The sequence below is a fragment of the Domibacillus iocasae genome, from assembly GCF_001750285.1.
Classification (GTDB): Bacteria; Bacillota; Bacilli; order Bacillales; family Domibacillaceae; genus Domibacillus; species Domibacillus iocasae.
The window spans coordinates 1-57,671 of sequence record NZ_MAMP01000006.1 but is presented as its reverse complement, the minus strand read 5'-3'; the positions used below and the strand labels follow the sequence as shown (position 1 = coordinate 57,671).

General features: G+C 42.2%; 55 protein-coding genes and 1 riboswitch (1 of these 56 running past the window's edge). Of the genes, 7 read left to right on the top strand and 48 right to left on the bottom strand.

The window, feature by feature from the left end:
* Positions 1-4,477, bottom strand: the 5' portion of a protein-coding gene (locus BA724_RS03115) for an OmpL47-type beta-barrel domain-containing protein (protein ID WP_069937231.1). It extends 356 nt beyond the left edge of the window; only the first 4,477 of its 4,833 coding nucleotides appear in the window; the start codon lies at positions 4,475-4,477; its stop codon lies beyond the left edge, outside the window.
* Between the two features lie 82 nt (positions 4,478-4,559).
* A riboswitch (cyclic di-GMP riboswitch) is annotated at positions 4,560-4,654 on the bottom strand.
* An 844-nt stretch (positions 4,655-5,498) separates the two neighbouring features.
* On the opposite strand from BA724_RS03115, the gene BA724_RS19190 reads away from it, so the two are divergent.
* Both BA724_RS19190 and BA724_RS19185 read left to right on the top strand, forming a co-directional pair.
* Positions 5,499-5,630 (top strand): helix-turn-helix domain-containing protein, encoded by a 132-nt coding sequence (locus BA724_RS19190; RefSeq protein WP_425388979.1) that lies wholly within the window; start codon positions 5,499-5,501, stop codon positions 5,628-5,630.
* Positions 5,631-5,708: 78 nt separating this feature from the next.
* A complete protein-coding gene (locus BA724_RS19185) occupies positions 5,709-5,858 on the top strand; it encodes a hypothetical protein (protein ID WP_169818481.1) in 150 nt (49 codons plus the stop codon).
* A gap of 527 nt (positions 5,859-6,385) precedes the next feature.
* Here BA724_RS19185 and BA724_RS03110 read toward each other — a convergent pair.
* The 36 genes from BA724_RS03110 to BA724_RS02935 form a co-directional block, all read right to left on the bottom strand.
* Positions 6,386-6,922, bottom strand: a complete 537-nt coding sequence (locus BA724_RS03110; protein WP_069937230.1) for a hypothetical protein — start codon at positions 6,920-6,922, stop codon at positions 6,386-6,388.
* 14 nt (positions 6,923-6,936) lie between these two features.
* Positions 6,937-7,797 carry a glucose-1-phosphate thymidylyltransferase RfbA gene (gene rfbA, locus BA724_RS03105; protein WP_069937229.1) on the bottom strand — a complete coding sequence of 287 codons (861 nt, stop codon included), beginning with the start codon at positions 7,795-7,797 and terminating at the stop codon, positions 6,937-6,939.
* On the bottom strand, positions 7,794-8,921 hold the full coding sequence (gene rffA / locus BA724_RS03100; RefSeq protein ID WP_069937228.1) for a dTDP-4-amino-4,6-dideoxygalactose transaminase: 1,128 nt from the start codon (positions 8,919-8,921) through the stop codon (positions 7,794-7,796). Before rffA ends, rfbA begins: the two co-directional genes overlap by 4 nt.
* 17 nt (positions 8,922-8,938) lie before the next feature.
* Positions 8,939-9,961: a dTDP-glucose 4,6-dehydratase gene (gene rfbB, locus BA724_RS03095; RefSeq protein WP_069937227.1), complete on the bottom strand. Its 1,023-nt coding sequence runs from the start codon at positions 9,959-9,961 to the stop codon at positions 8,939-8,941.
* Positions 9,962-9,981: 20 nt separating this feature from the next.
* Positions 9,982-10,659, bottom strand: coding sequence for a WbqC family protein (locus tag BA724_RS03090; RefSeq protein ID WP_083256023.1), 678 nt, complete (start codon positions 10,657-10,659; stop codon positions 9,982-9,984).
* A gap of 3 nt (positions 10,660-10,662) precedes the next feature.
* Positions 10,663-11,229 carry a PglD-related sugar-binding protein gene (locus BA724_RS03085; RefSeq protein WP_069937225.1) on the bottom strand — a complete coding sequence of 189 codons (567 nt, stop codon included), beginning with the start codon at positions 11,227-11,229 and terminating at the stop codon, positions 10,663-10,665.
* Positions 11,226-12,053 (bottom strand): class I SAM-dependent methyltransferase, encoded by an 828-nt coding sequence (locus BA724_RS03080; RefSeq protein ID WP_069937224.1) that lies wholly within the window; start codon positions 12,051-12,053, stop codon positions 11,226-11,228. Before BA724_RS03080 ends, BA724_RS03085 begins: the two co-directional genes overlap by 4 nt.
* A 6-nt stretch (positions 12,054-12,059) precedes the next feature.
* Positions 12,060-12,842 carry a phytanoyl-CoA dioxygenase family protein gene (locus BA724_RS03075; RefSeq protein ID WP_069937223.1) on the bottom strand — a complete coding sequence of 261 codons (783 nt, stop codon included), beginning with the start codon at positions 12,840-12,842 and terminating at the stop codon, positions 12,060-12,062.
* Complete coding sequence (locus BA724_RS03070; protein ID WP_069937222.1) at positions 12,835-15,042, bottom strand: glycosyltransferase; 2,208 nt, start codon at positions 15,040-15,042, stop codon at positions 12,835-12,837. The genes BA724_RS03075 and BA724_RS03070 overlap by 8 nt, the downstream gene beginning before the upstream one ends.
* A 110-nt stretch (positions 15,043-15,152) precedes the next feature.
* On the bottom strand, positions 15,153-16,208 hold the full coding sequence (gene pseI, locus BA724_RS03065) for a pseudaminic acid synthase (protein ID WP_069937221.1): 1,056 nt from the start codon (positions 16,206-16,208) through the stop codon (positions 15,153-15,155).
* Positions 16,205-16,762: a UDP-4-amino-4,6-dideoxy-N-acetyl-beta-L-altrosamine N-acetyltransferase gene (pseH, locus tag BA724_RS03060; protein WP_069937220.1), complete on the bottom strand. Its 558-nt coding sequence runs from the start codon at positions 16,760-16,762 to the stop codon at positions 16,205-16,207. Before pseH ends, pseI begins: the two co-directional genes overlap by 4 nt.
* A 2-nt stretch (positions 16,763-16,764) precedes the next feature.
* Positions 16,765-17,838 (bottom strand): UDP-2,4-diacetamido-2,4,6-trideoxy-beta-L-altropyranose hydrolase, encoded by a 1,074-nt coding sequence (gene pseG, locus BA724_RS03055; protein ID WP_069937219.1) that lies wholly within the window; start codon positions 17,836-17,838, stop codon positions 16,765-16,767.
* Positions 17,839-17,849: 11 nt separating this feature from the next.
* Positions 17,850-18,581: a cytidylyltransferase domain-containing protein gene (locus tag BA724_RS03050; protein WP_069937218.1), complete on the bottom strand. Its 732-nt coding sequence runs from the start codon at positions 18,579-18,581 to the stop codon at positions 17,850-17,852.
* Positions 18,578-19,735, bottom strand: a complete 1,158-nt coding sequence (gene pseC, locus BA724_RS03045) for a UDP-4-amino-4,6-dideoxy-N-acetyl-beta-L-altrosamine transaminase (protein WP_069937217.1) — start codon at positions 19,733-19,735, stop codon at positions 18,578-18,580. The genes BA724_RS03050 and pseC overlap by 4 nt, the downstream gene beginning before the upstream one ends.
* Before the next feature lie 36 nt (positions 19,736-19,771).
* A complete protein-coding gene (gene pseB, locus BA724_RS03040; RefSeq protein WP_069937216.1) occupies positions 19,772-20,740 on the bottom strand; it encodes a UDP-N-acetylglucosamine 4,6-dehydratase (inverting) in 969 nt (322 codons plus the stop codon).
* 19 nt (positions 20,741-20,759) lie between these two features.
* On the bottom strand, positions 20,760-22,361 hold the full coding sequence (locus BA724_RS03035; protein WP_069937215.1) for a CgeB family protein: 1,602 nt from the start codon (positions 22,359-22,361) through the stop codon (positions 20,760-20,762).
* Positions 22,362-22,387: 26 nt separating this feature from the next.
* On the bottom strand, positions 22,388-22,744 hold the full coding sequence (locus tag BA724_RS03030; protein WP_069937214.1) for a DUF8042 domain-containing protein: 357 nt from the start codon (positions 22,742-22,744) through the stop codon (positions 22,388-22,390).
* Positions 22,745-22,773: 29 nt separating this feature from the next.
* Positions 22,774-24,513 carry a motility associated factor glycosyltransferase family protein gene (locus tag BA724_RS03025; RefSeq protein WP_069937213.1) on the bottom strand — a complete coding sequence of 580 codons (1,740 nt, stop codon included), beginning with the start codon at positions 24,511-24,513 and terminating at the stop codon, positions 22,774-22,776.
* Positions 24,514-24,587: 74 nt separating this feature from the next.
* Complete coding sequence (locus BA724_RS03020; protein ID WP_069937212.1) at positions 24,588-25,400, bottom strand: flagellin N-terminal helical domain-containing protein; 813 nt, start codon at positions 25,398-25,400, stop codon at positions 24,588-24,590.
* A 163-nt stretch (positions 25,401-25,563) separates the two neighbouring features.
* A complete protein-coding gene (locus BA724_RS03015) occupies positions 25,564-26,811 on the bottom strand; it encodes a motility associated factor glycosyltransferase family protein (protein ID WP_069937211.1) in 1,248 nt (415 codons plus the stop codon).
* A gap of 403 nt (positions 26,812-27,214) precedes the next feature.
* Positions 27,215-27,442 carry a carbon storage regulator CsrA gene (gene csrA, locus BA724_RS03010; protein WP_069937210.1) on the bottom strand — a complete coding sequence of 76 codons (228 nt, stop codon included), beginning with the start codon at positions 27,440-27,442 and terminating at the stop codon, positions 27,215-27,217.
* Between the two features lie 3 nt (positions 27,443-27,445).
* Positions 27,446-27,880, bottom strand: a complete 435-nt coding sequence (fliW, locus tag BA724_RS03005) for a flagellar assembly protein FliW (protein WP_069937209.1) — start codon at positions 27,878-27,880, stop codon at positions 27,446-27,448.
* Between the two features lie 12 nt (positions 27,881-27,892).
* Positions 27,893-28,453: a DUF6470 family protein gene (locus BA724_RS03000; RefSeq protein ID WP_083256022.1), complete on the bottom strand. Its 561-nt coding sequence runs from the start codon at positions 28,451-28,453 to the stop codon at positions 27,893-27,895.
* Between the two features lie 16 nt (positions 28,454-28,469).
* Positions 28,470-29,354 carry a flagellar hook-associated protein FlgL gene (gene flgL, locus BA724_RS02995; protein WP_069937208.1) on the bottom strand — a complete coding sequence of 295 codons (885 nt, stop codon included), beginning with the start codon at positions 29,352-29,354 and terminating at the stop codon, positions 28,470-28,472.
* A gap of 17 nt (positions 29,355-29,371) precedes the next feature.
* Positions 29,372-31,009, bottom strand: a complete 1,638-nt coding sequence (gene flgK / locus BA724_RS02990) for a flagellar hook-associated protein FlgK (protein ID WP_069937207.1) — start codon at positions 31,007-31,009, stop codon at positions 29,372-29,374.
* A 12-nt stretch (positions 31,010-31,021) separates the two neighbouring features.
* Positions 31,022-31,462, bottom strand: coding sequence for a flagellar protein FlgN (locus BA724_RS02985; RefSeq protein WP_069937206.1), 441 nt, complete (start codon positions 31,460-31,462; stop codon positions 31,022-31,024).
* 14 nt (positions 31,463-31,476) lie between these two features.
* Complete coding sequence (locus tag BA724_RS02980; protein ID WP_069937205.1) at positions 31,477-31,914, bottom strand: YaaR family protein; 438 nt, start codon at positions 31,912-31,914, stop codon at positions 31,477-31,479.
* A 19-nt stretch (positions 31,915-31,933) separates the two neighbouring features.
* Complete coding sequence (locus BA724_RS02975) at positions 31,934-32,755, bottom strand: flagellin N-terminal helical domain-containing protein (protein WP_069937204.1); 822 nt, start codon at positions 32,753-32,755, stop codon at positions 31,934-31,936.
* A gap of 3 nt (positions 32,756-32,758) precedes the next feature.
* Complete coding sequence (gene fliS / locus BA724_RS02970) at positions 32,759-33,196, bottom strand: flagellar export chaperone FliS (RefSeq protein ID WP_083256021.1); 438 nt, start codon at positions 33,194-33,196, stop codon at positions 32,759-32,761.
* Between the two features lie 43 nt (positions 33,197-33,239).
* Entirely contained in the window at positions 33,240-33,524 is a 285-nt protein-coding gene (locus BA724_RS02965; protein ID WP_069937203.1) for an EscU/YscU/HrcU family type III secretion system export apparatus switch protein, read from the bottom strand.
* The gene (locus BA724_RS02960) at positions 33,521-35,698 is read right to left on the bottom strand and encodes a hypothetical protein (protein ID WP_069937202.1); all 2,178 of its coding nucleotides are present in this window, start codon (positions 35,696-35,698) and stop codon (positions 33,521-33,523) included. The genes BA724_RS02965 and BA724_RS02960 overlap by 4 nt, the downstream gene beginning before the upstream one ends.
* 75 nt (positions 35,699-35,773) lie before the next feature.
* Complete coding sequence (flgM, locus tag BA724_RS02955; protein WP_069937201.1) at positions 35,774-36,043, bottom strand: flagellar biosynthesis anti-sigma factor FlgM; 270 nt, start codon at positions 36,041-36,043, stop codon at positions 35,774-35,776.
* Between the two features lie 119 nt (positions 36,044-36,162).
* Complete coding sequence (locus tag BA724_RS02950; RefSeq protein WP_069937200.1) at positions 36,163-36,573, bottom strand: TIGR03826 family flagellar region protein; 411 nt, start codon at positions 36,571-36,573, stop codon at positions 36,163-36,165.
* A gap of 58 nt (positions 36,574-36,631) precedes the next feature.
* On the bottom strand, positions 36,632-37,294 hold the full coding sequence (locus BA724_RS02945; protein ID WP_069937199.1) for a ComFC family protein: 663 nt from the start codon (positions 37,292-37,294) through the stop codon (positions 36,632-36,634).
* Positions 37,291-38,601: an ATP-dependent helicase ComFA gene (locus tag BA724_RS02940; RefSeq protein ID WP_069937198.1), complete on the bottom strand. Its 1,311-nt coding sequence runs from the start codon at positions 38,599-38,601 to the stop codon at positions 37,291-37,293. The genes BA724_RS02945 and BA724_RS02940 overlap by 4 nt, the downstream gene beginning before the upstream one ends.
* Positions 38,602-38,720: 119 nt before the next feature.
* Complete coding sequence (locus BA724_RS02935) at positions 38,721-39,569, bottom strand: DegV family protein (RefSeq protein WP_069937197.1); 849 nt, start codon at positions 39,567-39,569, stop codon at positions 38,721-38,723.
* Positions 39,570-39,673: 104 nt separating this feature from the next.
* Here BA724_RS02935 and BA724_RS02930 point away from each other — a divergent pair, with 104 nt between their 5' ends.
* Positions 39,674-40,552, top strand: coding sequence for an EamA family transporter (locus BA724_RS02930; protein WP_245676132.1), 879 nt, complete (start codon positions 39,674-39,676; stop codon positions 40,550-40,552).
* A 402-nt stretch (positions 40,553-40,954) separates the two neighbouring features.
* On the opposite strand, the gene BA724_RS02925 is transcribed toward BA724_RS02930, so the two are convergent.
* The 9 genes from BA724_RS02925 to BA724_RS02885 form a co-directional block, all read right to left on the bottom strand.
* The gene (locus tag BA724_RS02925) at positions 40,955-42,202 is read right to left on the bottom strand and encodes a dihydrolipoamide acetyltransferase family protein (RefSeq protein ID WP_069937196.1); all 1,248 of its coding nucleotides are present in this window, start codon (positions 42,200-42,202) and stop codon (positions 40,955-40,957) included.
* Positions 42,203-42,216: 14 nt separating this feature from the next.
* On the bottom strand, positions 42,217-43,245 hold the full coding sequence (locus BA724_RS02920; protein WP_069937195.1) for an alpha-ketoacid dehydrogenase subunit beta: 1,029 nt from the start codon (positions 43,243-43,245) through the stop codon (positions 42,217-42,219).
* Positions 43,242-44,261: a thiamine pyrophosphate-dependent dehydrogenase E1 component subunit alpha gene (locus BA724_RS02915; RefSeq protein ID WP_069937194.1), complete on the bottom strand. Its 1,020-nt coding sequence runs from the start codon at positions 44,259-44,261 to the stop codon at positions 43,242-43,244. Before BA724_RS02915 ends, BA724_RS02920 begins: the two co-directional genes overlap by 4 nt.
* Positions 44,262-44,401: 140 nt before the next feature.
* Entirely contained in the window at positions 44,402-46,228 is a 1,827-nt protein-coding gene (locus BA724_RS02910) for a sigma-54-dependent Fis family transcriptional regulator (protein WP_069937193.1), read from the bottom strand.
* Between the two features lie 226 nt (positions 46,229-46,454).
* Complete coding sequence (locus tag BA724_RS02905) at positions 46,455-46,922, bottom strand: S-ribosylhomocysteine lyase (protein ID WP_069937192.1); 468 nt, start codon at positions 46,920-46,922, stop codon at positions 46,455-46,457.
* Between the two features lie 30 nt (positions 46,923-46,952).
* The gene (locus tag BA724_RS02900) at positions 46,953-47,513 is read right to left on the bottom strand and encodes a YybH family protein (RefSeq protein ID WP_069937191.1); all 561 of its coding nucleotides are present in this window, start codon (positions 47,511-47,513) and stop codon (positions 46,953-46,955) included.
* 150 nt (positions 47,514-47,663) lie between these two features.
* Positions 47,664-47,849 (bottom strand): hypothetical protein, encoded by a 186-nt coding sequence (locus BA724_RS02895; protein WP_069937190.1) that lies wholly within the window; start codon positions 47,847-47,849, stop codon positions 47,664-47,666.
* A 190-nt stretch (positions 47,850-48,039) separates the two neighbouring features.
* Complete coding sequence (locus tag BA724_RS02890) at positions 48,040-48,720, bottom strand: response regulator (RefSeq protein ID WP_069937189.1); 681 nt, start codon at positions 48,718-48,720, stop codon at positions 48,040-48,042.
* 13 nt (positions 48,721-48,733) lie between these two features.
* On the bottom strand, positions 48,734-49,900 hold the full coding sequence (locus BA724_RS02885) for a sensor histidine kinase (RefSeq protein ID WP_069937188.1): 1,167 nt from the start codon (positions 49,898-49,900) through the stop codon (positions 48,734-48,736).
* 324 nt (positions 49,901-50,224) lie between these two features.
* Between BA724_RS02885 and BA724_RS02880 the strand changes: the two genes are divergently transcribed.
* Both BA724_RS02880 and BA724_RS02875 read left to right on the top strand, forming a co-directional pair.
* Positions 50,225-50,863: a YigZ family protein gene (locus BA724_RS02880; protein ID WP_069937187.1), complete on the top strand. Its 639-nt coding sequence runs from the start codon at positions 50,225-50,227 to the stop codon at positions 50,861-50,863.
* Between the two features lie 83 nt (positions 50,864-50,946).
* On the top strand, positions 50,947-52,014 hold the full coding sequence (locus tag BA724_RS02875) for an LCP family protein (protein WP_069937186.1): 1,068 nt from the start codon (positions 50,947-50,949) through the stop codon (positions 52,012-52,014).
* Between the two features lie 45 nt (positions 52,015-52,059).
* Here the strand turns inward: BA724_RS02875 and BA724_RS02870 are convergent, their stop codons facing one another.
* On the bottom strand, positions 52,060-53,130 hold the full coding sequence (locus tag BA724_RS02870; protein ID WP_069937185.1) for a glycosyltransferase family 4 protein: 1,071 nt from the start codon (positions 53,128-53,130) through the stop codon (positions 52,060-52,062).
* A gap of 308 nt (positions 53,131-53,438) precedes the next feature.
* Here BA724_RS02870 and secA2 point away from each other — a divergent pair, with 308 nt between their 5' ends.
* Together secA2 and BA724_RS02860 are read left to right on the top strand one after the other, a co-directional pair.
* Positions 53,439-55,790, top strand: a complete 2,352-nt coding sequence (gene secA2, locus BA724_RS02865; protein ID WP_069937184.1) for an accessory Sec system translocase SecA2 — start codon at positions 53,439-53,441, stop codon at positions 55,788-55,790.
* Positions 55,791-55,794: 4 nt separating this feature from the next.
* On the top strand, positions 55,795-56,694 hold the full coding sequence (locus BA724_RS02860; protein ID WP_069937183.1) for an accessory Sec system S-layer assembly protein: 900 nt from the start codon (positions 55,795-55,797) through the stop codon (positions 56,692-56,694).
* A 270-nt stretch (positions 56,695-56,964) separates the two neighbouring features.
* Here BA724_RS02860 and BA724_RS02855 read toward each other — a convergent pair.
* The coding region (locus tag BA724_RS02855) for a C40 family peptidase (protein ID WP_141719858.1) at positions 56,965-57,671 on the bottom strand (707 nt) is incomplete at its 5' end.

Here is a 57,671-nt window from a genome sequence, read left to right as displayed (position 1 = left end):
CAACAACTTCGTATGTTCCCGGCTGGCTCAATGTCACGGCATCGCCGTTCTTGTAGGCTTGGCCATTTAACATTAATGATTCAGCAGCAATGCCCGATTTAACATCCTCTGCTTTATATGTTAAATTCAGCGACGTTCCGAGTGCATATTCCTCCGATAAATTCCAGGAAATTACTGGTGTCGTTTTATCAACTTTTACTTCGATTGTTTTTGCTTCTTCAGCATTTCCAGCTTGATCGACTGTGTAGAAAGAAACATTTGTGACGCCTTCCTTACTTATAGTAAAACTTGTTCCTTGTGCATACTCAGATCCATCGATAGAGTAGTATGTTTTCGCCGTGCCGCTCGCTTTGTCTGTTGCTGTCAACTGAACCACTGTATCTTCCTTCAGCCAGTTGTCTGAAGCATCAGACTCCGTAACCGGTGCTGTTTTATCCACTTTCACTTCCACTGTTTGCACAGCCTCTTTGTTGCCTGCTTTATCCACAGAGTAGAATGACACTTTATTAATGCCTTCTTTTTCTACTGTAAAAGTTGTACCTTCTGTGTAGTCAGAGCCATTAATCGAATAGAAGGTCTGCTCTACACCACTCGCCTCATCAGACGCTACGAGTTTCACTGTTACATCTTCTTTGCTCCACGTATCCGGAGCATCCGCTTTTGTAACTGGCGCAGTTTTGTCCACTTTCACTTCAACTGCTTGTACATTTTCTTTATTGCCTGCCTTATCGACAGAATAATAAGAAACTGTACTAATGCCTTCTTTTTCTATAGTGAGAGACGTACCTTCTGCATATTCAGAGCCGTTGACCGAATAGAATGTCTGCTCCACACCGCTTGCTTCATCGGACGCTGTCAATTTCACAGTCACATTCTCTTTGCTCCAAGTATTAGGCTCTTCTGTTTTTGTTACCGGTGCAGTTTTATCTATTTTCACTGCAATTGTCTGGACGGCTTCTTTATTGCCAACTTTATCGACGGAGTAGAAAGAAATGTTATGCACACCTTCTTCTTCAACCGCCAAAGACGTACCGGCTGTATACTCACTGCCGTTTACTGCATAGTAGGTGCCAGCCACACCTGTTTCATTATCTGTTGCTGATAATGTAATCTCAGCTTTTTGATTCGTCCAGCCAGCCGGTGCTTCCGCTTTTGTAACTGGCGCTTCCGTATCAACGATTAGCTTCGCCAATACCGCGTTGGACGGTTCAGATTCACCAAACGAGTTACTGTAAGACGTTACATAATATTCGTGATTCGCATAAGACAAATTCGAAACTGTGTAAGATAGGTTATTCACTTTTTCTGCTACAAGCACTGGCTTCCCGTTAATAAGCTCATAAATATTATAGCCATTCGCATACGTAACAAAGTCCCATACGATGCGCGCACTTGTCTCACTTGTCAACGTCAGTGTCGCAGCTGGCGACTGCATTACAGGATACACAATTCTTTCCGTAACCTTCTCGGAAGGAACCGATTCACCAAAGCGTGTGTTGTAAGCTGTTACTTCGAAAGAATGAGTATCTTCTGTCAAATTGTACACTTTTTGTGTCAATGCTGTTCCTTTGTAAATAAGCTTTCTTTCGCTATTTGTTATTTGATACACACGGTATTCATTTGCCCAAGGAACGGTTTTCCATGTGAGTGTTATGTTGTTTGCGTTGAATACCGTACCGCTTAATGACGGCGGCTGTACAACAGGCCATGTTAGCGTCAGTTTGATTGTGCTTCCTTCCGGTGATTCATCAAACCGGCTGCTATACGAATGAACCTCGTAGGTATAGTCGCCTTCAGTCATGTTAGGAAGCGACAAGACTGTCCCGGCTACTGTTTTCACGAATTCTTTCTGTCCGTTTTTCACTTGATAAACGTTATATGCTGTCGCATAGGTTGAAGCATTCCACCTTAAAACAATGTCATTTCCGTTTGCAATGGAAGACGTCGCGTTAGCTGGCGCCTGCATCACCGGGAATACAATTGTTAGTGAAATTTCACTGCCTTCAGGCGATTCACCAAAGCGATCACTATAGGAGTGAATTTCGTACGTGTAATCCCCTTCAGCCGCGTTGACAAATGAAGCAGCTGTCCCTGTAACAGTCCGGACAAGTTCACGTTCTCCATTTTTTACTTGATACACTTTATAAGCTGTGGCATAGGTTGTGGCATTCCATCTTAAAATAACATCATTCCCATTTACAGTGCTGGATGTGACATTTTCCGGCGCTGGCATAATGATCTCATTCATGTCAACACTCACCCTCGTGCCTTCAGCTGACTCGCCAAAACGTGAACTGACCGAATGAATTTCATATACATGATTGCCGAATGTTACTTTAGGAATTGATGCAGACAATGATGACACTGTTGCTTTTAACACTTTCTCCCCATCAATTACTTCGTATAATTTGTAGCTTGTTGCATACGTTGAAGCATTCCAATAAAAAGCAAGGTCGTTTCCATTTAAAAATTTGTGTGTAACATTTTCAGGACTCTTCATGATCGGATGCACAAGCGAGATGGATATTGCTGCTCCTTCTGTTGACTCCCCGTGAGTTGTAGAATAGGAATGCACCACATACTGATAATCACCAGCCGGCATATTTGAATAGGCAATAGCGGTTCCGGTAATTGTATTCTTCAATACTTTTTCTCCATTTATAATTTGATAAATTTTATAGCCTGTCGCATAATTCGTTCCCGTCCAGCTCAAACGGATATCATTCCCGTTTAAAATAGTATGAGTAACATTTGTCGGTGCTGTCATTGTCTCACCGTTTAACGTAAAGGCCACCGTTGATCCCTCAGCCGAATCACCAAATCTGGATGATGATGCGTAAACAACATACGTGTATTCACCAGCCGGCATGTTTGAATATGTTGCACTTGTGCTGGCTGTATTGCTTTTCAATACTTTTTGATCGCCCGATATTTGATACACTTTATAACTAGTGGCATAATCCACCGTATCCCATGCCAACGTGAAAGAAGTGTTTGATTTAATCGTTTCTTTCAAATTAGCGGGTGCAGCCATCTCGGGATGGACAAGTGAAAGAGAAAGACTGCTTCCCTCTACTGATTCGCCAAAACGGGTTGAATAGGAATAAACTTCGTATTTATAATCGCCCTCCGGCTGATTTGCATACGTTACCGCTGTTCCTGTTACATTACTTTTTAACGTTTTTTGACCTGTCGCACTGACTTGATATACTTTGTAGCTTGTTGCGTAAGGAACACTTTCCCATGTCAGCGCAATATCATTGCCGTTTTTCACACTTGAAGAAAATTGACCCGGCGCAGTCATCGCAATGGCCTCCAACGTAAATGAAACCGTACCGCCTTCTAATGATTCACCAAAACGGTCACTGTATGAGTGAATTTCATACACATAATCACCCGCTGGCATATTTGTATATGTTGCAGATGTGCCGGCTACGGTGCTTTTCAACACTTTTTGACCGTCCACAATTTGATACACTTTATAGCTTGTCGCATTGACCGCGCTACTCCAGCTTAAAACAATATCGTTTCCATTTTTAATGACGTGCGCTGCATTTCCTGGCGCCTCAAGTGCGACGCCTTCCACCGTTAGAGAAGCTCGGCTTCCTTCTGCCGACTCACCAAAGCGGTCGCTGTTAGAACGGATTTCATATACAAAGTCACCGGCAGGGACGTTTGTTAATTTCACCGTTGCAGCGGCCGATGTACTTTTTAACACTGCCTGTCCATCGACAATTTGGTAAAGCTTGTAGTTTGTCGCATAAGGAACAGCATCCCATTTAAATGTGACATCATTCCCGTTTGCAACCGTATACGTAAAATTAGCCGGTGCAGTCATGACTGGATGAATGATTTCTGCTTGAACGGAATCAGACAGCACTGATTCACCGTACAAAGAATTGCTCGCTGAAACGGCATACGTATATTTTCCTTCCGGCGCATTCGTTACAGTGTACGTTCTTGCTGTTGTAGACGTAACGAGGGTTTTCCTGCCATCCTCTGAAATCTGATAAACATTATACTTTTCTGTATACGCAGACGCACCCCAGCTTAAGACAATGTCGTTTCCGTTTTTAACCGTTTGCGTTACTGCAGTCGGCGCCGCCATCTCTGGATATACTACTTCTACTGTCAACGGCGCTGACGGACCAGACTCCCCGTCTGCACTTAACGTCGACACAACGTAGCGGTACGACCCTTCTGCCATATTGTTTAAACTGTAACTGGCCGCTGTCGTCTTTCCGAGAAGAACAAGCTGCCCCTCTTTAATTTCATACACATTATATCCCGTGGCTCCATGAACCGTACTCCATGTCAATTTAACGTCATCCGGTGTCACCATCTGTGCAGCCAGATTACTCGGCGGCAGCATGCTGCTGTTTGTTTCCGCCAAAGCATTAACAGCAGGAGACACCAACTGAAGTAAAAGCAGAAGAACAGCCAGAATCGACAACTTCCTACCTACCTGTTTACTCATATAAAAGTCTCACCTTTCTTTTTTAAACCAAATAAAAAATGAACCTTAACAAGGTTCATCAGTCTATAAGACTATGATTCCTTGTGGTAACCGGCTACCATTCACGTTAACTAGTTAACATGATACAGGCCCATGGCTTTGCGTCCTATAGTTTCCCATAGTTTGCCTTTTTCACTTGGTTTTTTATGATATAAGTATAATATAAATTCAGATAATAGACAAATAAATGAGTAAAAGGTAATACTAACAAAAAATAAGTGTTCTAGCAGGATATTAGATAAAAAAAGCATTACTGACCGTATTCCACAGACAATATTTTGACGAAAAATTGTTCAGCTGGCGGAATTAAGGTAATGGACATCTGTCTACCAAAGAAGGCGTTCAGAAAAATCTTTTTCAACGTTCACGCTTTGCTGGAAAATTAGCCGATTCGATTTCTCTGAACACTCGTAGTTCTGATTCCTTTATGTTTTTCCATACGCAACTTCTCTTCATCAAAAACACCATGTTAATATCGCCTGAAGGGAATGAACTTAAAATAAAACACCATCCAGGTCTTTTAATTTTATTGCTCTGTGCCGGCAAATAAGATGGTTCTTTCACTCAACACGTGGTTAAAACTCTTTGTTGTCTCTATCTCTTTTATTAAAGGAATGAAATTTACTACTTTTAACTGTTTGGTTGTGAAAACTTTCCCAGAAAAATATACGTTCTAGATAGGCACCCGTATTCCAAAGACTAGTTTTTTCATCTTATGACACATAAAAATAAGAAATCCTTTTTGGGCTCAGCTGGTTGCTTTTTGTCAAATAGTATAGAGAAACAACCAATTCTTTTTGATTTACTCTCCTCAAATACATCTATAACAAAAGTAATCTCCTTGTAACTGCTAGAATTTAATTAACGGATACCGTTTGACCTTTTGAACAACTTTCTGCAAAAAAAGCTCGCCCTATCCGCTACTATTGAATTAAAAGAAAACAGTGGATATGGAGGAGTCAGAAGGGTGGAAAAGTTAAGAATGTATGTAAAAGTGCATGATTTACATAAGGAAGGATTTAGTGTTTCGGCAATTACTAGAAAAGTAGGCCTGTCCCGCAACACAGTTTACAAGTACCTAGGATGTCTTTTGAAGAGGCAAATGAATGGGTAAATACTATCCAGAAGAAAAAAAGGAAGCTAGACCCCCTACAGGAGCTGGATTTTAAGCTGGCTGCGTGAACATCCGGATATGTCTTCTGCTCAAGTGCATGATTGGCTGAAAGAGCGTGTTCCGGAGATCAAAGTCGGAGAAAGCACGGTGCGTTCCTATGTAGCAGAACTGCGGCGTGAATATGAAGCTGTCCTTCATTACGTTTGTGATGGCGCATTCGCGGTATAAATTCGCTGTCTGGCAAGACCGTCCGTGGATGAACCCATGAAATCGTTTATGACCAGGATCATTTGATTTCTATCAGTGAAAATGCAGGGGATCTTCTCCCACTTTTCGGCATATGCTTGCGCGGATGATTCTGTTTCCACTCTTGAACTTTTTTCGTAAGCGCCGGCATCAAGAACCGGTCGCCGCCACAGTAGTACATTACGCCTTTAGCCGCAAATGACAAAACCACCGCAGCGAGAAGCAATGTCGAATTTGTGCTGACTATACCATACAGTCAAGCGCATAGACTTACCACTCAATATCCCGATTTAAGATGTTCGTCATTTTATTCGCGCCCTTTTGTTCATGTGCGAGGATCGTAAAAGTCGGAGTCGTCGAATTCAGCGGAGTGATAATAATCAAGAAATTGAAACTTATACTGCGTTTGCATTTCATCAATAACCTCGTTTAGCTCCTGCTGAAAAGAGAGAGGTGTAAATGCTTGATACAGTTTCGTAACTGGACAGACAAGTGTAATTGGCTTAATATCATGCTCCTTCAAGAAAGCAAGGTGCAGAGATCATAAAATCAAATGGATTCTGGACAGCAGCACCTAATTCATTAATTTGAATATCATTTAACACTTTACCAAGATGCTCACCTGTGTCATCTGCAAGACAAACAATATCCGCCTTACTTGAATCGACTATATTTTGAATTTGCATTATCGTATGATTGACACCAAATACAATCACTTTAAATTTACAATGTTCCTTTGTAAAATCAGACCATTGGACGAACTCATTTTTAATTGCGCCAAGTAAAGAGGCAAACTCTGAATGCTTCTTTTTATTATAAGCTTCGATAGAGTCTACAAGAAGATTACTTAAATTCGTCCTTGCTGATTCCGATTTTGCTTTCAAATCATCATCATAAGATTCAATTGTATTATTGATCAAAACAAAAGCATCAACAAGTTTATTAAAAATAGGAACTCTTTTCTTTTTATGATTCAACAATTCAGATAAAATATATTCCATTTTACCCAGATTATATAGAATAGTTTTCTTATACGTATTCTGCATTCATAACTCCGCCTTTAAAATAAACTCATCAAATACTCCCCATAATGACTCTTTTCATACTCCTTTGCAAGTGCAAGAAGCTGTTCATCAGAAATATATCCTTTCCGCCAGGCAATCTCTTCAATACAACCAACCATTAGACTCTGCCTGCTCTCAATTGCTTCAATAAACGTTGAAGCCTGTAATAGTGATTCATGCGTTCCTGCATCAAGCCACGCGTAACCGCGCCCAAGTTGCTTCACATGCAGATGACCGCGTTCCATAAAGACCTTATTCACATCCGTAATCTCAAGTTCTCCCCGTTGAGATGGCTGGAGGCTTTTGGCAATATCAACAACCGAAGAATCATAAAAGTAAAGACCGGTCACCGCGAGATTCGATTTCGGTTCAACAGGCTTTTCTTCCAAAGTTATAGCACGGCGGTCATTGTCTACTTCGACAACACCAAACCGGTGCGGATCTTTTACGGCATAGGCAAATATAGATGCCCCCTCCGTTAATTGTGCAGCTTCTTCCAACATCGTTGTCATGCCGTGACCATGAAAAATATTGTCGCCAAGAATCAACGCAACCGGCTCATTGCCTATAAACTCTTCTCCAATAACAAATGACTCTGCCAATCCTTTAGGTTCTGCCTGCAATGCGTATTCCATCCTCAGACCAAGATGAGATCCATCTTTAAACAGCTGCCGAAAGAGCTCAATGTCCGTTGGCGTTGAAATAATCAAAATATCCCGAATCCCCGCCAACATCAACACTGAGAGCGGATAGTAAATCATCGGCTTATTGTAGACCGGTAGCAGCTGTTTCGATATAACTTGGGTCAACGGATAAAGCCGGGTACCGCTTCCCCCAGCAAGAATGATCCCCTTCACGACCGCACCCCCTCGTAAAAGCGATGGATCAGTTCACAAATCATTTCTACTTCTTTAATAGAAAGTGAATAATACATTGGCAGACGCAAAAGACGTTCACTTTCCATTGTCGTATATTGATCCTCACCGGAAAAAACACTGAATTTCTTTCCTGCCTCTGATGTATGAAGCGGAACATAATGAAAAGCTGCATATACTTCATGTCGGCTCAAATAATCAATCAATGTTGTCCGCTCCTGTAAATCAGCTGTCTTCATATAAAACAAATGACCGTTTGCTTCACAGTGTTCAGGTACATCTTGTAATTCCAAGTCGAGCAGTTTTAACAAACGATAATAGGTTTCCCATAGAAGCTTTCTTTGCTCATTTACTTTTTCAGCCTGCTCAAGCTGCGCTAAAAGCATAGCTGCGTTTAACTCAGAAGGCAAATAAGAAGATCCTACATCTACCCATGAATATTTATCAACTTGTCCACGCAAAAACCGCGAGCGGTTCGTTCCTTTTTCCCTGATAATTTCAGATCGTTCTATGAATCTATCATCGTTAATAAGGAGAGCACCGCCTTCACCACAAGAATAGTTTTTCGTTTCGTGAAAACTATACGCACCTAAATGTCCAATAGTGCCGAGAGCTTTTCCTTTATATTTGCTCATCACACCCTGAGCCGCATCTTCTACGACAAATAAATTGTACCGTTCTGCTAATTCCATAATCATATCCATTTCACAGGAAACACCGGCATAGTGTACCGGCAAAATTACTTTCGTCCTTTCTGTAATGGCCGCTTCAATTTTGGTTTCATCGATGTTCATTGTATCCGGTCGCACATCGACAAAAACAATTTTCGCCCCACGTAATACAAACGCATTTGCCGTTGAAACGAATGTATAAGACGGCATAATTACTTCATCCCCTTCTTGAATATCAAGAAGCAACGCAGCCATTTCAAGCGCATGTGTGCAGGATGTCGTCAAAAGCGCTTTTTTCGCTTGAAAATTTCTTTCAAGCCATTCATGGCATCGTTTCGTAAATTCACCGTCACCAGAGATTTTTTTATTGTTTAAGACTTGTTGAATGTAATTAATCTCTTTTTCAACACGAAGAGGAATATTAAAAGGAATCATTACTTGCTCCTTACCGGCTATCTTACAGCTGTAAAGCCATATTTATTTATGTACCAGCAAACTGTGTAGATTAAATTCGCTTCAAAATTAGCAGACGGTTCCCATCCAAGATTCCGCTTCAATTTGGCTGTATCAATTGCATAACGCTGATCATGACCAGGACGATCGTTCACAAACGTGATCAGCTCTTTATACGACGACAATCGGGAAGAAGGAATCAGCTGGTCCAGCACACGACAAATCTCTGTAACTAACTCCAGATTATTCTTCTCATTATTGCCGCCAATATTATAATGCGCACCTGGTTCTGCCTTCTCAAAAATCACTCCCAACGCACGGCAATGATCTTCAACAAACAGCCAGTCGCGTACATTTTGACCATCCCCATAAATCGGAATCAGCTGATGATGCAAAGCAGAACGAATCACCGTCGGAATCAACTTCTCATCATGCTGATATGGGCCAAAATTATTGGAACAATTCGTAATCACCGTATTCATCCCATACGTATGATGATAGCTGCGCACAAGCATATCTGACGATGCTTTGCTGGCACTGTATGGACTATTTGGCGCATACGGTGTTTCTTCCGTAAAAAAGCCTTCTGCACCAAGCGAGCCATAGACTTCATCCGTAGAAACATGTAAGAATCTACAGTTTTCATACCCGTTTTTATATTGAAAAGGCGCATCCATCCAATGACGACGCGCCGCCTCAAGCAACTGAAAGGTTCCCTTAATATTTGTCTCAATGAATGTAGCAGGTCCAGCAATCGAATTATCCACATGAGACTCCGCCGCAAAGTGAATAACATCGTGAATCTCATGCTTTCTAAAAATCTCATTCAGCAATTCTGAATCACGAATATCGCCTTGAATAAATGTATAGTTTTCGAAATGATCAAGTTCTTTTAACTGAAGCCTATTGGCTGCATACGTGAGAAGATCCAAGTTAATAACTTGGATATCTTTCTTAAGCATTTTCTCAAGAAAATTTAATCCAATGAATCCCGCTCCGCCTGTGATTAAAATTGCAGTCATGTTTTTCACCTTTTCGTAAATCAGGTTATATAATCCAATGTATTTGGTCCACAAGTAAAAATCGTATCTAGTATTGAAACATGATCTATAAAGTCAGGATGTTTTTGTAAATATTTCTTGTAAGGACCATATTCATAATAGTGAATATCGATATTGTTTTGTTCAAATATTTTTTCATTGAGATAATTTTTTGCTGCTGGTCCTGTGAGATATGTTGTTGCATTCACAGATAATAAAATATCCATTAGTCTATCATTAGGATCGTCATACTTTTTATCACTTTCAAAAACAAAAAAATCCGTTTTCAACCCGAGAATTTTTTGAGATATAAATTTGATTGAATCAATATTGTATAGACTCAAATTATTATGATTGTTGTTTATATATAAATAGTCCAGCAAGAACTTATATTCCTCAGAAAAAGGGGCATGGCGGTAGTGCTGCAGTATTGTTTTATAGTGTTTAACTTTCCACTTGTCATTGATAAAATATTTATCATTTATATTTTCTGTAATGGAATTATTAATAGGAATTGTTAACCACTCTAAACCTTTATCAGTAATTATTTTATTCCTATTGCGCCAATCATTTTTCGTATACTGTACATTGTCTAAAAAAACAAACAGATCGGCATTTGCAATTAAATCGAAATAGCCTTTCCATGGTATATAATTAGACTGATTAATTACAACCTTCATTATTCACCTCTTTACCAATGCACCTGCTTTAATATAATTATCTGACGAAAGTGTTACTCGATCAACAAGTATTACCCCTGCACCTATAAAATTACTATTACTAATTTTACAAAAACCACAAATTGTGGCAGATGGAGATATAAAATTATTGTCACCCATCTTACAATCATGACTAATAATAGAACCCGGCCAGAATACATTTCCATCGCCTATTTTAGAAAAATGGTCAATGCTTGCATTATTCATAATAATGTTCCCGCTGCCAAGTAGAACACTGCTAGCAATATATGCATTTGGATGAATTAAATTAGGCATTTCAAAGCCCAAGTCTAAAACCTTCCCAATGACACTTTTTCTAGCCGGTAAATTATTGTAGCCGATGCCGATTGCAACTTGAACATTTTGTTTATCAAAGTTTACATTCAATTCACTCGTAGTCCCTACAATATTGTTCCCTTTATTATAATCATCAATAAACCCTATAAACTCGTACCCTGCATCTACCGCTAAATTCTTCACCAATTGTGCAAAGTCTTTAGAACCTATAATTAATAACTTAGGAACACTCATTTTACCGAGACAAATTTAACGTATTTATAAAGATGTGCGGATAAAGGGGCTACTTTTTGCAAGTAGTAATTTACAGCTTCATATACCTCTTCTTTTTCATTGTGGACATATTGACCTTCCCCTAAAAACCATGCAAATTCATAGTTGCTTTCTGAAAATCCTGCTTCTTTCAAGTCAAGAAGAAATCTTTCCGGATCTATTCCCCCAACAATGTTTTTGTGATATTCTGCTTTATCAAAATCTTCTGGATCAATTCCATACTTTTCATTCAATTGTTTACCAGTAGCTATGACGGAGTCAATCTCTTTTCCAACAATATCAGAATACTTGTTGTCCAACTTCAGGTCTTTAATAGCATCCCAAAATAACTTGTTCGGTTCTAAATCGATGTAAAATGTTCCACCTGGCTTTAATACACGATTCACTTCTTTTAAAACATCTGTATAATTATATAGATGGTGAATGAATGAATATGCAGTAACAACATCAAATTCATTATCTTTAAAAGGTAATTCCTCTGCAATTCCATGATGCAGTGTAATATTATCAGTATCTACTTTAACTTTATCAATCATCTCTTCTGTTGCATCAATTCCATGCACTTCTGTGAAAAGATTTTTCGCAATATCAATGATGAAACCTGTACCACATCCAATATCCAAAAGTTTTGGACTTATATATTTATCAGAAATGGTTTTTAAGTTTTTAGTAACTTTTAACACGTTTTCTTCTCTGAAATGTGGTTCATTTGTATTGTATACTGCTGCTAACTGTGAATGAACAGCTTGGTTCGCTTTTATAACTTCATCTCTTGTAATCTTCAATTTGTTTCACTCCTGCCCTGATTTATATAAACGATACTTTTCATCTACAAAAAATTCTTCAAAGCTAACTGGCAGCCTTGTATCGTATCCAATTACTCTTCTTGCCTGCTCGTTTAGTTGATTTGCAATATCTTGAGGTATGAGACGTACCCAATCCAATCTTTGTTTCATAAATGGTCTGCAACAATTCATAGTTAATGAATGTCTCCATTCACTGGAATTATTGAACCCTGCACGATGCCAAACTCTAGCATTAAAAATAATAAGGTCACCTTGATTACAAATAACATCTTGTGCATTTTTTTCAAATAATTCTTCGGACGGTACAGTCTTGCTATGATGAGAAGCTGGCAGGACTTTAGTACAGCCGTTTTCTTTTGTGAAAGGGTCTAATGCCCATATCACACCTACATTTGTGGGATAATCTTTAATCAATCTTGGGCTATCTACATGCAAGCGTCCGCCATAATTGCTCTCATTAGGAGGCAATGAGGAAGAAGTAAAAGCATACATAATCCAGAACTCTTCAAGTAAAAGTGCTATTAGACTTTGCAATCGTTTATCTTCCAACAATTTTCCGAAAGAGACATCTTGCGCTAAAAGATCATGAAGGAGATATCGATCTAGTTTACTCCGTTCAGACTCTTTCATACTATAATTATTAATCTGCTTGACTAATTTACTTTTTAATTCCTCGCATGTATCAACATCAAGAAAATTAGGAACTACTGCATACCCTACTGTTTCAAGTAAATACTTATAGTCATTTAATTGCTGCTTTTTAATCATTCGATAACCTCCTTTTCACTCTATCTTTTGCTCTTATTTCAGACTGTTTTAGTAAATTCAATATTTGACTGACAGTTTGTTCAAAACTGAAATTCATTTTCAATCTTTCCTGCATCAACTTAGATTTGGCCTTATAATATTCTTTATCTAAATATAACTTATCTATTTCACTAGCAAAAAAATCTTTGTCTACACCGTTTTCTATTCCTATATAAGCAATAACATCACTCTCATGATTTAAACTTACAACAGGCAACCCTACGCTCATTGCCATAGCAGCACTGTTTCCACCTGCTTTTCTAAATGGATTAACGAACACATCACAAGCTGTATAAAAGTCTAGTAGTTCCGAGACATAATTAAAATATTTAATTTGTCCCTTTTCAATCATATCCTTATAAAAAGAATCGACTAAAGAAAGCGATGAAGATCCAACAATACACCATGTTATATTACTATTCTTTTTCAATATATCAGCAATCAAATGAACAAATTCTTCGGTCACCTCTGCTGCCAAGCGATTCCCTACTGTAACCAAAACAAAATGACTATCAGGAATATCAAGTAAAGATTTAGTCATTTTTTTCGGTTTTTTATGTTCTATTCCTACATTATGCTGAATAAATTCCCTACCTTTTATATTTTTTTCTAAATACTCCCTTTGTATCGTTTCTATAGTATGTCCACCAGTATATAGATCAACAAATTCAGAATACTCCGCTCTAGCCATCGAAAAACTAGAAACCGGATAATAATCATACAATTGATCAACAGCCAAGCTATCAGGCGCCCCTATTTTTAAAATCCATTGCGGTCTAAAATCAGTTATAGCCTTTATATCATTTTCTAGTCGCTGAATGCGGGGTAGGCTACTATTTGAATAATATACTTTAATCGAAGGATTTAATAACTTTTTATGCTCCTCACGAAGTGCAATTGATTCGGCCGATGAAAATTGGTGTACGAAAAACAGTTCGTTTGGAGAATAATTAAACATATCATCAACTACTATCTTAATTTTAAGTTCTGGATGATATTTAATTAAATTATTCGCATAATCAATTGCAATTTTTGTCGGCGCATGATTATAGCTAAGTAGTTGACCGGTTACAATGACTAAATGATTATCTGAGCGACGAGTTTTTATTTTGAATTCTGGTTTATAATATTCTTTCAACTTTCTCATAATTTCTACGCGGTCCACAAAATAATCGTCGTAATCTTCCTGATTTGCTTTTGCCAGATAGAATAGGGCATTTGTCAAAATAGCATAATGATCATCCAAATGATCTTCATCTTTAGTTAGATATTTAAGCATTTGCTTCATTATTGTTTTATCTGTTCCGATTAATACAAGAAACGAATATATATTTATTATTTTCTTAAAAGGAAGTTCAGACTTTGTGATTGATAAATAGTTCAATGCGTATTCTGTTACCTTGGATTTATCGCTTTCACTCATTCTCTGACTTATCATTCCCGCAATTTTTGCTTTTAGAAGTGCATGTATCGGCAAGTCCAATATATATTGAAAAGTGAAGTAAAACCCTGATGATCTTTTGATTTCATCAATTTGAATATTATTTTCAAATGCCCTCCGCTTGCTTAAATCGATGATTACATCAGGTGCTTCATCTGAAGTCACTCTTTTATAGCTCCAATTATTAAATACATAACCTTTTTCAAACTTCTTTTTCGGGTGAACCGCCTGTAAATTCAATTCTTCAAAAGGCTTTAGCAGATCATATTGATAACTCTCCATAAACGGTTGAAGCATATTATGAGGAATTGGCTTGGAAACGCGATAATAAAAGCGATTATGACATGAATCCTGTTCAAATGCTGCAAGAGAAGATAATTGATCAATTATTGAACGTTCCACTAAATCCGTGGAGTGGAAATGGGTCATGTGTCGATCAATCAGAATGAAATCATCAATAACGTCATTGTATAGACGATACCAAGAAACAAGTAAATTGGATATATTTGATTGAAGGGCAATTTTAGTTTCATATGGTGATACGTTGTGTTCAGCCGAAAGATAATTCAATAACGTATCAACCATATCTAAATAATATTCTGAGATCGGAAACTTAAAATTATAAACTGAGTATCCTTCTTCATCATAAGGTTTAGCTAGATCATAGAAATCTTCTTCCTGAATATCCGACGTAAATATATTGAGTAAGATTTTCACCATTTTTTCAGCTCCTATCCATTAAAACCCTCTTAAAATCCCAAGCAGGTTTTAAACTCTATAGATAAGTATTTTTAAATGCATTATCTCTATTACACTATGATATTAAAATTTTATTCAAAAAGCTCTTTAAAAGAAAGAGGTGTTCCTGCAATAAGATTTTTATTCGCTTCCCTCTTTAACACTTGCTCGTAATACTTCGGCTTAAGCCCATACCCCGGCCGCACAATTTTTATGTTTTCTTTCGTAAATTTTTCACCGGCTTTTATATCCTTCGCCACGTAGATCGACCGTCTAAATTTTAATGAAGCTTTTTCTTTTTCCGTCGGTCCGTAGGTAATGCTGCCGACTGCCTGCCATGCCCGTTCTGTTTCTACTACAAGGGCTTTCATTTCTTCTGGTTCCATTGAAAAAGCAGAATCTACACCGCCATCTGCGCGTGAAAGAGTAAAGTGTTTTTCAATCACCGTTGCGCCGAGAGCTACACTTGCCACTGCTACTCCCGTTCCCATTGTATGATCTGACAGACCGACCTGCACATCAAATAACTCTCTCATATGTGGGATAGTCGAGATATTGGTATTCTCTGGTGTTGCCGGATAGGTGCTTGTACATTTTAACAGGATTAAGTCTTTGCAGCCTGCTTCTCTTGCGGCGGCCACCAATTCATCCAGTTCAGCTACAGTCGCCATACCCGTTGATACAATCATCGGTTTTCCAGTCGAAGCTACTTTTTTAATAAGCGGTATATCTGTATTTTCAAATGAAGCAATTTTATAAAGCGGTACATTTAGCTCTTCTAGAAAATCTACCGCTGTTTCATCAAATGGTGTGCTGAATGGAATCATGCCAAGTTTACGCGCATGCTCAAAAATCGGCTTATGCCATTCCCATGGTGTGTACGCCTGCTGGTAAAGTTGATATAATTTTTGTCCGTTCCACAAACTTTTTTCATCATTAATTTGAAAATCAGGATTTTCAATATTTAATGTCATCGTATCAGCTGTATATGTTTGAATTTTTAATGCATGAGCACCTGACTTTGCGGCTGCTTCTACAATCTCTAATGCGCGGTCAAGTGATTGATTATGGTTTCCAGACATTTCGGCAATAATAAATGGTTCATTCTTCCGTCCAATTTGAATGCCGTCTATCGTTATTGTATTCATACGTACCTTCCTTCGATTTTCATCTGAATGCGAGCAGATTTTTTAGACCACTCTTCTTTAAACATCCCGTATAACACTATATCAACATCTAAACCATCTCTAACAATCTGTTTCCGAAGCAATCCCTCTTGCACAAAACCCATTTTTCGATGAAAAGAGATGCTTTTTTTATTTGAACCAATAACTTCTGCACATATTTTCCGAACCGGTATGTGATTAAATATATAGTTTAAGGATGTAAACCCGAGTATTGTACCCATCCCTCTCAGGGCATCCTCTGAACCAATATAAAAACCCCATTCACAACGCTTGTTTACTTTATCAATATCGTTTACGTTTAAAATCCCATATGGTATACCGCCATAATAAAATATCCTCGAAATCGATGTTTCGCTTTTTTGAAGTTTTTCAAACCATTTTAGATGCTGTTCCATTGAAATGACCTCTCTGTTATACATGCAATCCCGGATCCATTCTTGATTACGCCAGTCTAGTATTAACTTTAAATCTTTTTCTTGGACTTCTTTTAGTTCTGCTTTGTTTTTAAAACTCATGCTTACAGCTCCATCACTTTTTTTACGACTAATCGTTTTCTGACCATTTCCGGATCGATAATTTCACGGCACATGTGGATCATTCCGATCATTTTCGCAGGGCTGTGGCAAAGCTCATTGATTTTCTTTCCGATATGCCAAGAGGTTATTTTCGCACTTTCACCGAGACAATACAAAGCTCCCTTGCTCGCAACAGCTTTCGATAACTCTTTCTGATTATCAGCCACAATGATTGTAAGAGCAGGCAGTTCAAGAAAGCATCTTTCCCAAGAGGTTGATCCCCCTGCTCCAATCGCCAGATCCGATTTCATCATTAACTCGGCCATGTTATTGACCTGACAATGAAAAACAAACTCTGGCCTTTGATTACAGAACGCTTCGATCTCTTCTTTTTGTGGATTCGCTGCCCCGACAACAACATTTACTTCTATATCAGAAAGGTTCAATTCGCAAATAGCTTTCAATGTTTTCATCGTCTCACCTGTTGGATCGGTTCCACCAAAGAAAACAAGAATATTTTGAATGGTTCCATCGTGCTTGATTCTGTTTATGTCAATCGACAAAAATTCGTCACGGAGCAAAACATAATTTGGACCAAGCAACATCTGGCATGAAGCTGGCACTAAACCTTCATATCGTTTTTCTAGATTAAGGTAGAAGTTTTGATCAAGTAGGATATCGCAGTCATGGATACGATCAGCCAAGTCATCAATTACCATGATATGGCGGACAAGTGTACGGATTTCTTTTTCCCAATTTTCATCCAGACTATAGTGATCCACAATAAAGAGATCAATCTCCTTATCCAAATGCTGAAGAATTTGCGCTGTGTCTCCTGCATCCTCCCTCCAGCTCTCTCGCATCCATAGTAAGTGATTTTTGTCAGATGATGCAGAAAGCGTAAAAACCTTAAATCCTTCAGTTTCAATATAGGAAATACTGTTCCCTTTAAAAGCACGGCATATAAAGATAATTTCCATACCTTCCTGAACCAGCTGCTTTGCCAGTGTCAAGCAGCGCATCACATGACCGGTTCCAATCTCAACAGAGGCATCTGTTCGGATTGCTATCTTCATTGTATCCACACCTACAATTTCTTTTGTTCAATATGCGCATTAATCTTACTCCACTCAGGATGCTTATCAAGCAGGGCAATAACATTTTCGAGATAAAAAAACTGATCCGGTGAGTAGAGCTTGTCTATAATTAAGGAAATGAGTTCAAAATCTTCCTCTGTGTCAACGGTCCAGCGATAATGGCTGTAGTCATTCTTATTCTCTATCCCTTGAATGCGAAATAGGTCTGGGTTCGTATATATATAGGCTGTGACATGCTCTCTATCCCGTTCAAGTATTGCTTCCTGATGTGCTCTTTGAAGTGCCTGAAAAGCAAACACTTCCGTATCCATACCGCGTGGAAAAGTGCGTTTAATGGTATTAGACACATAATCAATCGATTCACGTTGTACTAAAAAATGCCCGACGGTCTGATCGATTACTTGAGGGTCAATAATTGGACAGTCCGATGTCAGACGAACAATGACCTCTGCACTATATTTTCTGGCTGTTTCGACATAGCGGGCCAACACATCCTGTTCAGAACCCCTATAATATGAAATACCTTTTTCTTGACAAAAATCAACAATTGGCTGATCGCCGTCTTTTACTGTGGTCGCAATAATAACCTGATCAATTGTTTTAGCCTGGCGTACCCGCTCAATCTGATACTCAAGAAGCGTTTTCCCATTCACTTTTTTGAGTATTTTCCCCGGAAGGCGTGTAGATCCCATTCGAGCTTGAATAATGGCCGCTACTTTCATTTAGCCACCTTCTTAACCACTGACCGTACAGCTGTGATGACATCGATAATGTCCTGTTCTGTCATCGACGGGAACAGAGGCAATGAGATAATCTCTTCATATAGCTTCTCTGCGTGAGGCATGGAGCCTTTTTGGTAGCCCAGCTCCTGATAATAGGGAAGTGTATGAACGGGTATGTAGTGAACATTTACGCCGATATTTTGTTTTTGAAGTTCATCAAAGATTTCTTTTCTTCCCGCTGTTAATTCTAATGTATTGAGTTTGATGATATACAAGTGCCAGCTTGAATCACTATCCGATTGCTGATACGGTGTAATAATTTGCGCCATCGGTTCAAATGCTTGATTGTACGCCGCCACAATCTCTTTTCTTCTGGCTACAAATGCTTCCAGCTTGTCCATCTGGCTGCATCCAAGCGCTGCCTGAATGTCTGTCATTCGGTAGTTGTAGCCAAGAAACTGCATCTCATAAAACCACGGACCATGGTTTTCTTGAAGCAAATCAGGGTCCCGTGTAATCCCATGTGAACGGAATTGAATCAGTTTTTCATAGTATTCTTTCTTGTTCGTGACAATCATACCGCCTTCACCTGATGTCACGTGTTTCACTGGATGAAAACTGAACATCGTCATATCACTTAACGAGCCAATTTTTTTTCCTTTATAACTTGCGCCAATGGCATGGGCAGCATCCTCGATCACGACCAAGTCATGCTTTCTTGCAAGTTCATGAATACGTTCCAGATCGGCTGGCTGACCGGTAAAAGCAACCGGGATGATCGCCTTTGTTTTGCTGGAAATGTTCTTTTCAATTTCAACAGAGTCAATATTGTATGTTTTAGGGTTTATATCCGCAAATACAACCGTGCCGCCCTGGTAAAGCACACAGTTTGCGCTTGCGGCAAATGTCATAGGTGTTGTAATCACTTCGTCCCCATGACCAATCCCTGCAGCAAAGCACGCTCCATGCAAAGCTGCTGTCCCATTTGAAAATGCAACAGCGTATGCTGCGCCAACATAATCAGCCACTTTCTTTTCAAATGCGGCTACAGCTGGACCGGTTGTTAAATAATCGCTTCTAAGGACCTTAACAACCGCTTCAATATCCCCCTCATCAATCATTTGCCGCCCATATGGCAAATAGCTATCACGCATTTAGTCGCCCTCCCAAAAAAAGAAATGCAGTATCCTCTACATTTCTTCTACTAAAGCACGCAGCTCTTCAACAGAAAGCCACTCAGTGTTTGAATCACTCGTATATTTAAATCCATCTTCAAGCGATTTCCCCGCAGCTGTATATTCTTCAGACCACCATGGAAACTCGGGCTGAATTACGTAATACGTATCAAACTCTTTCGTATGCCGCGCATCATCTTCCATAATCATCGCTTCATGAAGCTTCTCTCCCGGACGAATACCAATAACGTCAATCTCACATTCCGGTGCAATTGCCTTTGCCAAATCTGTTACAGTCATACTCGGGATTTTCGGTACAAATATCTCGCCGCCATGCATCCGCTCCAAATTATCTAAAACAAATTGGACACCCTGGTCCAGCGTAATCCAAAAACGTGTCATACGTTCATCTGTAATCGGCAGTCGTCCTGTTTCTTTAACTTTTTTAAAGAAAGGCACAACACTGCCCCGGCTTCCAACAACGTTTCCGTACCGGACGACCGAAAATTTCGTATTACCATCTCCGACATATGAATTCGCAGCGACAAATAATTTATCAGAAGCCAGTTTTGTCGCTCCATAAAGATTTACAGGACTGGCTGCTTTGTCTGTGCTGAGTGCGATAACTTTTTCTACATTGCGGTCAATCGCTGCTTCAACAATATTCTGTGCACCATGAATGTTCGTTTTTACCGCTTCAAATGGATTGTATTCACAAGCACCGACATGTTTTAACGCCGCTGCATGGATGACAATGTCTACACCATCAAAAGCACGATACAGCCGCTCCTTGTCACGTACATCTCCAATAAAAAAGCGCATACGTGGATCTGTGAATTCTTGCGCCATTTCATATTGTTTCAATTCATCACGGCTGAACACAATAACTTTCTTAACATCTTGTTCAAGCACTTTTTTGATGAATTTTCGGCCGAAAGAACCAGTTCCCCCTGTGACTAAAATTACTTTATCTTTAAGAATCATTTGCTTCACTCCTAACTTCCTAATTAAGTCTATTTATTGAACTTCTTACTATTTCCATTATTTTACTAATGCGGATTTCATACGTATGTTTTTTCTTTACAGTTTCAAGACCCTGATGTTTGATTTGATTTCTTAAATCTTCGTGCTCTAAATAATATCGTATAATTTCTTTTAAATCTTTAAGGTCCCTATAAACGACCAGATCTTTTCCGTCTATGAACATTCGGTTTATATCCAATTTTCCATTCGTGACTAAAAACCCTTCTGACCCTAATACATCAAATACTCTCATCGGCAGTCCTGATTCCACAAATGAACGTGTAATATTCAAATTAATTTTTGCACATTTAAATACTTTGGACATTTCTATAAAGTGTTCCGCATTTCCGCTATAAGCACTTGATAGATTTACATCCTTTTGATTCATCCAATGTTCATCACCGTAGATTTTTAAATCAAAGTTCCCAGCTAAAAAACTCATCAACGTTATTCGTTCCAAATAAGAATGGTATCTTCCTAATAAAAAGGCCAACTTCTCATTGCGTGGAAGCAACGGATGTTCACCGCGATCGATTGTTAAATTTGATTCTACCTCGAGTTTATTCATAAATTCGTCATTTACTAACTGTTTTAATACAAATGATTGATCATTACATTGTGTATTAATTAACTCATTAATACATTTCTTTAATTCTTTTGAAATGCGAGGTTCAATAATCGCAGCATATTCATTAGATGCACCACTATGTCCTAAAAAAGCTACATCTGATGTATAGTTTTCACGGTCAATTTCACTTATCGCTATCTTTTGAAATCGTTCCACATTTGCAGCTACCGGCATATAATGGATGTTTCTCATTCCTTTTTTCTTTAAATCTTCAACCACTGATTCATCGTATACAAACCAAGAAGAATATTGATAATTTAGATTCCGCTGGTAATAAAGTGAATAAGCCGGTGTATCCACCGTCCATGAAATATAAGGGATTTTTAAAGTCTCACTTATTTCTGCTACAATTTCACTATAATTCACAGAAAATAAATAAGCTGGGCTAATTTTCGCTATATTTTTCAATATATTATCTTTATGTGTCCAAGGTAGCTTTACTGTTTGGTATCCCAATTTCTGAAATGCCTGTAAACAATCATCGACTATTGTGGGGTGCTGAAAAGAGCATACTACTGGTACTCTCATTTTCTTTTTTCCCTGAAAATATTTTATTACATTATTATAAAAGGAGACATCGCATTGGATTAAATGATCGTGAATAACTAATTGAACGTTTAATTTATTTAAACTAATTTGTTTATACTCGTCCTCACAATATACTTTTACACCATTTAATAAGTCCGTATCGTTTTTTAATTCATGAAAGAAAAAAATATCTTTTTCAATGATAATAATAGGCTTTGATGTTACTTTCTTTATTTCCGCAAGTTCATAGCCAAGCCCTAGTCCAAGAACGACCACAATGTCTGTATCTTGATTGATTTCATATAAATGGTTAATCCGTTCTGGAGAGTATTTTGAGTATAAGTATTTCCACTGTCCATCAATGTTATAACGGCATGTCTTATTCCCATTTCGCGCTTTTTCTATTAATAGTTTTTCATGAATCATGGCACAACCTCTTCAAAATTAGACATTTAATGAGTTATTGCTTGTACCTCTTGAAGCCAATTTTCAATTTGAGGAAGAATTTCATATTCGAACATATCCGCAACGATCACGAGGTCATTCGCCTCTAGACCTTCTTGAGCCTCAATTAAAAACTCATTGATTCCGGTTGTATTAATATCAAGAGGATAGTTTAACGATTTAATTCCATTAATCGCCTGGATCGACCAATCAACTGCATCTGTAAATTGATTAATTTGCTTCATCGCTTCACTCTCATTGTTATCTCTTAATTCTTCAGCTATAGATAAGCAGGCACTTGCTATTTTAGGAAGAAATTCTTTTAAGCTTCCTACTGTATCTAAAATTAATTCTTCATGCTCCATGTCTTATTAACTCCTTCAACTTAATTACATTATTCTTTTTCTAATAAATCGATTTTCTTCTTTGTCTTTTCTATAATCATTTTAACATCGGGGAAGATGCTGTCTACTGCTTTATTAATGGTATTATATAACTTTAACGATTTTTCAATCATCGCTTTTTCTTTTTCATTTTCTTTTCCTTCTAACGTTTCATCTTCTTTCTCATAATGAAGCATATAAAGATAGGGATTCAAAACAAGATGCAAAAAATTATCTTCCATTGCATTTTTCAACTTTTTATCCTGCTTTTCTAAAGTTCTGAGGATATTATTTGTTAATGAAGTTCTATTTTCTAGTTTTCTTTTTGCTTGCTTAACAGCATATTGAGCTTTTTCCATATTATTCAGTGTTTCTTGCAAATGAGAATAAAATGATCGCCACTGCTCTAGTGTTTTTTCATTTACAAATTGTTTATCCGCAAATTCATTTTCGTCCCCGGTGCTAGGGGCATTTTCATTTAAAAATTGAGCAAACGACATTTGATTCATGCCGAGGATTTTCACTCCGCCTTCTGTACAGTTGTAAATTCGATCAGAATCTTCACTGATTTTTAAAAAGTCTTCAAACCAATTTTTCATTGACATAAAAGCGGCGTCTGTTAATACCTGACCTCCATGATACCCTTCTCTTTCCATCATTTTTCTTTTCGACTTATATTCTTCATTAATTGTTTTGCTGTGTAGGTTTCCTGCAGCGTGAGTTAGATTATTTGTATATGACAAATCCTGGCCAATCAAACAAATTGGGAAATCGGTTAAATAGGTTGCAATATTTAAGGATATATTCGCTACTGAAGGCCCGGTATAAAAAGAAGCGATTTCGCTATCCATAAATTTATGAACTAATTGCTCATATACTCCATCCTGTGTCACATGAAAAACAATCTTATCACCTTTGTATTCTTTTGCTATACCTTCATGCAACGTAAATGCACATGCTAAGGGAATGGTCACATCCAGGGACTCAAAATGCTCGTAATTCGGCAGGCCGCCATCGATACTCACAATTAAATCAGGCTGAATATTATATTTGATTAAACTATTTATTGTCGAACCCGCTGCAATTAAAAAAAACTGGCTTCTTTTTAATTCTAATAATTTGAGATGTTTTAAAAGTGAGGGACCTCCTGAGGCAATTATAATCGGCTTTTTAATAGATTTGTGCAAATTATTGATTGGGTAAGCTTCAAAAAGTGAGTATAAATTGTGTATAAAATTTCTTTGCCATGATTCAGCAAATAAGTGTACCGTGTTTAAATTCAGAATTTCTGTAAGTAAGTATTCTTTGATCCATTCACCAATTTGGTCTAACTCGTTTGGAAATAGTTTACTGTAGTTATTAGAGGTGATAAATTTATGCTTATTTTTAAATTTAGCCAGAAAAATTTTTAAGTTATTTCTAACAGTATCCCCTTCTGAGAAGGTACATATTGTTACATTTTGTTTTTCTTTCAATATTTCTAAAAAACCATTTTGTTCAGCAGTTTGGTAAATTTCTTCATTCGGTTCCACTATTAAAAGATGGTCTTTTTCCGAAAATAATTCACTTATCTCTAATGCATAGTAACCTAGACCAATCCCGTATAAAATATGTAAATTTCCTTTCTGATAATTTTTTTCTGCAAATTTTTTTGCTTCGTCTTCCGGGTTATAGACACTATGCAGAAAGTAATTTTGGTATTTTAATGTTTGACTATCGGATCTTTTGCATGGAATTAATTGAATGTCCATCTTCCTTACCACCTTTCCTGCTAAAATTTTATTGATAGTGAAAAAGCAACCACAAAGGTTGCTTTTCGGAAATATTAACCAAGTAATTGAAGAACACTTTGTGGAGCTTGGTTAGCTTGCGCAAGCATTGCTTGTGCTGCTTGAGACAAGATGTTGTTTTTCGTTTGGTTCATCATTTCTTTCGCCATGTCAACGTCGCGAACACGTGATTCAGCGGCGCTTAAGTTTTCAGAAGATGTTCCAAGGTTGTTAATAGTGTGTTCTAAACGGTTTTGGTTCGCACCAAGTTTAGCACGTTCTTTTGATACTTCTTCAATCGCGTTATTGATAGTAGTGATTGCATCGTTCGCTGCAGCTTGAGAACTGATAGACAATCCGCTAACAGCTAAGCCATTTGCTGTCATAGTAGCAATATCTAATGTAATATTTTGGCTAGAGTTTGCACCAATATGAAATACTTTTGATGTGAAACCGCCACCTAAAAGATTTTGAGTATTGAATTCTGTATCAGAAGCAATACGATCAATTTCGCTGATTAATTCTTTTACCTCATCTTGTAGAGCTGCACGGTCAGCAGTTACGTTTGTGTCATTTGCTGATTGTACTGCAAGTTCACGCATACGTTGAAGGATTGAATGAGTTTCATTCAATGCACCTTCAGCTGTTTGGATTAATGAGATTGAATCTTGAGCATTTTTAGATGCCATGTCAAGACCGCGGATTTGTCCACGCATTTTTTCAGAGATTGCCAAACCTGCAGCATCGTCGCCTGCACGGTTAATACGAAGACCTGAAGAAAGTTTCTCCATTGATTTACCCTGTGCAACGTTTGCAGCACCAAATTGGCGATACGTATTCATCGCTTGAATATTGTGATTGATAATCATTATAAATTTCCTCCTTGAGTCTGGCTGTTCACGTCCTTGTGAACAGGTTTCCATATGTTCAGCAATCAATCCATCCTAGGTCGGCCGCCCTGTTCTGGTTTGCTTACATTACTATTATCGTCTGAGTTTTTAAATGTTTAATAACTTTTTCATCTTTTTTCACTTATTTTTTGGTTAAATGTTGAAAAGTAGAGAGTTTGACATGTTCCCATCCATCTATGTAAGCTCCGCCTTCTGTACAGTTATAAAGTTTTAGATTCAATGGTTTCTTTTTAGCATACCTCTCAAACCACTTTCGATAAATTGTTAAATTTTTTGATGTTGGAACTTTGTCAATTTGATTGTAGCTTTTTGTTACCATAACGGTTCCTTCTACTTTTCTTCCTGCAGCTGTGTTACTGGCGTGACTCATGCTATTGGTGAATGCAAGATCCTGGCCGACAAGTGCAATTTGTTCTCCACCAAGAAAGACCATGGTATCCAACAAAGCGGTAGCGACAGACCCACCTGTTTCCATTAAAGGGTCATTTCTTTCATCCGCGGGTAAATGTGCCTTTTGAAATCCGTTTTGCCAGACAATCCTTCGAGGTCCTTTATGAAGCAGAATGGTATTATGATAAGCTGTACTAAGATAAAAAAGCGGCGTATTTGGTAAATTTATGCCTTCAAGCTGGTGCATGGTCGGCTCATTTGGATCGATGACCATAAAAAAGTCCGGTGTGATCCCGCTTTTTAATAGTGGTTTTACAGCGGTGCCGACCGATGCGATGATAATCTCCTTTTCATCATGAATTTGTTTTAAAAGCGGGAGTTGTTTATCGAGTGACGGTCCGGCAGATACAAGAATCATTTTTTTGCCTCTATATTTATCTTTCAGTTCACCAATTCCCGGGTCTTGAAGCCGGACGTTTTTTTTGAAGTTCGTTGTCATGTTATCAATTTGGTTTTTTATCGAGTCTTTTTGTATTTGGAAGTCTTTCAGCATTTCTTTTATGCTTTCAAATTCTTCCGGAACAATGTCCATCGCCGTTTTTTGAATCAGAACATTATTTTGATGAATGCGCGTTAAAAAGGAGGCTGCTTCTTTGATTGGCTGAAAACGCACATTTTCAAACGAGCGAATTGTTTCATAAAATGATGTTGTTCTAAACCATTGTTCATATTTCGAATTGAGTTCAACGACGTGAATTGTCTGCTTCGGAAGTGCTTCAGCTAATTTCATGATGTGGTGCCCCGCGCCGATTCCGAAAACCAGGATGGGGTCATTAACTTCCACTTCTTCTAATGCCTTATTCGCCCATGTCTCAGCTTCTTTTAACGGATCATATTTACTATGAAAGACCCGGTTCTGCTCATTTATTTCTACTTGTATAGTCGGAGCTGTTCTGGTTTCAATAATAGTAAACTTCAATATAATCACCTTTTTTAATTTCTAATATGAAACATTTACTTCAGCAGTTGCAAAATGCTTTGCTGCGGCTGGTTCGCCTAAATCATTATGGCGATAATAGCTTTTATCCGGGTCATGATTTTTTTGTCGTGCCGGCGTTGCGAGAGACCTAATTCAACCCATAAATCCGCACACATTTTCCCAGAAACGGTGAGTTCCCCATATCATCATCAAGTTCCTTTCTGGTTTTCTTCTTATATCGGAAATCATGTAGTATTTTTCACTGGCGAGTCTAAAAAATAATCTGGATCCAGATTTTAGACAGCTAGGACCGATAAAAATTTTTCCGGCTATAGGACTAATTTTTCCGGCTTAAATTTTTTTGCCCAACAGCCATTCCTTTCACTAAAAAACTCCCATCCACTTATTTCGTTGGAGGGAGTTTAAAAAGGCCGGACAAATCCGTCACACCGGCAGAGGCCGATTTATTTTCGCTGCCGATCGCAACGTAAATTTCTTTCCGGTGAATATCAATATGCTTTGGAGCATTAATGCCAAGCTTCACCTGGTCACCGGAAACAGCGACAACTGTGATTTCAATCTCGTCACCGATCATAAGCGACTCACCTGGTTTTCGCGTAAGAACAAGCATCGGTTATGCCTCCTTCACCTGAAACAGGTTATGGCGTGTTTCATACGGCGTGCCGGTTAAAATCAGCTGGCGTCCGCTACGTGTTTTTTTATTAATGACGACCGGCGCCTGCAGATTCGCAGTCGTTTCTTCAAATGGATCTCGTACTGTCAGGATATTCAAAAGGGTAACATCCTCTTCTTTCTCAATGGCAAGGGCATCAATTGTCGCATCGTCAATTTTTACATTGTAATCGATAAAAAAGGAAAATGGATCTGTGACAACAAAGCTTAAATCCGGTGTAGACACTGATTGAAGTGCATAAAAAATGTTGTTATCTGGAAACGCAAGAAGGACAAATTTCTTCTCATTTTCAAAGCTAGGAACACCGCTTGAGAATGTTAAAATATCCTCTTGTTTAATCTCTTTTTCACCGTGATACTTCGTTTTGATCTTCACATTGATCACCCTTTAAATCGTTTTGTTAACTGCCTGAAAGCGGACGAACGGAGATTGGATTAGCTGAAAGCTGACATCGCCGGGCTGATAATTGATCACTGGTTTGTTGGCGCGTGTGTTGTTTTCCACTTGATGGGTTTGGACATTAATGACAACATCTCCAACCTGATAATCGATTTTCACGCTTCCATATGAAGGAATCCAGGTAAGCCCTGTTTCAAAATTGCGGGCAGATTTGCGCTTTGCCTGCTGTTGAATCGCATTATCGACTTTATGGATATCCGCCAGCTCCCGTCCTTCCATTGCGCGGCGACCGGTACCTTCCAGTGCTTTTTGCCGTGCTTTTGCTGCCGTTTCCCGCGTCAGCTGAAACACATCTTTCCGGCCAGCGTCCGCAAATGCCTGAGACTGGTCAATCCGCAGCTGTCCCGGTGTCGTCTGAATACTCATGTCCGCTTTGGGCTGCCGAAGATCTACAGAAGCATCCGGCTGCTGAATCGATAATGCTGCAGGAGAGGTACGCATCTTAAGCTTTGCATTCGTAATTGTATAATCCAGCGTGGTTATATTCACAGTCTATTCCCCCTATTTAACGGAGATAATCCATTAATGTCGGCTGAATAATGCGGGATGCTACAGAAAGTGCCGCCTTATGAACTGTTTCTTGAACGGTTAATTCGGTTACAACCTGCTCAAAGTCGACATCTTCATTTTCTGACATAATGCGGGATGCTACGACTTTTTGCTCCGCCATGCGTGCCTCCATCAACTCGATTCGGTTAAAACGTGCCCCGATTTGGGCGCGGGCTGTCGTGTTAGACGAAATTTGATCATCAATCTCTGTTAATAATGCACTTAGATCTGTACTAGTTCCGCTATCCAGCTCATTAATAACATTTTGTACGACTGTAAAAACATCGGTTGTCCCATTTGAAAATGCGGAACTTTGCGGAATGTTTACTTGAACGTATACACCCGGTGATAGTTCAATTTCCACTTCCTCATTATTCGGAGGGTTTATAGGGACACCTGTATCAGAAACTGGCGCATCTAATGTATCAGTTCCATTAAATAAATACTTTTCCCCGAATTTTGTATTAGCAATTTCAATTAAATGCTCTTTCAGCTGTTCAATTTCAGCTTTTGCGGCTTGTCTTTGCTCTGTATCATATGTGTCATTTGATGTTTGAACAACAAGTTCACGTACACGGTCTAATGCCAGCTTCGCTTTATCAAGAGCTGAGTCAGCATTTTCAACCCAGTTGTACGCTTCTCCAAAATTCCGCTGAAACTGCTCGACTTCAGCCAGGCTGCGGCGATAAACAATTCCTTTCATCGCAACGACCGGATCGTCAGAAGGCTTGGAAATTTTCTTCTGTGTTGAAACTTGTGTATTTAATTTATCCATGCGCAGCATACTGTCCTGCAAATTTTTCAAAGAATTTGCAGAAAGCATTGTTTGTGTTACCCTCATTGCTTTTCACTCCTCTTTTAACGGCCTCCGACACCCATGCCGTTAATGATTTTATCCAGCATTTCATCTACTACTGTAATCATTCGCGCCGCACCGTTATAGGCATGCTGAAATTGAATAAGGTTCGTCATTTCTTCATCCAACGAAACCGAAGAAATTGAATTGCGATTCGTTACGACAGAATCTTTCAAGACTGTTACATTTTCCTCCATTCTTTTAGCCTGTTTTGAATCGACGCCGAGAGTCCCAATAACAGATTCATAAAAAGAATTCAGCGTACCGCTCTTAATCTCAGAATTGCCATTGGCATCGTACGTGCCTCCCCCCAGCAATTCCACTGCTGTATCGCTTAGAAGCATAGAACCAATATTCGCCAGGTTCAGTGCATTTTGAGCGTTCCCTACACTACCTGTTGTAGAAGCGGCTATTTTTTCAGGCGTAATTGCTTCGTTAAACTTAATTTCTGATGCTGCGTTTTTATAATCTATTGGCAGTTCAAACACGTCTTCTGTTGCCTGAGCGCCTGTCATATCATAACCAAGTTTAAAAATATCATTAAACATTGTCCCTAATGAAAATGCCAGCTTATCCAGCTTATCCAAAACATCTGAATAAATGCCTTTTACATCTTCAGTCGCATCGGCAGGGTCATGCTTGTAGCCATATGATTCAATGAGACCGCGAATTTCTCCCCGCGCAAATACAACATCAGTTCCATTCGCAAAATCCACTGTTTCAACGGGGGCGCCAGTAAGCTGATATTCTTTATCGTACTCGTACTCATGAAAGTACAGTGCAGAAACACTGTCAGCAGGCACATCAAACTCTTCTGCGTCCGTACTGCTGAAACTGATTTGCTTGTAGTTGTTTTGATCCATCAGCATAATTCCACTGCCATCGTCATTCATTAAACTTATACGATAAACACCCTCTGCAATATCAAGCGAATTGCCTCCGACCGACATTTTTTCAATTTCAATAGAAATGTTCATATATTGAGAAAGCTCATCGACAAGCAAATCACGCCTGTCATATAAATCATTTGGCAAATAACCGTTCGGCTCTATTTCCGCAATTTGCTGGTTAACGTCAAATAGCTGCTTAAGAATCCCATTCGCTGCTTCTATCGTTACACCAGTCTGATCTCCGAAATCTTTTTTAATGGCGTTTAATGAGTCAGCCATATAATTAAACGTATCCGTCACTGACTGAAGCCGCTCAATGACAACACTGCGCGCTCCATCATTTTCAGCCGAAGTGGAAAGCACCTGTAATGATTCCCAAAGTTCACTCATCGTCGCGGCCAAACCTTCTGTAGATGGTTCATTAACGATGTCTTCCACTTTTGTGAAAGCATCGGCACGGGCACTCCAGTAACCTAGTTTATTATTTTCATTCCGGTACTGTACATCAATAAACGAATCACGAATGCGCTGAACAGAGCCTGCTTCAACTCCTGTTCCCATTTGACCAGGAATATTTGGACGGTTTAAGCCGACAGCTGGATAAGGAGTGGTTGTTTGAAAATTTACACGCTGGCGTGAATAACCCGGTGTATTTGCATTCGAAATGTTGTGACCAGTTGTATAGAGTGCACTTTGCTGAGTGAACATGCCGCGCTTGGCGGTTTCTAGTCCCATAAATGTTGATCTCATATTGTTTCTCTCCTATGCTTTCGAGTCAAAAACTGGTCCAGTTGCCGGCGGCCGATCCGCTTCACCGTCAGGCGCATAATTTCCCGCTTCCGGCGGGGCAATCAGGTCAAGCTGGAAATGAACCAATTGAAGCGACTGGTCCAAGAGCTCCTCATTTAACTGATTCGTTTGCTGAAGCTCATGAAGAACATCTACTAATTGGTCACGCAGCAATCCGGCTTTCTGCTGTTCTTCCATTGAACGTGACGGCAAAAGTTCTGCTAACGTTTGTCCTGAATGTTCAGTACGCTTATTTTCAAGTATGGCGATCGCATTCACATGCTTTTGCTCTTCTCGGACAATCCGGTTCAATTCGTCCATTCTGTTGTGCTTCACAGCTTCTGTTTTTCTACGTGCCAGTTCAAGCAGGCTTTTATGAAGCGCCAGCTGTTTTTCGAGCGTTTCGATAAGCATGACGCTCCTCCTTTTTACGTGTAAATATTAATTAATAAACCTTGAATTTCGCCGACTTTACTCAAAATATCAAGCTGCGACTTTTCTTTGTTAATGACGTCATTGGCGAGCTGGGTGAGGCGGCTGTCGACTTCTTTTACAATCTTATATACTTTCGTCCGGCCACGCCGGTTGAAGCCGCGCTGTTCCTCGAGTTGAAGACCGCTGTTGACCGCTTCTTCCATAAACTCCTTGACCATTTTTTTATATTTTCGCAAGTCATCAATCGTCCGGTGTTCGGCGAGCTTTTCACCCTGTGTTTCGATGTCTTTCATCATGCCGTTCATTTTCTCTAGTGCGGCGTTTTGGCGCTTGTTCGCGATCACATCCGTGAATGTTGTCGATGCTTTCGCCACTTCTTCTTTTCGTTCCGTGCGGGATGGTGCTGCTTTATTTATGCGCTGTATTTCCATTGTGGTTCACCCCGTTTGATTATTGAAGAAGCTGCAGAACGCCCTGCGGCAGCTGATTCGCCTGTGCCAGCATCGCTTGTCCGGCCTGGTTTAAGATGTTGTTTCGTGTGAACTGCGTCATCTCTTCCGCCATATCAAGGTCGCGAATACGGGATTCAGCTGCTGTTAAATTCTCGTTCGCTGACTGCAAATTAGAGATGGTATGTTCCAATCGGTTTTGTACTGCGCCTAGCTTGCTTCGTTGTGCAGATACTTCGGAAATCGCCTTATCAATCGTTGTTATAGCATTAGAAGCCGTAGAAGCAGCTAAAACATCAACACCGCTTATTGCAAGACCCGAAGAGGAAGCACCCATTTGTTTAATTGTTAATGAGAGTGTTTCTTGAGCATTTGCACCAATTTGGAAAATAACCCCTGATGACATACTGCCATCAAGCAGATCTTTATTGTTAAACTGCGTTGTATTGGCAATTCGATCAATCTCTTCAGTTAATGCATCGATTTCATCCTGGATGGATTGACGGTCTGCCGTGACAAGCGTCCCATTTGCTCCCTGTACAGACAATTCACGCATACGCTGTAAAATATCATGGGTCGAAGCAAGCGCACCTTCTGCCGTTTGAATAAGGGAAATGGCATCTAATGAGTTACGCTCTGCCATATCAAGACCGCGGATTTGCGAGCGCATTTTTTCGGAAATGGCAAGACCAGCCGCATCATCCGCTGCACGGTTAATACGAAGGCCGGATGATAGCTTTTCAAGGCTTTTTGATGTAGCGTTGTTTGTGTTGCTTAAATTCCGATAAGCATTTAATGCTTGAATATTATGATTGATTCTCATCGATTATTTCCCCGTTTCGAGTGTATTTTTCGGCTGTTCTTCGACGAATACATTTTGTTCATATGCATTTTGACGACGTGGCGCGGGTTTAGATGGTGCATGTTTCAATGCTTCGTTCCATGCGTCCGCAATTGTTTGAAACAGCCGTTTTGCATCGGCAAGCCGTTTTGCATCTTTATGAAGATTCGCTTCAATGACGGTGTCGGCAATAAAATTGTATACATGGTCAAGCTGGTCGGCGATAATGCCTGCTTCATAATTAAGTCCTGCGCCGAGCCGCTCAGTGATATCATTAATTTTTTGCATGGCGCGGTTGGCTTCTGCAAAGTTGCCTTTTTTAAGGAACGTTTCCGCCTGATCAAATTGATTCAGTCCTGCTTCATATAGGAGAGCCGTAATTTGCTGGGGCGTTTTTTGATAAATCATTTCTTTTGTGATCACGTTTGTCACCTCATTTGTATGTATCGGCAAAATTTGCCGGATTTTAATACGCTGATTCCATTTCTTCGATTAAAATAAGCATTTCGGCGATAACGGAATACAGCTGCGGTGGAATCGAGTCGCCCAGGTCGATGTCGATCAGCTCCGATAAAAGAGAAGAGTCCTGCTCCATCGGAATGCCATGCTGGCCGGCGAGCTCCAAAATCTTTGCGGCGAGCGCGCCTTTTCCCTGCGCAACGACAGTCGGCGCGCTTCCTTCTTCGTAGCGGATGACCGCTGCCGACGGACCGTTCAGCTTACGGCGGTTAATCTGGTTGTAATAGCTCATATCGTGAAATCAAACCCTTTCGAAGAAGATGACGTTGTGCCTGCTTTTACTTCCGCCTTCTCTTCCTTCTTTGCAAATGTGCCGAATTGCACCGCACCGACACGGTATCCAATGTCTGAAAGCCGATCTTTCAATACAACTGTGAGCGGCTCCATTTTTTGCTGAAAGTCTTCCCGGTCGTTTTGTACTTTCACAGATAAATTCCGGTCTGCGGATGAAATGGTCATGCCGACAGGACCGAGTTTTTTCGTTTCGAATAAAAAGTGGATAGAGCAGTTTTCCCAGTCTACCTGCTGGCCGCCATCTTTAGAACGGATAAAGACATTGACGTTTTCCGCCTGGCCGCCGAGTAAAAATGGCAGTGACATCATCATCGACTGAAGACCGGATTCCGGCTTGCTTAACAGCTGCTGGCCGGTTAAATTCGCCGACGCCTGCTCACCGCCCGATCCGGACTGTTGACCCATCGATGCAAGCAGTGCCTGTTTTATCGCATTCGGCACTTCCGCTTTTCCTTTTAAAAGGGTGGCTGCCTGCTCGTGCTCATAGTTAAATCCAGCCGCACGCACAAGCTCAAATGCGTTTCGAGCGCCTGGTGTCTCGTAAAGGCCGGCCATCGCGCCGGCAAGGTTTCGCTGCGGCGTATCGGCCAGTTCCTGCGTAACCATATGCATCACCCGTGAATCAGATGGTTTAAACGTAACTTTGTCGATGAGCGCTTTGACGTCCGCAACGATACGGGCCGCTGCCTGTGTATCTCCTTTTGTGAGCAGCTTACGTGCGTCCGCCAGCTGCTGAGATGCCTGCATCAATTGTTTTTCTGTTTTCATATCGGTATACATCATAAAATCGCCTTTTAAGATGGCATTGTCGAGTGTCTTAATGGCCGTTTCCACGACCGGCTTGGCCTGCTGCGGCGTTTTGACCAGCAATTCTGCCGTCTGCAAATTGCGCATAATGTCGCGCTTAAACTGTTTAAAATCAATCGCGGACTGTGACATTTTTTCCGTGATCGTCGTCATGATGACGTTTTTCGAAGCAGGCGGCACCTGGGCGAATAATTCATCCGGAATCACCGGCGCGCTGTTTGCGGCCGGCGGCGGGATGAGCGGTTCGACCGCTTTCATCAGTTCGCCGCGGGCCGCGAGCTCTTTGCCTGATGCCATAAGGGCTTCTGCTTTTTCAATGGCGCCGCCGAGTTCCGGCAATGTGTCCTTCATAAAGGAGGTTATCCGCTCAAATGAAGGTTCTTTTTGAATCATGCCGGCTGCTTTTTGCGGCAGTGATGGTTCCGTTTCTTCTGTCTCCGGCATAATGATGCCTGATGGCTGAAGAGATGCGGCCATTTTTGTCTGTGCCATGTCAGCAAGCTGCAGTGCTTCGGCGAGCGGCTTAATAACAGACGTGCGATCCCCAGCGAATAACGTCCGTAATGCCTGAACGATATCCGGTAAAGAACCGCTTTGATCCAATTTACGTGCAAGCTCATGCAAGAGTGCGTGATCCGGCTGCTGTTTCAACAAAAGCGAAATGGCATCAGCCAGCTTCTGCTTCGCTGTATTGTTGACGATTTCAGCCTGAATCGCACCAGCACGTTCCATGAGCTTTGAGACCGGAATGTTTTGTTCACGGGCTAATGTTTTCAATGCTTCCGCCAGTTGTGAAGACGAACTGCTTTTCTTAACCAGCGCTTCTACTTGTTTCGCAACATCTTCAGGAAGCGGCGAGGATTTAATCGTTTCTACAGCTTCTTGAACACGGCCAAGCTGTAAGGCTTTTTCAATGGCAGCTCTTGTATTCTCTGGAAAGTCGATGCCCGACCGCTTCAGCCACTCAGCCGCCTGTTTGCCAAACGGCGTTCCGGTCAATGCAGCGTGTACCGCTTTTAGAGACGATTCAGACGGCATAATCCCTTTTTCGGCAAGCGCCTTTACCGTAGCAAGCTTGTCCTCATCTGTTCCAGGCGCCGTTTCCATAAACGTCTTCACAGCCTGTGCTCCTTCTTTTGTGAGCGTCATCCCTTTTTCAGTAAAAGCCGCGAGTTCCGGCGGCTGTTTTTCCATTTTGGGGGTCGTTCCCGCTGTTGCTTCAAGGGACGCTACGGCGCTTTCTCCTTGTGCAGGGACAATGGCCGGTTGAATGGGCGTTAGTGTCGCTTGTGGCTGAATTTTCATCAATCGGGCTCCTTTCCTTTTTATGTACATAAAGAAAGATCGCCCGGAGAAGTCTCGTGGGCGATCCGGTTACGGTTACAGTTTTCCGTAAAAGTCGAGCATGGCTTTGGCGGTTGCGTTCGCATCTGTTTTGTATGTGCCATCTGAAATCTGTTCTTTCAGAAGCGCGATTTTTTCACGGCGTTCAGCTAGTATTCTTGATGAGTCTTGCATCTCTTTGGCGGCGCTCGAAATTTCGAGCTTGTCGCCGGCTGCCGGGCTGGCGGCTTTGGCCGCGTCCGCTTTTTTCAGCTGCTTCTGATACGGATTGATCCCGTTCAAGCCGGGTGTTTGATTAATTTTCATCTCCGTATCCTCGCTTTCTTTTTTTATTCTTGTGTTTATTATATCGTCTTTACGTTAAAAATGTTTAATAAGGAATTTTGCTTAATTTTTCTGGCACAAAAACCCGCCAAATGGCGGGTTTATGAGCGTTTGCTTAAAAATGTTCTTTGCTGGCTTTCCTTGCGTTCACGTTCAAATGCCTGCTCACGATCATGCAGTTTCAAACTCGATTCAAGTTCTTCTATGCAGTTGTTGCACACCTTGCCCGCTTGAATGATGGCGCCGCACCGGTCGCACGGATAGCCAAGGTTGGGGAACTGCCTTGCCTGCAGACGTCCTTTTTTTACCCATTTCTGAATCATTTCTTCGGATGCTCCCGTTACTTCCACGACACGTTCTAATGTTGCAGCACGGTTTTCCCGCTTTCGTAAAAATGTGTAGGCGGCTTGATAAAGTGCTTCTTCCGACCGGGAACATTTTGGACAGACATCACGAAATGCATTTTGCGCATACAGCTCGCCACACCGTGGACAATCAACGACTTCATTCATCCCATTCACCTCAAGTTTTTCATCTTTAGTTCTATTCTCCTAGCGGCATTCCAAAATGTCAAGAACCGCTTCGTGCAACTGTAATGCTTTTCACACTGGATGCGCCTGCTCCGTCCAGTGCATCCGCCACAAGCCGAATTGTAGCCCCTGTTGTATATATATCGTCAATCACAAGAATAGATTTACCCTTAGCGTCACCAATCGGGTAAAAAGTCTGCTCTGTGCCTATTCGTTCGGCACGGGACTTTTTAGATTGCTTGTCCGATTCATGGCGGGCAAGCAGCGGCGCAGGTGTGAGTCCGGCCATTTCAATGAGTGCTTCTGACTGGTTAAACCGCCGTTCAATGAGGCGCGACGGCGAGAGTGGCACTGCACAAATGAGATCATAGGACATCTTTTTTGCCACTTTCCGGATGTCCTCGGCAAATATATCAGCCAGTGCATAGTCACCCCGGTATTTAAACCGGGCGATCAAATCCTGCATCGCGTCATTGTAACGGTACAGCGATTGATTGGAAAGAAAAATATTTTTCTCCCACGCCGCACAGTCCGGGCATATTCCTGTTTGATCCATCGTTCTGGAACATACATTACATGACGGTCCGCTTAGTTTTTCAAATTGGCTTGTGCAGCTTTCGCAAAGAGTGGGAGGCTTGGCTCCGAAAAAAGCACGCCACGATTGGATTGCCGTATCGTTTTCGCATAACAGGCACCGTTTCATGAATCCAAAAGGCCCCTTTCTTTTCCAAGCGCATTCATTTCATTAATTTGTTTGACCGCCCGCACCATCGCTTCTGTTTTTCCATAATGAAAAAACGAAATGTCTCCTGTCGGATAATTAATGCTGCGCCCGGCACGGCCGGCAATTTGAATGAGCGCACTTTCAGTAAACACCCGGTCTTCCGAGCCGACAACGGCAACATCAACACCGGGAAAGGTAACGCCCCGCTCTAAAATGGTTGTGGTGAGCAAAATGGGTATATCTCCCCGGCGCATCGCTTCGACTTTTTCTTTTCGGAGCGGGTCAGCCGCATGGACACTTTCAATGCGCAGGTTTATCTCTTTAAAAATCGGCAGTGCTTTATCCATCGTATCGATGTGCGGATAAAAAACGAGCGCTTTTTCTTTTTCTTTCACCCACTTTAAAACGGGTACCGGCACAATTGATTTTTTCCAGTTTCCACACCAGGCCATTTTCGGCACCGGAAGCGGCTGGCGATGATAGCGGGCCGGAATAAGCGTCGCATCGCGGCTGCCAGCTTGAATTTCTGCTTGCCACGCCGGCTCTGGTGTGGCGGTTAAATAAATAAGCGCGGATTCTTTCTTGCGTGCTTTTTGAACGGCATACTGAAGGGATTGGTCAAACGTATAAGGAAACGCATCGACTTCATCAACGATCATGACGTCAAACGCTTCATAAAAGCGGAACAGCTGATGCGTGGTGGAGACGACAAGCGGGCTGTACGTGTTGCGGTCCGGGCTGCCCCCGTACAAGGCGGCAGGCGGTGTGTCCGGAAATACCTTTTCAAAACGCGGCGCCAGCTCCCGGACAACATCAGCTCTCGGGGCGGCAATGCAGACGCGTTTTCCATTAGACAGCGCCGCCGCGATTCCGGCAAACAGCACTTCCGTTTTTCCGGCTCCGGCGACTGCCCAGACAGTATGCTCGCTCCTGTTTTGTATCGCAAGCAGCACATTGTCAGAAGCCATTTTTTGTCCGGCTGATAGTGTACCGGACCAATGCAGCATTCCAGCCCTTTTGGAGTGCGCCGGCTCAGGCCCAATCCAGCGATAAAGAGTCGTACAAGATGAAATTTTGCCCATTTCGATGCAGTTTCGGCAGTACGTGCAGCGTTTGCCGCATCGGACACATGGATGAGAGGAGAGATTGGATGTATTGCCGCAGCGATGGCAGTGTTGTGGCGGGTCAGATAAACCGGGGCGGACGGTGAAGTGATGAAGATCAGGAAATGACGGTATTTCTTCATCAGTTAGTTCACGGCCGGAGAAAAAGAAAGCATTCGTCATAAGTCACGTCCTTTCGTTTTTATTATACGAGGTTTCACCTATAAAAAAAAGCGCTTCAGCTGTTTGTCTGAGCGCTTTTTATATTGTAAAGCAGTTGATTTTGCGGCTAATCTCTAAATCTATTCAACCTTTTTCGTCCAGCCCATCGCCAGAGCGCCTTCACCTAAATGCGTCGCAACGACCGGACCAAAGCTTGAGATGCCGAATTCTGCGTTCGGGAACCGTTTTTTCAGCTCCGTCATCCACTTGCGCGCTTCGTCTTCCCGGTTAGCGTGGATAATGACAGCCTGAAACTTGTCACCTTTCTTGTACTCTTCTTCAAACAAGTCAGCGATCCGCTTCAGCGCTTTTTTGCTCGTCCGTATTTTTTCAAACGGCACAATCACTTTATCATTAAAGTGCAAAATCGGTTTTACCTGAAGCAAGCTGCCAATCAGTGCCTGCGCACCACTTAACCGGCCGCCGCGTTTTAAATGGTTTAAATCATCCACCATAAAATACGCTTTCGTCCACTTCTTCATTTCTGTCAGTTCGGCCAGAATCTCTCCCGGCATTTTGCCCTGCTTCACCATTTCAACCGCACGAAGGACATAAAATGCCTGCGGCGTGCAGCTCAGTTCTGTATCAAATGAATAAACGTCCAGCCCCTCAACCATATCGGCTGCCGTCAGCGACGATTGATACGTGCCGCTAATGCCACTTGATAAATAAATGCCAATTACCGCATCGTATTCCTTGGCAATTTGCTCGTACATGTCAACGAAGTGGCCGATGACCGGCTGGGACGTCGTGGGCAGCTTGCCCCCCTCATTGATTTTCCCATAAAACTCTTTCATCGTAATATCGAGTTCTTCACGGTACGCATCCTCGCCAAAAATAACACTGAGCGGGATCATAAAAATATTTAGTTCATCGCGCAGCGCTTTTGGAAGATAAGCTGTGCTGTCGGTCAAAATAGCCGTCTTCATCTTATGGTACCTGCCTTTTCTTTTTTTCATCTCCTTACATTTTATCTGAATAGAGGTTGTTTTGCATCTTTTTTCAGATAAGATAAAAGACAGGAGGGATAAATGTGAAAGCACCATTGCTTGTGTTAGCCGGTGCTTCCTTATGGGGAATGATCGGTCTATTTGTACAGGGACTTTATAAAGAAGGATTCACCCCAATCGACGTCGTCGCACTTCGGGTATACGGTTCAGCGCTCGTTTTATTTCCTTTTCTAGCAATCTGCAAACCGAATTTGCTTAAAATCCAACTGCGGGACTTGTTCTTTTTTGCAGGCTGCGGGATTGTCAGCATCGTCTTTTTTAATTTATGCTTTTTCACTGTGATCGAACGCTCGTCTAATTCTCTTGCCGTTGTCCTGCTGTACACGGGACCGGTTTTTGTCGTCCTGCTGTCGCGTGTGTTCTTTAAAGAACCGCTGACCGGCGGAAAAAGCGTGGCTCTCTTTTTAACCGTGATCGGCTGTATTCTTGCCGTCGGTCTCATTCCAGCCGGCGACTCTCATATGTCTGCGCTGACTGTGCTAATTGGGCTTTTGTCCGGCTTTTTTTATGCGCTGTATTCGATTTTCGGCAAGTTTATCGCCGGACGCTATCATTCTGTCACCATTACGGCGTATTCGATGCTGACAGCTTCTCTGTTTATTGTGCCGATGTCCGGATTGTTTCAGAAAACAAGTCAGCTGGCTCATGTTGGTGTACTTTTAAACAGCGCCGGACTTGTTTTACTATCAACGATTTTTGCTTATATCCTCTACACAGCCGGTTTGTCTAAAATGGAATCCGGACGTGCGGCGATTCTAGCAACAACCGAGCCGGTGGTGGCAATTTTCATTGGGATGCTCGTGTTTGGAGATGCGTTGACTGTATGGCAAACTGCTGGGGTCGTCTGCATTTTAAGTGCCGTTTTGTTTACGATTGAACGGCGGTTGACTCGGACAGCTTAAGTAGCCTGGTGAGAAATTATGACATCCGCTCAGCTTGCGCAATTTTCTTCACATTGGCGCGAAAAATAAAGGAAATGTCCTAAAAGCTTATTATCCATTCGGCATGCCGGCTTATTATGAGCTAGCGTCGATATATTTCTGATTGCGCCGAAAAAATAGGTGCTACGCCGAAAAAACCCATTTTCCGGCGTTAAAGCCTAGTTTTCCGGCTTTATTCTTCTTATTTCGGCGTTAGCCCTTCTATTCCGGCGCTAGTTTGAAAGAGCGAATAATAAAAGGCTGTCCTCAAAATCCGGATGTACCTGATTTATAGGACAGCCCCTTTCAAAGTGTAGAGAAAGTCAGAAAGCCAGCGTTTGTCAACCGTCTGAAACCTTCTGCAACCGCAGGAGGTTATTGTCTTTATTCGGCAAGCATCCGATACGGCTGTTCAAGCAACGTTTTCACTGTCTGTAAAAATGCAGCGGCCGGTGCGCCATCGATAGCGCGGTGGTCAAACGTTAAGCTGAGCGGCTGGATCACCCGCTTCTCCAGCTCGTCTCCCACAAACACAGCTTCCGGCATCGCCCGGCCGAGCCCGAGAATGCCGATTTCCGGTGGATTCAAGACCGGTGTAAAGTACTCGACATCGTAGTTTCCAAGGTTCGTAATGGTGAATGTGGAGCCTTTTAATGTTTCCGCCTGAATGTCGCCATTCCGGACATCATCAGCGTTTGAGCGAATCCGTTCTGACAAGTCTTTCAGCGACAAGCAGCATGCATCGTTAATAACCGGCACCATTAATCCGCCGTCGAGCGCCACGGCAATGCCGAGGTGGACCCGGTCGTGCAGCGCAAGCCGTCCATTTTGGAGTGTCGCATTCATCGCCGGATGTTTTTTCAGCGACGTGATCACGGCCTTGGCAACAAAATCCGTCAATGTTAATTTCACACCGCCCGCCTCAAGCGCTTCGTTCATTTGCTTGCGGATCGTCATTAAATCCGTCACGTCCGCTTTCATCGTGATGGTCAGCTGCGCGGTTGTCCGCAAACTGTCAAACATGCGGTCTGCAATGACTTTTCGCATGCCGGCAAGCGGTTTTCCTGCAGCCGATGAGCGGGAAGACATCGGCTCGACATCCGCTTCCGGCGCCGGGGCGGCAGGCTGCTGATTATGGTTCATGTGACGTTCCACATCCAAGCGGGTAATGCGTCCATTCGGCCCTGTGCCTGGAATGCCGGTTACATCTATACTGTGTTCTTTTGCCAGCTTTCGGGCAGCAGGTGAAATACGGGTTCTGCCGCCGATTTTCTCGGCTTCTGCGGCGACGGGCTCCGGCGTTTTTTGAATTGAAGCCGGTGTTTCTTCCGGCATATCCGGCGCTTCTTGGTGAAGCTCGGCTTGCGGCGCATTTGTCGCGTCCGGCTCTTCTCCAGCCGTTCCCACAAATCCGATCGCCTCGCCCACCTTTACCACATCATCTGAAGAAGCCTGAATTTTAAGCAGCACCCCATCTGCCGGTGCTTCAACGTCTTTTTCTATTTTATCAGAGCTGATCACAGCGACCGAATCTCCCTTTTTCACTTCGTCGCCTTCCTGCTTCAGCCATTCGACGACCGTTCCTTCTTCCATCCCCATCCCGAGCTTTGGCATAATCACTTTTACAGCCATCGTAACTCCTCCTTTTACAAAACAAGTTCGCTGCCGGTCATTTCCTGAACGGCTTTGACAATTTTGTCTGGCGTCGGCAAATAAATATCTTCAAGCGAGGGTGCAAATGGGACTGGCGTATGCGGTGCGGTGACCATTTTTACCGGCGCATCCAAGTAGTCAAATCCTTTATCGGCGGCGAGCGCGGCGATATCGGTTGCCGCGCTGCATCTTGGATTTGCTTCATCCACGACAACAAGCCGCCCTGTTTTTTCTACAGATGTTAAAATCGTATCCTCATCGAGCGGCGACAAGGTGCGCGGATCAACAATCTCTGCTTCTACCCCGTTTTTCGCCAGCTCATCCGCTGCTTTCATTGCGGTATGCACCATTTTACCGATTGCGACAATCGTGACATCTTCTCCGCTTCGCTTAATGTCCGCTTTACCGAACGGAATGCGGTACGATCCTTCCGGCACCTCGCCTTTCATCGTATATAATGTTTTGTCTTCGAAAAACACAACAAGGTCGTCGTCAAAAATAGATTCTAATAAAAGTCCTTTTGCATCATACGGCGTCGATGGAATAACCACTTTAATGCCCGGTATGTGTGTGAAAAACGAATAAAGGCTTTGGGAATGCTGGGCGGCAGCGCGGAAACCGGCTCCGTGCATTGTCCGGATCGTAAGCGGCACTTTCGCTTTTCCGCCAAACATGTAGCGAAGCTTCGCGCCCTGGTTCATCACTTCATCTAAGCAGCTGCCGATAAAGTCATTAAACATGAGCTCTGCAATCGGCCGCATACCTGTTGCGGCAGCTGTGACAGCGGCGCCGACATAGCCAGCTTCCGCAATCGGTGTATCGATAATACGGTCACGTCCGAATTCCTGCACGAGCCCTTTCGTGACCCCCATAACGCCGCCCCATGCTTCTTCGTCCTGCAAATGGTCGACAGCAGCGCCGCCTGCCACATCTTCCCCGAGCAAAATCACGTCCTGGTCTTCTCTCATCGAAATCGCCATCGCTTCATTTACTGCTTGTGAAAAAGTTATTTGACGGGTCATGATACCGCACCTCCATCTGTTTTGTACGACACATATACATCTTCAAGCAGCTGCTCCGGAAGCGGATGCGGGCTTTTTTCCGCAAATTCAACAGCACGGTCAACATCTCTTCGCACGTCTTCATCCATTTTATCCAGCTCTTCTTCGGTCATAATGCCCTGCTCGGTTAAATATGTGTAAAACTTTTTGATCGCATCCAGATCATTTAAATGCTTTACTTTTTCCTCGCCTTTGTACGTTTGTGCGTCTCCTTCAAAGTGACCATAGTTTCGGTATGTCACACATTCAATCAATGTCGGTCCTTCCCCATTGCGGGCGCGTTCCACCGCTCTCTGTGCTGCTTCCCGAACGGCCACAACATCTTTTCCATCCACTGTTTCCCCGGGAATGTCATAGCCAATCGCCCGGTCTGCAATCGATTTACAGCTGGACGCGTAATGGAACGGTGTCGCTTCTGCAAACCCGTTGTTTTCCGCGACAAAAATAACCGGTAAGTTCCAAATTGCCGCCATGTTGATGCCTTCATGGAATGTGCCGTGGTTGTTGGCACCGTCTCCGAAAAAGCAAACCGCCACGCCGCCTGTTTTTTTCAGCTTGTGCGTTAGGCCAGCTCCAACGGCAAGCGGGAAGCCGCCGCCGACAATGCCGTTCGCGCCAAGCATCCCTTTTTCTACGTCAGCAATGTGCATGGAGCCGCCTTTTCCTTTACAAAGCCCGGTTGCTTTCCCATAAATCTCAGCCATCATGCCGTCTAAATCGCACCCTTTGGCAATACAGTGGCCGTGACCGCGGTGCGTGCTTGTAATATAGTCATTGTCATCTAAGTGCGAGCAAAGTCCGACCGCAATCGCTTCTTCTCCGGCATACAAATGAACAAAGCCCGGCAAAACACCCGTCCCAAAAATCTCATGAACCCGGTCTTCAAAATGGCGTATTTCAAGCATTTTTTGAAACATCCACGCTGCTTCTTCTTTTGAAATCGCCGCCTGATTTGTTTGCGTTTGTGACACCGTCATCCTCTCCCTTTTACTAATTGATTAATTAGAAAACGCTTTCAATTAAACCAATGCAATCAGCGTGCCAACATAAAATAAAGGCTGTATAAAGGATTTATGGTTCTCCGTGTCTTCTTTTCTCATCGTTATCTTGATCTGTCTCAATTCATCTCATATTGTTTCAGCTTCCGGTAAAAGGTGCTGCGCGGTATGCCCATTTGTTTAGCGGCGGTCGGAGCATGACCTTTCGCATCCTTCAGCGCCTGCATTAATTCTTCCCGCTCCATTTCCTGGCGGCTCGTCCACTGTTTTTCACATTTCCGTTCTAAGGAGGTCATGCAGTCGGACGCGGATAAACCCGATGGTACGTGATCCCCGTACAAAATACGGATACGGTCGAGAATATTAAACAGCTCGCGAAAATTTCCTGGAAATGAATGCTGTTTAAAAGTACGCATTAATGATTCCGGTACGACCCCATTCCACTTTGTTCTTTTTTTATAATCATCAATGAATCGCTCCATGTCGCATAAACGATGCCGAAGCGGCGGCAGCTGAATGGGAAAGACGTAAATCCGATAAAATAGATCCTCTCGCATTTTACGCGTATTCACAAGTTCAATTAAATTACGGTGGGTGGCTGTAATAATCCGGAGATTGACCGGAATCGGCTTAGATGCGCCAACCGGCATGACTTCTTGTTCCTGCAGCACACGCAGCAGCGAAATCTGCATCTGTTCGGGGATATCCCCAATCTCATCTAAAAACAGTGTCCCGCCATCTGCATCGCGTATTTTTCCTTGATATCCGCTCCGGCTTGCTCCGGTAAACGCACCGCCTTCGTAGCCAAAAAGCTCACTTTCCATTAATGAAGCAGGAATGGCCCCGCAGTTGACCGCAACAAATGGTCCATTTTTACGACGGCTGCTGTTTTGGTGAATGGCCCGTGCTAAAATTTCTTTGCCGGTCCCCGTTTCCCCATATATATGGACCGCCGCATCGGTTTTTGCGACACGCTCTGCCTGCCAAAGTACATGCTGGAACGATTCCGAAGTGCCGATTACTCCGCTGTAATGAAACGTATCAATCCAGCCGTTCAGGGCCGGTGTTTTTTTCACATTGGCAAACTGAATAAGCCGCCCGATTTGAAATGAACCGGATTCATTATATACATCCCGCATTATGTCCTGCTTCCAGACGTTTTTAGGCAGTTCACAAAGCAAAAAAGGAACCGTCATCTGACATTGCTCTTTCATCACGTCATTCATCCAAATAATAAATCCCGACGCAGAAACAGCCGCCATTGGAGCGGTGTGCTGACGGTAAAAAGAAGCGGCCATAATGAGGGACTGCTCATCCATTTTCGCAAGTGACGCCCATTGCTGCTCGATCGCAAAAGCAGCCGCGCATACAGCAGCAAGCATATGCTCATGGCGGGAATCCGCAAGCGCGCTTGTCATGTCAAGAACACCGAGCAGTGTTCCGTCCGGCGCGTGAATAGGTGCGGCGGAGCACGAAAAGTGCTGGGAGGCGACAGAATAGTGCTCCGTGCCTACAACGGTAATCGCTTCGCCAGTTCTGAGAGCGGTTCCAACTGCATTCGTGCCAACAACGTCTTCGGTCCATTTTGATCCTTCTATAAAATTGATTTTTGATGCCCTCTTTAACGTCGGGTCAGGACCGCGCGCAGCCAGGATATACCCTTCTTTATCCACAAGCAAAATCATCGTATTCGCCTGTTGGATGGACATCATGACTTTGTCCATAATCGGCCCTGCAATCGATGTCAGGCGGTCATTTTTTTCAAGCCGCTGCTTCAGCTGCTCTGGCGTTAAAATATCGCTTCCTTTTCCATCATATGGATTGACCCCTTTTTTCTGGCACATGTACCATGACTCTTCAATCCGTTTTTGCAGCCGCGCCGCATCTAAGACCCCTTCCCGTACGAATCGCTGCCACACATTTCGCTTTACTGTCTCATTTACCATTAATAAGCCTCCTCATCTCCAAAAATGGACATTGTTTTTGACATGACGGATAAAATGACAAAAGTGACGGATAAACTGCCTAATATGAACGGCAAGTACTTTTTATTAATCTAATGGAGTGATATAACCTTTGTATAGCGGCGGTTAAAGGAGAAGTTTATAAAATCCCAGTATAAAAAAAAGCGGATAAAAGGCAAATGCTTTTATCCGCTTGTCGGCACATGGCTTACCCGGCAAATACTTGTGTCCATTCCTGACGCTTCGCAAGCATGTCGCGCGCAATCTCTTTCGCGCCTTTTAAGCTATGGCTCGCTGCCCATCCGCATTGTACTTCGTTGCAAGCGGGCACTTCTGTTGCCTGGAGGACATCTTCTAATGTTTTTTCAATGATGTTTAAAATGTCATCATAATCTTCGTGATTGATCACTGCGATATAGTAGCCGGTCTGACAACCCATTGGGCTGATATCAACGATTTTATCGGAATGATTGCGGCTGAATTCCGCCATCATGTGCTCCAGTGAATGAAGCGCCGGCATCTCCATATGTTCTTTGTTCGGCTGGCAGAAACGGATGTCATATTTTAAGATTTTATCGCCATTTTGGCCTTCCTTCACGCCGGCAAGCCGAACGTACGGTGCTTTCACTTTCGTATGGTCCAAGTTAAAGCTTTCTACATTCATTTCTTTTGTCATGTTAAAAAACCCTCTTTTCTTTTTACTATATCATTCCATTGCAAAAAGGGAAACTTGCTTCCAGCCGCCTGCTTCTTTTTGAAACACCATAATCTGCCTTGTCGTCTGGCTTACTTCTTTGCCCGAACTTAAGTCTTTTGACGTCGATTCCATGTTCATAAATACATTGGCCGTCATTTGATCTTCGTCGTATTGAATAATGGTTGTATTTACCGGTGTCATCGTGGCATCAAATGTTTGAAAGACCTTTTCGATGTATGCTTTTTCCTCTTTATAATCAAATGATTCCGGCGTTTTAGAAATGGTTGCCATGTATGCGTCAATGTCTTTTTCGTTAAACGATTGAATTTGCCGGTTGAGGGCGGCAAGTATCGCTTCTCTTTCCTCTGCCGGTACATTTTCCGCTTCTTCAATCGGCGCTTTTACTGTTGTTCCGCCTGCTTTTTCCTCTTCGGCCGTATGCGTTTCTTGTGTAGAGCCTTGCGTTTCACCATCTAATGCAGAATTTGCGGCTTGGTTGCTTTCTTCCTCACCGCAGGCGCCCAGCATTGCACCCATTAAAAGAAGCGCAGATACCCATTTATATGTCAACGTTTTTGCACGTCCTCTCAGACCCGCTTGATGCGGGTTACAAAGGCGATGCGACGGGATGCCGCGTTTGCCGCCTTTGATCTTTTTTGTATTATGTCTTTCATTGTAAAAGAAAAACGGCCCGCGCTCAACCGGCGCGAACCGTTTTTTTCAATAATAGCGGCGTGGATAAGGCGGGCGGTCATAAAAAATCGGTGTCAGCAGGCTGCCCGTCAGACCACCAAAAAATCCTCCTAAAAAAGGATTCAAATAGCCGCCGTAAAAATAAGGAGGCTGCGGTTGATACTGATAGGGAGGATACGGATAAAAAGGTGGACGCACATATCTTGGACTCATCTAATCGCTCCTTTCGCTTGTAGTTTATGCGGCAAAAGAAAACAGGGTGATGACTGCTTCTTTTATATTCAGTTAGACTGGCTTGAGTCCAATTTAATTACACGAATTTATGTCCACTAAAATCAACAATATGCCTCCTCATGCCAACATCTTCCTCAACAAAAAAAGCCCCATAAAGGGACCTTTCTTCTTAACGTACTTCTACCCAGCCTTTTTTAATAGCAGTGACAACAGCTTGTGTACGGTCGTTTACATTCATTTTTTGCAAAATGTTACTCACGTGGTTTTTAACCGTTTTTTCACTGATGTACAATGCTTCGCCGATGCCACGGTTGCTTTTACCGTCAGCCAGCAGCTGAAGCACTTCACATTCCCGGCGCGTCAGCAAATGAAGCGGGCGCACTACTTCTGTCTGCTGGAATCCTTTTCCTTTTCCGTCATCATTGGATAAGCGGCGGTAATCGGCGATTAAGTTATGTGTGACGCGCGGATGCAAATAAGAACCGCCATCTGCCACCACTTTAACCGCTTCTACCAGCTCTTCCGCATCCATTTCTTTCAGCAGATAGCCGAGCGCACCGGACTGCAATGCATGTGTAACATAGTTTTCGTCATCGTGAATCGATAAAATAATGACTTTCGTATCCGGGTATTTATCAACAAGCTTGCGCGTTGCTTCAACGCCATTCACTTCCGGCATATTAATGTCCATAATAACAACGTCCGGTTTGTGCTCTTCGACGAGCGTAAGCGCTTCTGATCCGTCATCTCCCTCTGCAAGCACTTCAAACGTTTCTTCAAAATCAAGAATACGTTTTACCCCTTCACGAAATAGCTGATGATCATCAATAATAATAATTTTCGTTGTCATCCTGGTTCCTCCTCTAAGTCAATGGCTGCTTGATTATTGGGACACTAATTAAAACAGCGGTCCCTTCGCCTGGCTTCGAATGAATGGTAATATCTCCACTCAGCAGTTCAATGCGCTCTTTCATTCCCATTATGCCAAAAGAGCCTGATTTTTTCTCGTTTACGTCAAATCCTTTGCCGTTATCTTTCACGACAGCTAATACTTGTTCTTTTTTAATTTCCAGTTTCACTTGAATGATCGATGCATCTGCGTGCTTTAATGCATTTTGAACTGATTCCTGAATGAGCCTGAACAATGCTACTTCCATATTTGACGGAAGACGCTTCTCAAGGCCCAGATTCACAAATTTTATATCAGGTGCAGCCATTTTAGAGCGGCTGTATTCACTGACAGTAGCTAAATATTTTTTTAATGTCGGGATCAAGCCGAGATCATCAAGCGCCATTGGCCGCAGATCATAAATAATACGCCGCACTTCATAAAGCGCAGATCGGACCATTTTTTTAAGGTCACGGATTTCGTTAAATGCCGCTTCTACACCCCGCTCCCGGTACAGCTTTTCAATTAAATCAGACCGCATGAGGATATTTGCCATCATTTGTGCCGGTCCATCATGAATTTCACGGGATAAGCGTTTTCGTTCTTCTTCCTGCGCTTCCATCACCTGCAAACCAAATGCCTGCTTTAGCTGTGCATCTTCAAGCGCGCGGCCAAACTGCTTCATATCCTGTGTTAAATAATTTAAGACAACCGCGGTTTGCGAGACGAGATGTTCGGCCCGCTCAATCGTTGTATGTACGGACGACAAGCGACGATCAAGATCATTCCGGCGTTCTATTAATTGCTTTTCATTTTGCCGCAAAACAAGCAGTTTCATTTGCAAATCATGTGCACGTTCATACGCTTGGCGCACGACTTCTTCTGAATAAATGGAGAAGTCACGGCTCACTTCCGATAATCGCTGACGGGCCATTTTTACTTTTCGTTCCAAGTCATCTTGTTCGATAATTGCCAAATGAATTTGGCTTTTAATGAGTTCAAGCTCTTTAAAAAGCGTTTCATAATCCGCTCTGCTTTGTTCGGCAATTGAAAAAATCTGGTCCTTGCTCTGATCCACCGTTTCCACCATTTTATCCAAAATTGTATCAAGAAGTTTCGTATCCGAATTTCGTATCGACATAAGCGGTTTCCTTCCAAAATTGATGGCCTGGACCTGTACAAAAGATAGAGACTATATTTCACATCAGTGTATCTTTCGATGGCGGAAATAATACATAGTTCGTTTTAAATCACTCAAAAAAGACCCGGTGAAAACCTCACACGGAAAGGTCCATTTCATTATAGCATTAGATTAATTAACGAACATTAAAGTTTATTTACGATTCGTTTAAAAGTATTTCGAAGCATGTCTCTTTTCATCCGGACTTTTTTCCTTTACGATAGATTACCAATACGGATTACCCTTATTTTTTATTTTTAAACCTTTAATGAGGAGGCCAAATTATTGTTATCTCACTATAAAACAGTTAAACGATCAGGCAGCCATGAAATTATTATTCAAAAATCACGCTTTATCGCACATATTTCAAGGGTTGAATCTGCTGAAGAAGCAATTGCTTTTATTGAAAAAATAAAAAAGCAGCATTGGAATGCAACGCATAACTGCTCTGCTTATATGATTGGCGAGCACGATCACATTCAAAAAGCAAATGATGATGGTGAACCGTCCGGCACTGCTGGAGTACCTATTCTTGAAGTCATTAAAAAACGGGGACTAAAAGATACAGCTATTGTTGTCACACGTTACTTCGGCGGCATTAAGCTCGGGGCGGGCGGATTGATCCGCGCTTACGGAAAAGCAGCATCTGAAGGATTGAACGCAACCGGCATTGTTGAACGCCGGTTAATGAAAATCGTCACAGCCTCGATTGATTACACATGGCTCGGCAAAATTGAAAACGAGCTGCACGCATCGGTTTACGAAATAAAAGAAATCCATTACGGTGAACACGTTGATGTAGATATTTTTGTTGAAGAAGAGCATGTACAAACCTTTCGTGACTGGATGATTGAACTGACAAATGGGCAAGCTGATTTTACAGAAGGCGGCGTCTTGTATATGGAGAAAGATGTCGAATTTTAAAAAAATTTGAACGTATTGATCCTTTCATAGTAAAATAATAAATGGCTCGAAATTTGACCATTACACTAAAAGGAGATAAATATATGAGTTCACCCTATCAACGCACGGGTCGACGCCGGAAAAAAACGCAAAAGCGCCGCATTGTGTTTTTCACCCTCGTTCTTCCATTGCTGCTGGTTCTTTTCACAGGAGCAGGCTACGGTGCTTTTTTGTATAAAAAAGCGGAAACAGTTTTATCTGAATCGTACATGAATGACGGACGCGAAAAATCAGCATTGCGTGATGCAGACGTCCACCCTTTAGAAGACAATGTGTCTATTTTATTTATGGGAATTGATGACAACAACACTAACCGGAAATACGGCGATAATACACGGACAGATGCACTCGTTCTCGCCACGCTGAACGTCGAAGACAAATCCATTAAAATGGTCAGTATTCCGCGTGATTCCTATGCATACATTCCAGCGGAAGGCCAAAAAAATAAAATTAACCATGCTCATGCAGTCGGCGGTCCGAATGCAACAATTGAAGCGGTCGAAGAATTGCTGGACGTACCCGTTGATTATTACGTCCGTATGAACTTTTATGCATTTATCGACGTTGTGGATGCTTTAAACGGCATAAAATTTGACGTCCCGTTTGAAGTTAATGAGAAAAACTCGGAGGATAAGCACAACGCTATCCAGCTTGAGCCAGGCATGCAGACTTTAGATGGTCAAGAAGCATTAGCGCTTGCACGCAGCCGTAAATATGACAGCGACATTGAACGCGGCAAACGCCAGCAGGAAATCTTGCAGGCTATTGCGAAGAAAGCATTGTCAATTAATTCAATCACAAAATATGATGAGATCCTGGAAGCCGTTGGATCAAATATGCGTACAGACATGACATTCAGTGAAATGAAATCGCTCATTGAATACGGCAAGGGTGACGATGTGCTTAACTTCGATTCAATGACACTGGTCGGTTCAGATGATTCCTCAAGTTCTGGTGCATACGTGTACAGTCTTGATGAAATAGAACTTGAAGCAGTCAAAGGCAAACTGCAGCGTCATCTCGACATTGAAATGTCTTCCGATGAAGAAGACAGTGAGATGGATTTTGAAGAAAACGAGACAGAAGAAGAGTCTTACAGCACAGAAGAATAAAAAGAAACGCCGCTCCGATATACATACCGGAGCGGCGTTTTTAGTTTACAGATTCTTTTTCGTTCCGCTTCTCACAAAGTTTAAAAGCGGCTTATAATCATTGCTGATTAAACCAATACTTTCAACAAACAGCTCGATCGCCAGTGTAATGACCGCCATCATAATAATAGCACCCCAGATGGTAGCCATCGAGAAGATGATTGCCGCAAGTCCAAACATCATCGCGATCATGTAAATGATTAAAACGGTTTGCTTATGCGTATAGCCTGTTCGAAGTAAGCAATGATGCAGATGGGATTTATCTGGTGCGGAAATGGGCTGCTTGTTCAGCTTCCGGCGAATAATCGCAAAAATCGTATCAGAAATCGGAACACCAAGTATAATAATTGGAATAATCAATGATACGACGGTAATATTTTTAAAACCAAGCAAGGAGACGACTGAAATAATAAAACCAAGAAACAGCGCTCCTGTATCACCCATGAAAATCTTGGCAGGGTGAAAATTGTACTTTAAAAAACCAATCGTGCTCGCTGCGACAATCAGCGCAATGCTCATTACGTACACATCACCTTTTAAGAAGGCCATAAAACTAATCGTAAACAACGCAATGGTTGATACTCCTGCCGCTAATCCATCCAATCCATCAATTAAATTGATCGCATTTGTAATCGCAATAATCCAGATGATTGTCAACGGAATGCTTAAAAAGCTGTTAAATTCAATTGTCCCGCCAAATGGCAAGTTAAAGAAATCCACTCGAACATCTCCGTACACGACGACGACAAGGGCGGCCGCAATTTGCCCGGCCAGCTTAACCTTTGCTGAAAGCTCAAAGCGGTCATCAAAAACACCTGTTAAAATAATAATAAAGCTTCCGATAATGATTGCCGGATTCATCAGCGGTAAATCATATGGTGCAGACGGCCGCAAGACAACCATACCAATTAAAAAGCTGATAAAAATCGCCAGCCCTCCCATACGCGGCATAATGCGCTGATGCACTTTCCGGTAGTTCGGTTTATCCACGGCTCCAATGGCGACAGCAAATTTTTTCACAAGTGGCGTAAGAGCTAGAGAAGCCAGTACGCAAATAATAAAAGCAAAAACAACCATAAGATCCTCCCTCTGTTGGCCAGAAGCATAGTTTATATGAAATGACCAAAAGCTAAATGCGCGGCATCCTGCCGCATCGCTTTTGTGACCTGCTCAGCAGGCCCGAACGTCTTTTGTTTTTATATTTGTCCTCAACTTCAACATTATAATGGCAAACCATCATTATATCCACCATAAACACGAAAAAGACCGTATATTTTCTTTCATGCTGTATTCTGTTAAGATAAGAATGGGCGACTGCGTGGTTATCATGCCTTTGTGAACCGTGTAAAACGGGCCTATGGAACGTATTCTGGGGAGTGAAAAGAATGGTCTCATTGTTTCGAAAAAAAGACGCCGGTGACCGGCAGTTAAAAGCATATCAAAAAATTGTCGCTTCTATCAATGAACGGGAAGCGGCAATGGAATCCTTGACAGATGAACAACTGCGTGCCAAAACAGCCCAATTCAAAGAACAGCTTGCTGGCGGCGCTTCAGTTGATGATATAAAAATAGACGCATTTGCAGTTGTACGCGAAGCCGCAAAACGCGTCCTTGGTATGCGCCATTATGATGTCCAGCTTATTGGCGGCCTTATTTTATCTGGCGCGAATATTGCCGAAATGGCCACTGGGGAAGGCAAAACACTTGTCGCATCATTGCCGAGCTATTTGCGCGCATTGGAAGGAAAAGGTGTTCACGTTATTACAGTGAACGAGTATTTAGCCAAACGTGACCGTGACACAATTAGACCGCTTCATGAATTTCTTGGACTGACAGTCGGTTTAAATTTACCGTTAATGACTGCAAAAGAAAAACAAGAAGCGTATAATGCAGACATTACATACGGAGTCGGAACGGAATTTGGTTTTGACTATTTGCGTGACAACATGGTGTGGCACCCAACGCAGCGTGTTCAGCGCCCTTATCATTTCGCGATTATTGACGAAGTGGACAGCGTGTTAATTGATGAAGCAAAAACACCGCTTATTATTGCAGGCAAAATGCCGCCTGCCGCTGACCTCCATTATATTGGCGCTCGTGTTGCTAAGCGTTTTGTCCGTGATGAGGACTATCAACTTGACGATGAAACAAAAGCAGTCAGCTTGACAGATGGAGGCATTGAAAAAGTAGAAAAAGCATTTGGCGTTGGCAATTTATATGAAATTGAACACCAGACACTGTACCATTACATGATTCAGGCGGTCCGGGCACATGTCATGTTCGAGCGGGACGTGGACTACATCATAAAAGACGGTGCCATTTTGCTCGTTGACATGTTTACCGGCCGGACGATGGAAGGCCGGACACTTTCAGACGGACTGCACCAAGCCATTGAAGCAAAAGAAGGCCTTGAAGTAACCGATGAAAATAAAACACAAGCATCGATTACCATTCAAAACTACTTCCGCATGTATCCGTTTTTATCCGGTATGACCGGCACGGCGAAAACGGAAGAAAAAGAATTGCTTGATGTCTACAATATGCAGGTTGTGAGGGTACCTACGAATCGACCGGTTCAGCGGATCGATATGCCGGACCGAATTTACCGGACATCAGAAGAAAAATATGCCGCTGTCACAGCGGAAACGGCTGCTCGTCATGTAAAAGGCCAGCCGGTTTTAGTAGGAACAACCTCTATTTTGCAGTCAGAAAAGATCGCTGATTACTTTAAAGAAGCCGGCTTGTCTTTTGAACTTTTAAACGCAAAAAGTGTTGAGCAGGAGGTGGAGCTTATTTCCCGTTCCGGCCAGCGCGGTCATATTACCATTGCGACAAACATGGCCGGGCGCGGCACCGATATTTTGCTTGGTGACGGCGTACCGGAATTAGGCGGACTTCACGTGCTCGGCACCGAACGTCATGAGTCCAGGCGTATCGACAATCAGTTAAAAGGCCGGGCCGGTCGACAAGGTGATCCAGGTTCGAGTGAATTTCTTATTTCACTGGAAGATACGATGTTCCGCCGCTTTGCAAAAGATGATCTTGCAAAGCTTGAGAAAAAATTGCAGACAGCAGATGATGGACTGGTTAAAAATAAAAAAATGCATGAATTTGTCGACCGCGTCCAGCGAATCGTTGAAGGTGCCAATTATGCCATGCGTGAATACAATTTAAAGCTTGATGACGTTATCAATGAGCAGCGCGGCGTCATTTTCGGTCTGCGCAATGCGATTGTTGACGACGATTCGCAAAAAGAGCGGCTTATCGATATGATCAAGCGTTCTGCCCGCGAGGAAATTGACTATTACTGCCAAGAGGACCTATCACCTGAAGAATGGAAAATCGATCTCTTAGCTGGACACTTACAGGGAATTTTCGGTGGACGAGAAGTACCTTTGCCGGAAGAGCCTTCGAGTTTAAAAGAAATTATTCTTTCAACTGAAGAAGTGATCGTTCCTTATCTCGATTGGGTGGATGAACACTTCGAACCGGACTGGGATAATTTAGTGAAAAGAATAATGATTAGTGATATTGATCGTATTTGGACCATTCATCTCGAACAAATGACCCGTTTAAAAGAAGGCATCGGCCTGCGCCAGTATCAGCAGGAAGACCCAATGCGTATTTATGCACGTGAAGGCTTGCAGCTGTTCCAAACGTCCTACCGCGACCTGCTTCGCTCGATAAGTGTCAAAACGGCCGCTTTAATGACGGAATTAACAAAAAAGGAGAACTAAACGAATGCTATCTTTTTTCAAACGAAAAGGAAAAAACGACTCCGCTCTCAAAAATGATGGACTTGAAACCGCTGTTTCTGCAAGCGACGTAACGGGTGAAGAAGCAGAAGCCGGCCAGGAAGAAGTGACAACCGCTTTGTCGCTGCATCCGTCACAAACCGTTTCACAGGAGCAAATGTACGTCCTGCGTTTTTTGAACAATGAATTGCCTCCATTAAAGCGGAATCAGCTTTCTTTGTCCGGGATTGAATGGAACGAGCAGCCAAATGGCATTGCCGTTTCCGCTTTCGTCCGCAATACCGTTGAACGGGATATTTCACTTGGAGACGTGCCTCTTCTGCTGCTAAACGAAAAAAACGAACTAAAAGCGCGGGATACATTTAAGCTGAAAGAACTTGGCTCCCTGCCAGCTGATTCAAGCCGTCCTTGGACATTTCTTTTCCCTTCTGCATCGCTGAACAATGGAGTAAAGCTCGGCAAAGAAAACTGGTCGATTGCTTTTGACTTAACATCCCGCACACATAAGCTGGAGCTTGATGAAAAATGGGAAAAGACACTGCCGGAAGAACAAAAAGAAAATTTAAAAAAAATTGTTAAAAAACTCGGCGACCCAGCTAAAAACGAGCTGAACTTTACCGGATTAAGTGCGACAACGCTTGAAAATGGAAACTTAACGATTTCTTTATTAATTCGCAATGGATATGACCGGAACGTAAACATTGAAAAGCTGCCGCTGCAGCTGATCGATGCAACAGGTGAATTGGTGGCACAAGGCCAGTTCAATGTCGGTGATTTTGAAGTGAAAGCCAACACAACAAAACCGTGGACGTTCGTCTTCCCCGCGTCACTTATCCAAAAAGATAATCCGGATTTTTCTAAATGGAGCGTCCGTGTAACGAAATAAGATTAAAAAAATCCTTGACGGGCGGCTTGCCCATCAAGGATTTTTTATAACAGAACATGAAAAAACACCCGTCACATAAGACAGGTGCTTCACAGCTTTTTACCAACCACGTTCTAGCAAAACGAGTTATTTACATACAAAACGGAAACTATATGTCCATTTTATCATATCTTTTTACACTTACAACTATTATTTTGAAAAACATGCCTGTCTTCCACATTATTGCTAAAAAAGGATAAACTTTCGCCATAGATTTTTTTTGCTTTTATTTTAATAGAAACGCTTAAAGCTGGTAAACTTCGATTTAAAATAGGAATTATCGAGACTTGTAACAGTCACGCCTGCAGAGGAGCTGGCATGGATAAACTGGTTGCCGCCGATGTAAATTCCCATATGGGAAATCCCTTTTTTGTATGTGTTGCTGAAAAAGACAAGATCGCCCACAACAGGGCTTGACACTTCATACGAACGGCTGTAATAGCCGTCTGTATTCGTCCGTGTGATGCTTTTTCCTGCCTGCTTATAAGCGTAATAAATAAAGCCGCTGCAATCAAAACCAGCTGTCGAAGCGCCGCCCCAGACATATGGAATGCCCACCAATGAGTTTGCTGTACTGATTAGCTTAGACGTGCTATACCCTCCGGAAGAAGACGGATTACTCACCTTTACTGGTGCCGGTGTTGTGCCTGTTTTGGACCCGCCCGCTACTTTTAATTTTTGACCAACGAAAATAACGTCAGATTTCAAACTGTTCATTTGCTTTAATGCTGCCACAGTCACGCCGTTCCGGGATGCAATGAGCCCCAATGAATCACCGCTTTTGACTATGTATGTGCCACTAGCTGGAGAAACGGATGGACTTGTCGTTGAAGACGGCTTATTTGTTGTTGGTGTCGCCGTTGTTTGACCGTTCACTTTCAGCTTTTGTCCGATATAAATAACATCTGACTTTAAGCCGTTCAGCTGTTTTAACGAAG

Coding starts and splice junctions, on each gene's coding strand:
- BA724_RS19190 (WP_425388979.1), top strand. CDS start 5,499: ATGTATGTAAAAGTGCATGATTTACATAAGGAAGGATTTAGTGTTTCG.
- BA724_RS19185 (WP_169818481.1), top strand. CDS start 5,709: ATGTCTTCTGCTCAAGTGCATGATTGGCTGAAAGAGCGTGTTCCGGAG.
- BA724_RS03110 (WP_069937230.1), bottom strand. CDS start 6,922: ATGCAGAATACGTATAAGAAAACTATTCTATATAATCTGGGTAAAATG.
- rffA (WP_069937228.1), bottom strand. CDS start 8,921: ATGATTCCTTTTAATATTCCTCTTCGTGTTGAAAAAGAGATTAATTAC.
- rfbB (WP_069937227.1), bottom strand. CDS start 9,961: ATGACTGCAATTTTAATCACAGGCGGAGCGGGATTCATTGGATTAAAT.
- BA724_RS03090 (WP_083256023.1), bottom strand. CDS start 10,659: ATGAAGGTTGTAATTAATCAGTCTAATTATATACCATGGAAAGGCTAT.
- BA724_RS03085 (WP_069937225.1), bottom strand. CDS start 11,229: ATGAGTGTTCCTAAGTTATTAATTATAGGTTCTAAAGACTTTGCACAA.
- BA724_RS03075 (WP_069937223.1), bottom strand. CDS start 12,842: ATGATTAAAAAGCAGCAATTAAATGACTATAAGTATTTACTTGAAACA.
- BA724_RS03070 (WP_069937222.1), bottom strand. CDS start 15,042: ATGGTGAAAATCTTACTCAATATATTTACGTCGGATATTCAGGAAGAA.
- pseI (WP_069937221.1), bottom strand. CDS start 16,208: ATGAATACAATAACGATAGACGGCATTCAAATTGGACGGAAGAATGAA.
- pseH (WP_069937220.1), bottom strand. CDS start 16,762: ATGAGTTTTAAAAACAAAGCAGAACTAAAAGAAGTCCAAGAAAAAGAT.
- pseG (WP_069937219.1), bottom strand. CDS start 17,838: ATGAAGATAGCAATCCGAACAGATGCCTCTGTTGAGATTGGAACCGGT.
- BA724_RS03050 (WP_069937218.1), bottom strand. CDS start 18,581: ATGAAAGTAGCGGCCATTATTCAAGCTCGAATGGGATCTACACGCCTT.
- pseC (WP_069937217.1), bottom strand. CDS start 19,735: ATGCGTGATAGCTATTTGCCATATGGGCGGCAAATGATTGATGAGGGG.
- pseB (WP_069937216.1), bottom strand. CDS start 20,740: ATGATTCTTAAAGATAAAGTAATTTTAGTCACAGGGGGAACTGGTTCT.
- BA724_RS03035 (WP_069937215.1), bottom strand. CDS start 22,361: ATGATTCATGAAAAACTATTAATAGAAAAAGCGCGAAATGGGAATAAG.
- BA724_RS03030 (WP_069937214.1), bottom strand. CDS start 22,744: ATGGAGCATGAAGAATTAATTTTAGATACAGTAGGAAGCTTAAAAGAA.
- BA724_RS03025 (WP_069937213.1), bottom strand. CDS start 24,513: ATGGACATTCAATTAATTCCATGCAAAAGATCCGATAGTCAAACATTA.
- BA724_RS03020 (WP_069937212.1), bottom strand. CDS start 25,400: ATGATTATCAATCACAATATTCAAGCGATGAATACGTATCGCCAATTT.
- csrA (WP_069937210.1), bottom strand. CDS start 27,442: ATGCTTGTTCTTACGCGAAAACCAGGTGAGTCGCTTATGATCGGTGAC.
- flgL (WP_069937208.1), bottom strand. CDS start 29,354: ATGAGGGTAACACAAACAATGCTTTCTGCAAATTCTTTGAAAAATTTG.
- flgK (WP_069937207.1), bottom strand. CDS start 31,009: ATGAGATCAACATTTATGGGACTAGAAACCGCCAAGCGCGGCATGTTC.
- BA724_RS02985 (WP_069937206.1), bottom strand. CDS start 31,462: ATGCTTATCGAAACGCTCGAAAAACAGCTGGCGCTTCATAAAAGCCTG.
- BA724_RS02980 (WP_069937205.1), bottom strand. CDS start 31,914: ATGGAAATACAGCGCATAAATAAAGCAGCACCATCCCGCACGGAACGA.
- BA724_RS02975 (WP_069937204.1), bottom strand. CDS start 32,755: ATGAGAATCAATCATAATATTCAAGCATTAAATGCTTATCGGAATTTA.
- BA724_RS02965 (WP_069937203.1), bottom strand. CDS start 33,524: ATGAGCTATTACAACCAGATTAACCGCCGTAAGCTGAACGGTCCGTCG.
- BA724_RS02960 (WP_069937202.1), bottom strand. CDS start 35,698: ATGAAAATTCAGCCACAAGCGACACTAACGCCCATTCAACCGGCCATT.
- flgM (WP_069937201.1), bottom strand. CDS start 36,043: ATGAAAATTAATCAAACACCCGGCTTGAACGGGATCAATCCGTATCAG.
- BA724_RS02950 (WP_069937200.1), bottom strand. CDS start 36,573: ATGAATGAAGTCGTTGATTGTCCACGGTGTGGCGAGCTGTATGCGCAA.
- BA724_RS02945 (WP_069937199.1), bottom strand. CDS start 37,294: ATGAAACGGTGCCTGTTATGCGAAAACGATACGGCAATCCAATCGTGG.
- BA724_RS02940 (WP_069937198.1), bottom strand. CDS start 38,601: ATGACGAATGCTTTCTTTTTCTCCGGCCGTGAACTAACTGATGAAGAA.
- BA724_RS02935 (WP_069937197.1), bottom strand. CDS start 39,569: ATGAAGACGGCTATTTTGACCGACAGCACAGCTTATCTTCCAAAAGCG.
- BA724_RS02925 (WP_069937196.1), bottom strand. CDS start 42,202: ATGGCTGTAAAAGTGATTATGCCAAAGCTCGGGATGGGGATGGAAGAA.
- BA724_RS02920 (WP_069937195.1), bottom strand. CDS start 43,245: ATGACCCGTCAAATAACTTTTTCACAAGCAGTAAATGAAGCGATGGCG.
- BA724_RS02915 (WP_069937194.1), bottom strand. CDS start 44,261: ATGACGGTGTCACAAACGCAAACAAATCAGGCGGCGATTTCAAAAGAA.
- BA724_RS02910 (WP_069937193.1), bottom strand. CDS start 46,228: ATGGTAAATGAGACAGTAAAGCGAAATGTGTGGCAGCGATTCGTACGG.
- BA724_RS02905 (WP_069937192.1), bottom strand. CDS start 46,922: ATGACAAAAGAAATGAATGTAGAAAGCTTTAACTTGGACCATACGAAA.
- BA724_RS02895 (WP_069937190.1), bottom strand. CDS start 47,849: ATGAGTCCAAGATATGTGCGTCCACCTTTTTATCCGTATCCTCCCTAT.
- BA724_RS02890 (WP_069937189.1), bottom strand. CDS start 48,720: ATGACAACGAAAATTATTATTATTGATGATCATCAGCTATTTCGTGAA.
- BA724_RS02885 (WP_069937188.1), bottom strand. CDS start 49,900: ATGTCGATACGAAATTCGGATACGAAACTTCTTGATACAATTTTGGAT.
- BA724_RS02875 (WP_069937186.1), top strand. CDS start 50,947: ATGAGTTCACCCTATCAACGCACGGGTCGACGCCGGAAAAAAACGCAA.
- BA724_RS02870 (WP_069937185.1), bottom strand. CDS start 53,130: ATGGTTGTTTTTGCTTTTATTATTTGCGTACTGGCTTCTCTAGCTCTT.
- secA2 (WP_069937184.1), top strand. CDS start 53,439: ATGGTCTCATTGTTTCGAAAAAAAGACGCCGGTGACCGGCAGTTAAAA.
- BA724_RS02860 (WP_069937183.1), top strand. CDS start 55,795: ATGCTATCTTTTTTCAAACGAAAAGGAAAAAACGACTCCGCTCTCAAA.